This window comes from Aquimarina sp. 433 (genome assembly GCF_054054605.1).
The window spans coordinates 740,166-797,836 of sequence record NZ_JBSWZK010000001.1 but is presented as its reverse complement, the minus strand read 5'-3'; the positions used below and the strand labels follow the sequence as shown (position 1 = coordinate 797,836).

Genomic DNA, 57,671 nt, shown 5'->3' with positions numbered 1-57,671 from the left:
TACCCAAAATAAACAAGTTGATTCAGGAATGATTGCATAGAAGCTTGATCTTTTCGGCTTTAATATACTAGTTTAAAACAAATTGATTTACATGCAACACACCATTGTGATCCATTTTTAGATTTTCTTTATAAAAAGCATCGAACTCTTCTTTAGAATTCCATTGGGTAATGACAAGTAAATCAGGATTGTGATAATAACCTAATGGTGATTTTCCATTAGTAAGTTCCAAGATTTTTGTTCCTCCTTTGGATTTTGTTTTTTGTTGCCAAAGAGCTATAAATTTTTCAAATGGTGTATCATCTTTCTTCCAATATGAAGTTGCTACGGTATATTTATTTTTATCAATTTTAAAAGAGATGTCATTTGGCATTTCATAGTAGGTTAAGTTAAATACAGACCATAAATCTCTTCGTTGTTGATGAAAATCTGGCACTATTCCTTCAATTTCTGAAAGAAACTCTTCCCTGTTTTTGAGATCTTTCCACTTACCCAAAATAAAACTAGTAGGTTGAATATTTCCTTGAATTGTTTTGCTGATCTTAAAACCTGGTAATGGTTGAAATGTTTTTTTTATCCCAACTGGAAAAATCGTTTTCTTATACCTTTCGAAATTTTGTTTGGTATCCGGTTTAGTAGTTAATAATAGAATATCTAGAATTTCTCCTTTTTTAAAAGAGAAAGATTTAATATCTGATTGTGCAAAGAGACTGGTTGTCAATAAAAATGTTATCAAAAACAAAATATGATTTTTAAATGGCGTTGTCATTTGTCAAATTTTAAAGATTTATAATTTTATTGACAAATGTAGAGGCTTCACTAAATAATTAGTAAAATCAGGGGTTAAGAAAGATACGGATACGGTATACGAACCAATTAATGCATATGATTAGCATAAATCTCTTCAATTTCATCAGAAAGTATTCTTTGTTTTTCAGAAAAATTATTTGCGAGCCAAATCATAGAAGAAACAATTGTTTTTGGATGTATGGATCGATACTTTTTAAGTGAACCGATTAACAAGGGATTGATCAATTTCATTAAAAGTTTGAAAAAAGATTCTCCACTTCTCTTTTCTTTTCTTTTGCCACCAATTAATGAAGGCTGTAAAATATGAACTTTGGGTATTTTAAAATCTAATACTTTTTCTTCCATTTCACCTTTAGTGCGATTGTAGAATATTTTGCTTTTAGGATCTGCTCCTAAAGCAGAAATCACAATAAATGTCTTTATCTGGTTTTGTTCACATAGTTCGGCTGCTGTCACAGGAATACCATAGTCTATAGAACGGTATAATCTTTTATCAGGAGTTTTGGCATTAGTGGTTCCAATACAACAAAATACTTCGTCTCCATGAAAATCATTGTTGCAGGATGCTAATTGTAGCATGTTGACTAAGTGTTCCTCAATTTTAGGATGTGATATACCAATAGATTTTCTTGAAAATAATTTTATCCTTTCATAACGAGTATCCGTAAGTAATTGATTAAGGAGCATCGTTCCTGTCAAGCCAGTAGCACCAAGTATAATTGCTGTTTTGCCCATTTATTATTGATTTTTTGTAAATATAATGAGCATACTATCATATAACTTTAAAGCACTATGAATACTCGTGATTGTTTACATAGCACAATGCGCATGAAAACGTGCTTTTTTAAAAAGAATTAAGAAATATTATGATAATCTTCTGTAGGATATACTCCAAATAGTGTTATTTCTGCTCTAACATTACTGCACTTTCTGGAGTACAATTTTCATTTCCATCATCCTCTGTAAACACAAGATTAACCGAAGCCTTATCCTTACTTTGAGCGTCAATCTGTAAAATAATATCAAAACCTTGTTTCGTATCCTTGTATTTATCTACTTCTACGGATTTTCCATTATGACTTATTGCGAATGGCTCGTTCTTGGCTTTTACGATTGTGGCTCTACCTCCAACAGTTTTATTACAAGAACCATTACTGTAGGTTAATGTATATTGTATCGAAGTATCTGAAATCCATTGAATGGAAAGATTTTGACTAAAATTACCTCCATTTTTTTTGGAATTCTCTCCTTTTTTTGCGGAACTAGTTCCTTGTATAGAATACGTTCTTGGATTCGAGTTGTCTGTAGTAGTAACATCACTTACATTTTCAGAATTCGTAATATTATTACTAACAGTAGTATCGTTTGGAGATTTGCTTTCTGATTTACAGCAAATTAAAGCGAATAGAAATAGCAGGGCGTAATTTTTCATCAGTATTCTTTATTAATTAGTTCAATTTGATAGGGTCTTAATAAGGCAAGATAGGATTTTTATTTGATAAATCTAAATCGTAAAGATAGAAACCATTGCGTTACAACTATTAATTTTACAATATTTTTATAAATAGATCATTCCATATGTCTAAAAAGTACATCGATAAAAGCGGTTTCTATTATTTTTGTATTGTGATGAAATTGAATAGCGATAGAAAGATCATACACGTGGATATGGATGCTTTTTATGCTTCTGTAGAACAGATGGATAATCCTGAATTAAAAGGTAAACCATTAGCTGTTGGTGGCGGAGGTAAAAGAGGCGTAGTTAGTGCTGCTAGTTATGAAGCACGAAAATTTGGTGTTCGATCTGCAATGCCTGGGTTTACGGCAAAAAAATTGTGTCCGGATTTATTGTTTGTGAGACCAAGATTTGATAGGTATCAAGAAATTTCGAAACAAATTCGAAAGATCTTCTTTGAGTATACTGATTTAGTAGAGCCACTATCTTTGGATGAAGCTTATTTGGATGTAACTACAAATAAAAAGGGTAATCCCAGTGCTTCATTAATAGCCCAAGAAATAAGACAACGAATTTTTGATGAAGTTGGTCTAACAGCATCTGCTGGAATCTCAATCAATAAATTTATTGCTAAGGTAGCTAGTGATTATAACAAACCCAATGGGCAAAAAACTGTAAATCCAGAAGAAGTTTTAGAATTTTTAGAAAACTTGGACGTAAAAAAGTTTTATGGAGTAGGTAAGGTAACTCAGGCTAAGATGTATCAAATGGGAATTTATACGGGTAAAGACTTAAAGGCTAAGTCTGAGGAATTTTTGGTGGAACATTTTGGAAAATCTGGAGGACATTATTATCGTATTGTTAGGGGAATTCATTTAAGTGAAGTAAAACCTAATAGAGAAAGAAAATCACTTGCTGCGGAGAGAACTTTTAGTGAGAACATTTCTTCTGAAATATATATGCTAGAAAGGCTAGAAAATATCGCAGAAGAACTTCAAAAAAGGTTACAAAGAAGTAAGGTAGCAGGTAGAACAGTTACTTTAAAAATTAAGTATAGCGATTTTATTTTACAAACAAGAAGCAAGACATTACCCTATTATGTAAGTGATGCAGCAATATTATTAGAAACAGCTAAAGAATTGTTGTATCAAGAAAAAATGAGAGATTCTGTAAGACTATTAGGAATTTCATTATCAAACCTGAATACATCTAGCGGTCAGAAAAAGAAAGAAAAGGAACTAAAGGAGTTTGAAGTAATACAACTGAAATTCGATTTTTAAATAAAAAAAAGCCAGTTGAATTACTGACTTTTTAATCTTTTTTATAGTTGAACAATAAGAGTTCTTATTCGTACATGTAAGTAAATGTTCCTTCAGTGATGGTGAAATCAATGGGTGATGAAGGGTCAGAAGTTCCATCTGCTGTGGTAAATGAGAAAGTTCCGGTTACAATCTTTGTTGAGGTATTTACCTCTGTGATCTCAATGGTACCATTTCTTGTGGATTCATCTATTTCATTTGTAAGGTCTAAGAAGTCAATAAAATGAGAAGGAGTGGTGTCGAAAATTTCCGGCCCCGTTTCATAAGTGCCAACTACGATATCACTCTTTTTTAACCAGATTTTGATTTCTCTAGCACCAACAAGACCTCCTTGTCGACCAATTAGTAATACAAAGTCTTCTTCTGGAAAGTAGTTAAAAATTGTTGTACTCGATGGTTCATTATTTCCGAAAGGATTATTAGCTAGGAAATCTTCTCCGTTAACTTTTGCTGTCATTGCATAACTAGAGTTCTCCTCCGCATCGTCATCTGAGGAACAAGATAAGATAGCTAACATTGCAAGGATAAGTAGAGTGAATCTGATTTTCATAAAGTTTTTTAGTAATTGGTTATGATAAATGTATGCTCAAAAATAATTTTAAACTATACGTTAGTATCATTAGCGATTAAAATGTTACTGTCAATTGGTTTTTTTTAGCTTTAAAGTTTCGGTTTGTTTAGATCTTGCATAATATTTCAGCAGCACGTTTCAAAGTATCGTCTGTTTTGGCAAAACAAAAACGTAATACTTTGTCATCTTGTTGGTTAAGATTAAAAACAGACACAGGAATGGAGGCAATTTTATAGTCTTTAGTTAATCTTTCAGAAAAAATAACATCTCTTTCGTTTGTAATCGAACTATAATTTAATAATTGAAAATAAGTCCCAGAAGCGGGCGTAAATGTAAATTTTGATTCTTCGATGAGAGATAAAAACAAATCTCTTTTACTTTGGTAAAAACTCGGCAATTCTAGGTAGTTTTTTGGTGTTTTAAGATATTCTGCCAAAGCATATTGCATTGGGTGATTACTACAAAAGACATTGAATTGATGAACTTTTCTAAATGCTGACATAAGATCTTTTGGAGCTAAACAATATCCCATTTTCCAGCCAGTTGTATGAAATGTTTTTCCAAATGATGCGGTTATAAAAGAACGCATTCTTAAATCTGAAAATCTTGCGGCACTCTGATGCTCGTTGTGATCAAAGATGATATGTTCATAGACTTCATCACTTAATAGAATGATATCAGTTCCTTTAAGCAGTTCTTCTAATTGGAGCATATCTTTTTTAGACAAAATGGTTCCCGACGGATTATGAGGAGTGTTTATAATAACCATCTTTGTTTTAGAAGTAATTTTAGAAGCTACTTCTTTCCAATTAATGCTAAAATTTGGAGCTGATAATTGAATTGGCACTACCACTCCTCCAAATAATTCTATGGACGGTTCGTAAGAATCATATGCAGGTTTAAAAACAATGACTTCATCTTCAGGTTTTATAAAAGCGGCAATGATCGTAAATATTGCCTGAGTCGCACCAGAAGTAACCGTTACCTCTGTTTCTGGATGGTAAGTACTGCCGTATAAACCATTAGTCTTTTCTGCAATAATACCTCTTAAGGATAATAGACCAGGCATCGGAGCGTATTGGTTATATCCTTTTTGCATAGCTTTAGTAACCAGGCTGGTAAGTTTATGGTCTGCTTCAAAATTCGGAAAACCTTGTGATAGATTAATGGCTTTATACTCATTTGCCATTTTACTCATAATAGTAAAAATGGTAGTAGTAACATTAGGGAGTTTAGTAGGTATGTTTTTCATCTGCAAATCAAAAGGTGAAGGTATAAAAAAATGAAAAATTTAGATACCTAACATCAAGAGTGTAATTTGCAGAAGATTAATTTCTTTTCTTACCGCTGGTTTCGAATCTAACTTTAACAATATTCTAAAGATATATCTAATCTAATTCGTAGTTCTAATTGTGTTAAAATATACTTTTTGATTAAGACTTGATTATTATTTGTTTAAAGTTACGACTATATTTCAAACGATTTCGTAATGAATACTGAACAAAATTTCGAATCTATTTTAAATTCATTATAAATACTGCATTCCTGTATCAAAATGTTGTTAAAAAGATGTTTGAGCCTTATTTTTGCTAATCAAAAATTTTAAACATTCTTTATAATGAGTGGATTGATAAAATCTTCAATAGCTAGAAAGGTTGCGATGGCACTTTCGGGACTTTTCTTAGTATTTTTCTTATTACAACATTTTACCATCAATTTTACTTCTATTTTTAGCCCAGACACATTCAATGAGTTGTCTCATTTTATGGGTACAAATCCAGTGGTTCAGTTTGCTTTGCAACCAGTGTTAATTTTTGGAGTAGTTTTCCATTTTATAATGGGATTTGTTCTTGAGTTAAAAAATAGAAATGCAAGAGCAGTTAAATATGCAAAGTATAGTGGTGGAGCTAATTCTTCTTGGATGTCTAGAAATATGATCCTTTCGGGATTAGTGATTTTAGCTTTCTTAGGGTTACATTTCTATGATTTTTGGATTCCTGAAATGGTTCATAAATATGTAGAATTTGCACCAGAAGATCCTACTCGCTATTATCATGAATTGCTAGAAAAATTTGTAAGTCCGGTTAGGACTGGATTATATGTACTTTCATTTGTGTTTTTAGCATTGCATTTGTGGCATGGATTTGCTTCTTCATTCCAATCAGTTGGATTTAACAATAGGTTTTCTGTTGGAGCAACTAAGTTTGCTAAAGTATTCGCTGTTGTAATTCCGTTAGGTTTTATCATCATTTCTTTAGTACTTCATTTTAATCATAATCATTAAAAACCACTACTATGTCAATTTTAGACTCTAAAATACCAGAAGGTCCACTGGCAGATAAGTGGACAAAACATAAAAATACAATCAACCTGGTAAATCCTGCCAATAAACGTAATATCGATGTTATTGTTGTAGGTACTGGACTAGCAGGAGGAAGTGCCGCTGCAACTTTAGCGGAACTAGGATATAATGTAAAGACATTTTGTTATCAGGATTCTCCAAGACGTGCACACTCCATTGCAGCGCAAGGAGGTATCAATGCTGCAAAAAATTATCAAGGAGATGGAGATTCTAATTATCGTCTTTTTTATGATACCATAAAAGGAGGTGATTATAGATCTCGAGAAGCAAATGTATATAGATTAGCAGAAGTTTCTGCGAATATCATAGATCAGTGTGTGGCACAAGGAGTTCCTTTTGCCAGAGAATATGGAGGTTTGTTAGATAACAGATCGTTTGGTGGAGTACTTGTTTCTCGAACATTTTATGCTAAAGGACAAACGGGACAGCAACTTTTATTAGGAGCTTATTCTGCGATGAACCGCCAAATAAATAGAGGAAAAATACAAGCATTTAATCGTCATGAAATGCTTGACCTTGTTAAAATAGATGGTAAAGCAAGAGGAATTATAGCAAGGAATCTTGTAACAGGAGAGATAGAACGTCATTCTGCACATGCGGTTGTATTGGCCACAGGAGGATATGGAAATGTATTCTTTTTAAGTACAAATGCAATGGGTAGTAATGTAATGGCTGCTTGGAGAGCACATAGAAGAGGTGCTTTCTTTGCAAATCCTTGTTATACTCAAATTCACCCGACTTGTATTCCAGTTTCAGGAGATCATCAATCTAAATTAACATTGATGTCAGAATCTCTTCGTAACGATGGAAGAATTTGGGTTCCAAAGAGAAAAGAAGATGCAGAAGCGATACGAGCAGGTAAATTAAAACCAACACAATTATCTGAAGAGGAAAGAGACTATTACTTAGAGCGTAGATATCCTGCTTTTGGTAATTTAGTGCCTCGTGATGTTGCTTCTAGGGCTGCCAAGGAAAGATGTGACGCTGGTTTTGGAGTAAATAAAACTGGAGAAGCTGTATACCTTGATTTTGCCTCTGCAATACAACGATATGGTAAAGAAAAAGCATTGACTTCTGGAATTCATAATCCAACTGCTCAACAAATTTTGGAATTTGGAGAAAAGGTTATCGAGAATAAGTACGGTAACTTATTCCAGATGTATGAAAAAATCGTTGATGAGAATCCTTATAAAACTCCAATGATGATTTATCCAGCTGTACATTATACAATGGGAGGCCTTTGGGTAGATTATAATCTGCAAACTACGGTTCCTGGTTGTTATGCAGCTGGAGAAGCTAATTTTTCTGATCACGGAGCAAATAGACTAGGAGCATCTGCATTAATGCAAGGTCTTGCAGATGGTTATTTTGTATTACCATATACAATAGGAGACTATCTTTCTCATGATATTAGAACTGGTAAAATTCCAACGGATACACCAGAATTTGATCAGGCGGAGAAAGATGTAAAGGAAAGAATTGAAAAATTAATGTCTGGATCAGGAGAACATTCTGTAGATTATTACCACAAAAAGTTAGGTAAAATCATGTGGAACAAATGTGGAATGTCTCGTAATGAAAGTGGACTAAAAGAAGCGATTGAGGAAATATCTGCCTTAAGAGCGGATTTCTGGAAAAATGTAAAAGTACCAGGTACGGCAGATGGTTTAAATCAGGAATTAGAAAAAGCAGGTAGAGTTGCTGATTTCTTAGAACTGGGAGAATTATTTGCTAAAGATGCTTTGGATAGAAATGAATCTTGTGGAGGACATTTTAGAGAGGAATCTGTAGAACAGTCTGGTGAACAAAAAGGAGAGGCATTAAGAGATGATAAAAACTTTAAGTACGTATCTGCTTGGGAATATAAAGGAGAACCAAAAGACGCTGTACTTCATAAGGAAGATCTTGTATTTGAAAATATTGAATTAAAAACACGTTCTTATAAATAATAAAAAAGCTATGAATCTTACATTAAAAATATGGCGTCAAAAAGACGCTCAATCTAAAGGAAAGATAGTAGAATATCCAATTTCAGGTATTGAAGGAGACATGTCTTTTTTAGAAATGCTAGACGTGTTAAATGAAGAGTTAATCAATAAAGGAGAAGAGCCTGTAGTATTTGATCACGATTGTAGAGAAGGTATTTGTGGATCTTGTTCTTTACAGATTAATGGAGAACCACACGGACCAGATCGTTTGATTACGACTTGTCAACTGCATATGAGAAAGTTTAATGATGGTGATACGATCTTTATTGAGCCATTTAGAGCTAATGCTTTTCCAGTGATAAAGGATCTTATGGTAGATAGAAGTGCTTTTGATAGAATTCAACATGCGGGTGGATATATCTCTGTAAATACTTCAGGAAATACAATTGATGCTAATGCTATTCCGGTTAATAAAGAAAATGCAGATGATGCGTTTGCAGCAGCTACTTGTATTGGATGTGGTGCTTGTGTAGCAGCCTGTAAAAATGCTTCTGCAATGTTGTTTACTTCGGCAAAAGTCTCTCAGTATGCATTATTACCACAAGGACAGGTTGAGGCCACTGAGCGTGTCTTGGCAATGGTAAATCAAATGGATGAAGAAGGGTTTGGTAACTGTACTAATACGGGTGCATGTGAAATCGAATGTCCGAAAGGAATATCTTTAGAGAATATTGCACGTATGAATCGTGAATATTTAAAAGCAAGTGTGAAAGGATAAATTTCAGTCATACAAACATAAAAAAATCCCAAATCAGAAGAGATTTGGGATTTTTTTGTTTCAAGGTGTAATTTTTTGTGGTAACATTTTTATCATTAATGACATTAACTAATAGTAAAGGAAAAGTTCTGGATGGTACACAAATAGTTAAATGACTATTACAAGAGCTTTTTATTAGCTATTTTTAATTAGAAATATCAAAAACAAATATGATGAGAAGAACCGTTTTATTAGCCTTAATAGCTTTAGTAACCTGTAGTGTGGGAGCGCAAAATCGTATTGATAGAAGTACACTAACACCAATTGACCTATTATTTAGACCGCTAGAGTATAAAGAAAGAGATAGACCAGGAGAAATTGAAAATGTTGATCTAGAAGGAGCAATAGGATCTCCTTATGAGGATAAAGTTTTTAGACAAGGAGAGCTGGTAGACTTAAGATTTGAGAAAAAAGTAGTTGGAATGTTCGTAAGGTACAATGTGTACTCTAATGAAGTTGAGCTAGTGAAACATCCGGAGAGCAAAAATATAAATGCAATGATCAAAGCGGATAAAGTTTATGCTAAAATTGGTGCTAAAGAATATCATTACAAAGAATACCAAGATGCTAATAATGATCTTAAGAAAGGATATTTAATAAAGCTGAGATGTAATGCAAAAATCAATGTGTATAAAGAGGTTATAAAAACTTTTGTACATCCAAAAGTAGCGCAAACATCATATCATAAAAACGAACCAGCTAAATTTATGGATACTGAGAAGTATTATATGGAAATTGATGGAAAGTTGGTGCATATTAAAATGAATAAGAGGAAAATTGTAAAATCATTCCCTGGTAAGCAAAGTGAGTTAAAAGACTATATCAGTAAAGAAGGATTAAAATTTAAAGAAGAAGTGGATTTGGTTAGATTAGTTGCATACTACGACACCTTATAAAAATTATTTTTTGTTAAACGCTAGAGAACTCCAAACTTACATTGGTTTGGAGTTTTTTAATTCCTAAATAATTGCCTCATGATAAGAATATTACTTTGTTTAATAGCACTCTTTACAATATGTGTAGGGTGCGGCAAAAAAGATGAAATCAATCAAGATTTTATTGAAGAAGTTGCTTCCTTACGATCAGATAATGAAAGAAGAGTGTTTTTGGAAGAAATACGTATTTCTAATCAAAAGTCGAGAAATAATATAATACATATCGAGTCTGTTTATGGTTATAATAGTAAAGAGAGATCAAAAGCACTCCAGGAAAAAATCATAGCCGATAAGATTAACTTACAAAAAATAGAACTGTACTTAGAAAAGTATGGACATCCATCTGCCGAAATACATGGAGAACTAGCAGCTAAAACTCCATATATCATCTTATATCATTGTAGTAACCTAGAATCGAAACAGAAAAACTTCGAATATTTATATAAAGCATATAAGAAAGGGGATTTAAGAGCTAATAGTTTTGCTATGTTTTTAAGTAGTTATTACAATGATCAATTCGATGAAAAATATTACCTGCCTTAGTAACTATAATGACACATTGCTTTTCTTTTGAAGTTATTATAGTAAACTATAAATGAACTTCAAGCCATATATTGTACAAAAAATAGTAATTTTCTTTATATTAATTTTAGTTTTCAGCGGTTGTAAAGAAGCACGTGTCTCTTCTGAAAAAGATTTTGCAAAAGAAGTAAAAAGCTTAAGTACTATTGATCTCCAAAAAGAATTTCTGGAGGAAATATATAAAACCGACCAAGAAACTAGAAATGCATTGAATGATGCTAGACTCACATATGGATATGATAGTGCTGAAAAAAAAGAGGTACAACAAATAATGGTGAATAATGATCGAAATAATTTTCAAAAGATAGAATTGTACCTACAAAAATACGGACACCCAAGTATAGCCGAACATGGAGAGAAAGCGTCTAGAGCACCTTGGATTGTAATTCATCATACCGGCGATATAACATCCAAAGAAAGAAATTTCACCTATTTATACGAAGCATACAGAAAAGGAAACCTAGAATCTGGTAGTTTTTCCTTGTATCTTGAAAGATTACATCGCACAAAATTTGGTAATCGATTTACTTTGCCCAACCCATATAGAGAGGAACAATTGATTGACTCACTGATAACAAGACTTGATTTGGTGGCTAAAGAGTATTAAGTTTAGATTTCTATTTCTTCCATAATTTTTCCTCTACAACCGTTTTTAACACTTGATCTCGGTAATTTCTACTTAACGGAATAGAGGTATTCCGAATTTGAATTTCATGGCTAATTACAGTATCAATTTTTGTAATAGCTATAATATATGATTTGTGAACTCTAATAAAATGTTGCGGATTTAATTTTTCTTCAATGTCTTTTAGGTTTAGTAATGTGATATGTTTTCCTTTGGTAGTATGAATGGCCACATAATTCTGTAGACCTTGTATATAAAGGATGTCGTTACAATATATTTTTTCGTATTTATGTTCGCATTTAACAAAGAAGTAAGAATCTTCGGTATCCTTTTTATTAGACTTTAAAATAAATTGTTCTTTAGCCTTTTGTACAGCTTGTACAAACCGATCAAATGTGATAGGCTTTAATAGGTAATCCAAAACATTTAGACGAAATCCTTCTATTGCATAGCTTGGGTATGCTGTGGTGATAATTACCATGGGTAAGTTTTTAGTAATTTTCAAAAAATCTATACCACTCATTTTAGACATCTGAATGTCTAAGAATATCAAATCGATCGTCTGTTGATCCAATATTTCCGACAATTCTAAGGGGTTTTCGCAAGTGTCAACGATCGTTAAAAAATCAACTTCTTTTGCATAATTAGAAAGTCCTTCTCTAGCTAATGGTTCATCATCAACAATAACTGTTTTTATCATAGTGTTTTTTTTATGAAACCATATTTCTGTTTTGTGCCACCTGATCGTTCATAATCAACTCTTCTAAGGTAATTCTTAAGCTAATACTAAATCGGGTTTTGTGATAATCAATTTTTAAATCATATTTTTTTGGATATAGTAAATCTAACCTTCTGGTTACATTTTCTAGTCCAATTCCGCCGTAAGTTGAAGTCTTTTCAAAGTTATTTTTGTTCTCAATACTATTATTAACATAAAAATGTAGGCAATTATCATTGGCTAATTGCGCTCTTATTTCAATCCAATTAAGCATATCTTTAGAATTAGACACGTGCTTAAAAGCATTTTCTACAAAAGTGACTAGAATAAAGGGGGCGATTCCCATTGGGATTTTATTGGCTAGATGTACAGAAAGATCAATCTTTAGGTTTTTATTTCTCCTTAACTTTTCTAAGGCTACAAAATTTTCTAAATAGCTGATTTCTTGATCAAATGGAATGAGCTGTTCATTACATTCATATAGTTGATATCGAAGTAAATCCGAAAACTTGGCTAAAGCAGTAGAAGCTTCACTAGGCGCTTTATGAATTAAAAAAAATATAGAATTGATAGTGTTGAATAAAAAATGAGGGTTGAACTGATGTTTTAAAAATTTAAGTTCTGTAGTTAATTTTTCATGCTCTAATAACTGCTGCTTTTGTTGATTTACCAATGAGTTTTTAGCAAGTTTTATACATAATCCAAGTAATAATGTTCCAGAAGTAGCGGGTAAAATTTCTGAAGTAAGCGTATGAAAATAAGTCTCTCCTTTTTCTTCGTTAAAAACGCAAAAGTAATCCAAAGGTTCTCCAATGATAAAGGCACTCAAAAAATAGCTGCCAAACATAATGCAACTTATGACTCCTATCCATATTACTAGCGATATAATATATGTTGTTAATTTTCCTTTGTAGAGGTATTTAGGCAGTAATACATAAAGATTAAAATATGTGGCCAAAGTATGTACCACCACGTAAAACAGAAATATGACATACCTAGGTGAAAAAAACATAGCTTTGTATGCTACGGACAAGCTTAGTTCAACGACACCCCAAGAAAAGAAGTAAAAACTCCAAAATACGAAATGGTAGATTTTATAAGTAAAAAACCAGTTTTCCTTTATTTTTTCTAGAGGTAGCATGGTTTTAAGATATAAAAAAAGGAATTAATTTATACGATCATTTTATCAAATACCGCTTTTTTTTGATCAAATACATCTTCTATGGTGTAACGGGTGGTTTTTCATATTTAATCAGTAATACATTGGCCAAAATAGCTTGGTTTAGTAGTTTGTCAAAAGCTTACTTCCACTCATCAAAACTCTTTTGACAATAAGGTTAAATAGGGTTGCTTTACTATTCAATTAACATCTTACTGTTATGAACTTTAGTAAAACAAAAGACAAATCATCAATTGATAAAAAGGGTTATGTGGATATATCTAAGATTAGACTTTATCTTATGAAAGGTCTATATCTACTTACTTTTTTGACGCTAGGTTATAGTTCTTGGTCCGAAATCCTATATCCGAGTGAACAATGGGGTCCATATGATGGAGTTACGTATAGTTTTTGGGCGTCTTATGCAGTGCTGATGGGAGTAGGTATAAAATATCCATTAAAAATGCTACCCTTATTGCTACTGCAACTATTCTACAAATCGGTTTTCTTTTTTGGAGTATACATTCCGTTATGGGTATCGGGCAGTCTTCCAGAGACTTTTAAAGGTTTTTTAAAACCATTTGCTATAGGAATCCCGATAGATCTTTTGGTGATTCCCTGGATATATGTTTACAAAGCTTATTTCAAAAATCTATTCAAATTCAATTAGGGTATCACTTCAAAATATCAATTTCATCAATCATATTATTAAAATTTAAAGTTATGAATACAACTTATATCAATGAAACTAATACCATATGGTCTCAAAAGATGCTACATATTAGTGCTAGAGTTTGGTTCATTATCGCAGTATTCGGACAATGGATTTTTGCATTTTATGTAACTACGTTTTACGGAACGGCGGCAATCGAAGATAATTATCAGAAATGGAACGAAGTACTTCCACATGGCTATACGGAAGGAGCTACGATTAGTAATGTTGTAGTGGGTATTCATTTGCTGTTTGCTGTGATTATTATCATAGGTGGTCCACTACAATTTATTGATAAGATTAGAATGAGAGCACGGTCTTTTCATCGGTGGAATGGAAAAATATACCTTGTTACCACATTTATTGCTGGTTTTAGTGGAATTTATATGATCTTGTCCAAAGGTTCTGTTACAGGTTGGATTAGTGATATAAGTGTAAGTTTTAATGGGATTCTAATGATGATTTTTGCTGTATTTGCATGGAGAACAGCTTTACAAAAAAACTTTGTATCTCATAATCGTTGGGTATTACGTTTGTTTCTTGCTGTAAATGGAGTGTGGTTTTTTAGGATAGGGTTGATGTTGTGGTTATTTATCCATGGAAAACCAGTAGGGTTTGATCCAGAAACTTTTAGAGGTCCATTTATTACTTTTTTAGGATTTGGTCAGTATCTGATTCCATTAGGAATTCTTGAAATCTATTTGAAGGTTAAGGATAGAAAAATACCGTTAGAGCAGTGGAGTATGACCATGGTTCTATTTATTTCTATAATAGCAACAAGTGTTGGTGTTTTTGCAGCCACGGTTGGTATGTGGTTGCCAAGATTATAATATATTAAGAGTTATATAAATCATGAGTGAAATCATATTGTAATGATTCATTTACTTTGGTAGAAGCAATTATTTTTCCTTTAGAAGAAGATTCAAAATCATATTCAGGTATGGGTAAGTTCATTTGCTTACAAATAGTACTGTAGTATTCGGACTTTTTAGGATGATCTGGATAAGACGCATTAAAAATTTGATCCCATTGATCCATTTCAATTATTTTTTGGATAACGCCAATGCAATCTTCTCTATGGATGAGGTTTACTGGAGCTAATGGATTCTGAATGTTTTTTCTTTTAGATAGCATCGTTGCAGGGTGTCTTCTACTGTCAAACAAACCTGCGAAACGAAGTATAGTAGCTTTGAAACTAGGATGATTTCTTAATAGTTTTTCGGTTTCAATAAGTTGTTTTCCAGCATTTTTTGTAGCATTAGGAATAGTGTCGGATGTGATTTCTGGAAATCCTTCTTCATCTGTATACACAGAAGTTGAACTTATAAAGAGAACTTTTTCTACTCCTGATGTTATGATGTAAGGAATTATATGTTCAATTTTAGCTACAAAATTACTTTCTGGGTTTCTTCTTAAACCAGGAGGAATATTAATAATTAAGATTTCACTGTTTTCTAAAAATAATGCTTTCTGGTTTTCTGACTTAGTTTCTTTTAATTCAACAATGTAAGGGTCGATACCAGAGTTTTTTAAAATGTCTAATTTATCAACTGAGGTAGTTGATCCTTTAATAGTATCTCCATTCGCAATAAGACGCTTTGCCAACGGTAATCCTAACCATCCTGTACCTAGAATACTAATCTGCTTATTCATATAATATCTTATAATTCTGCGGCTAAGTTAGTGCGGATACTACTAGAATCCATAGTTTTTTCTACATATTCTAATCTTATTGTCTTTTTAATTGTAATAGCATCGTTTAATACAAAAGGTTTAGGGATCATGTTTTCTGATCTTTTCTGTATCGAGAACAACTCACTTTCTAGCAAATCATAGGAAGATTCGTATAACACGATCTCAGGAACGGAGTCTTTATGAAATTCCATTCTAAGTTCTAACGGCTCATTATCTCTTAGATGATACGTTAGTAGCCGGTTTCCTGTGCGTTTTGTAAAGGAATTATGAATCGTGCCATCCTTGTTTATAATATCTTTTGTGGTTACTCCATTGGCATATAAACTTTGAAACTCAAATGATTCACGTATGAAGAGATCCATCCTGTTTACATCTCGTTGAGGGCGAATACAAATGTCTAAGATTCGTTTTTCTCCTGCAATACTGTCAAAAGATGTTTCTGCCTTAGAAGATTGGATATCTTTTAATGGAGCCTGATTTACATAATTAAATGCACTACTATACTTGCTTTCGATGGTGTTTTTGTTCCAATCTTTAGCTAAGTTTTTGAGGCGATCAATGTAATTTTTGGTCCAAGAGTCCAGTGTATGATCATAGGAGGTCCAATATGCTTTCTGCTGATCTTCGTGTAAAACGTAAATAAGGCTATTTGGCTTTTGTCTTTCCTTTGTAAAGTTCGATTTAAAATGTGCTATCCCAATACAAGTTAATGCTGCTAAAAAACTAATAGTTCCTAAAAGACTCTTTTTAGAATAAAACCCTATAACAGGTATTATTAGTGTACATAGAAAAACGGTTAAAACAGAGGAAATAAAAGCTATTTTTAAGCCTAAGGCTACAGGAAAAGAAGCTATAAAAGGTGAAATTAAGAAAATAGACGGCAAACTTAATAGTAACATCAAAAAAGGAAAAGGCCTCTTTTGGTTAATAAGTACAAACTGACAAACTAAACAAAAGAGCACAGGAATGATAAAGTAACTTGCGCCTTGAAGATAAATACTAGCTCCAGTACAAATAATTAGCCAGAAAAATAAAGGTGCAACCAGTAAACTGGGCAATGCTTCTACCTTATCAAATATGCTATACACTTTAAAGAAGGCTGCTGTTCCTAATAATACGGTTGCGGCAATGTAATAATATCCATTGTAGGGAAAACCATGTAAAATGTCATTATATCCAGGATATATAATTAAGGCTACTTTCCAAAGTCCAAAACCTAGGACACCTGCCAATCCTGAAGATATTAAAAATGCTAAAAACCCGCTACCAACTTCACTAAAAGAGATACGCTTTTTGGATCTTCCATAAATGATAAAACCAATAAACAAAATGATAGCAACACCTAATAAAGGGTAGATCCAATCAAAAGGATACTTGATTATTTTAAATATAGGCGTGTTGAAATATAAATAGTCTTGTTCCGAGGTAAAGTCGTTGATATTGGATTTAGAAAAGTAAGATAGTAAAGGCATGAGATAACTGCCCTGATGTTGTAGAGTGTTTAGATCAAGATTTTGCCAAGTGTCATTGGCAGTATGGTAGTCGAAATGGTCATCTATAAAAGCAAAATTGTAACCAGGAGTGTTTCCGTGTTTTCTAAAAACGGTAAGATCTGTATCGTTAGGAAGCAATTTATAAATACTATATGCTAATGAATTAGTAACGGGAAATTGAGGATCTGCTTTGATAAATTCATCAATCATTTTACCATTTTTGCTATTGGTTTCTAGAAGCATATATGAGTTTCCTCCACTTCCTCTTGCTTCAAAATTTAGAACCAAACCTGCATCTTTTGCCCATGGATGTTCCGATACAAACAAATCCGCTCCATTTAATCCTAGTTCTTCTCCATCAGTGATGCAAATCACAATATCATTTATAGGTGCTTGTTTTGTATATAAAAATGCTCGAATTCCTTCTAAAATTGTTGCTACACCACTTCCAGCATCACTGGCGCCGTAAGATGAATGTTGACTGCTGTCATAGTGTGATAATAAAACCAATGATTTTCCTGGGTTCGAACCTTTGATTTTGGCAACTATATTTTGGGGCTTACTCATGGTTCCTCTATCACCAATCGAAAAGCCTTCTTGGATTTGTGGAGATAAGCCTAATTTTTTTAATTCTTCAATAATGTAGTTTTTTGCTTGATCATGTCCTGGACTTCCTATATAATGAGGGTTTTGGGAAATGTTTTTTACATGTTCTAAAGCTCTTAATGTAGAAAATTCTTGTTCTGGTGTATCTAAATCCGAAATTGTTTGGGGCATACTGCTGTAAAAGGTATACCAAATCGAAAAAAGTATGGATATGAATGTTAATACTGCAAGAATTTTTTTCATCAGTTTGTTGCTTATTTAGTTAGTTGAGTCGTAAATATTTGAAATTTAAATGTTTAAGAGTGTTTTTTTAAGGTTGTAATAATTGAAATTGCTATTATTTTTATCAAAATGATTCTTATCTTCTTCATTTCAACACTATTTTTTCAAGATTATTCTTGTTTAGTGTCTTTTTTTGAGAAAAAATCAATTTTTGTTAGAAAATTCATGTTGATAAAGGTAATAAAATAACATTTTAGAATCTTTAATGTTAAAATGATATTGAATAACTAATGTAAAATGACTATATTTAAGATTCACTAAATCACTATAATTATGGGAATTATAAGTTTTCAGGGCGCGAGAACCAAAGTTAAAAGACAAGACAATACTCCGATTAAGGTATCAGATTACATGACCAGGAATTTGATCACTTTTTCTCCTAAACAATCTGTTTTAGAGGTTATGGAAACCTTGGTAAAAAATAAAATTTCGGGAGGACCAGTAGTTAATGAACGTAATGAATTGTTAGGTATTATTTCTGAAGGGGATTGTATCAAGCAATTAAATGAGAGTCGTTATTACAATATGCCTATAGATGATGCTCAAGTGGAGCGATTCATGGCTAAAAATGTTGAAACTATTGATGGGAACATTAGTATTTTTGATGCTGCAAATAAATTTTTGGAAACAAAAAGAAGACGATTTCCTATTATTGAAGATGGTAAATTAGTAGGTCAAATTAGTCAAAAAGATGTAATGAAAGCGGCTTTAAAAATGAATAGTCAACATTGGAGAGATTTATAATACTATTTGTTTTTAGGATTTAACGCTTTTACAAGATCAGTAATTATTAGTTTTTCTTGTTGGTTTCCGGATATATATAAACTTTTGGAAGAATATCGATCAAAGTTATGTTCAGATTCTTTCCAATTACCGATACCTAATACTGTTACTTTTTCACCTATTTCGATGATTCCTTCTTTGTATCGAAGACTTTTGTTAAACCCTAAAAATCCAGTACTTTTTCTACCGTGCTTATGTAAATACTTTTCTAAAAACTCGGGAGCATCTTTCCATGTTCCTGAGGTAAATTCTGCATCTTGATTTAGATACGTCGTTTTATGAGATTTAGGGGTTTCTGCCATCACAATAGCTTTATCTCCTTCACTTTCAATAATGAAGTTTTGAAACTTTTCTTCTTTGATTATAGTGCGCCAAGAACTGCTTTTTCCATTGCTTCTTTTTTCTTCTATCTGTATTTTGTAATACACACATTTTCTTTGGCTTAATGGTGATAAAAGAGCCTCTTCAATTGGAAAAGCTTCTCCCTTAATTTTTATGTATTCACCTTCTTTACATAGTTGAATTCTTTTAAAAGAGTGCTCTTTTAATTTTCGGAGCATTCTATTTTTCTTACTGTATATCTGAGATATAAGAATGACAACGATAAAGGCTATTAAAAAAATAAAAATGAAACCACCTTTTCCAATATCTAGCTGTAAAGAATGAAGAAAATACATATTAACTGTTCCTTTTTACTAATGCGTAATATTCGTTTTCTAATGGAAGATATCCTTGATCGTAAACAAAATAATATACCGTTCCTGCTTTTGTAGTGTATATACTAGTGAAAAATTGAAAATCGAAACCTTTAGAAATTAGTTTTGATTTCGTAGTTTTTGTTTTTTCTTTAGGATTTAGTTCTTCTAGTATTCTATAGTTTTTTCTAAGACGATTATTGATGTTTCTTACCAAGTTTTTACTGTCTTTATTGAGTTTGTTGTTATAAGCATTTCTACAATAATCACTACAGAATTTTTTGTCTGCTCTACCAATAATTTTTTCACCACATTCTGGACAGTCTTTTTGCATGTTCTTTTGTTTACCTGGCAAGATACAATAATCAGATGTAATCGTTTGTACATGTTTTTGTTATATGTAGAATTTTGCATTAAAAAAGCGGTTTATAGTTACTATAAACCGCTTTTTTAATACTATTGATTATCCTCTATTATCGAATAACAATCTTTTTTGTAAATACTTCTTTTGAGTTAGAAGGTGTAACTTCTGAAAGATACATTCCTGCTGTTAGTTTCGAAATGTCATATCTGTAGCTGTCAGAAGACAAAACATCATTTTGTATAAAATCTACTTTTCTTCCATTCAAATCATATATTTTGATAGACTCTATACTTCCAGGTTTATAGTTAAAAGTTACTATTTGCGAAGCTGGATTTGGGTATATACCAAATGATATGTCAGAAACATCAGTTACGCTTAATGTAGATCCAGAACAGTTAGGTATTGGATTAGATAAAATAGGTTGTAGGTAATCCATTTTCCATTGCACCACAGTCGTCCAATCGTTATCTAAAATACCACCTGTATCTCCAGAATTAGGATTTAACGCCCAAAATGTGAAATGTAATTTTTCCTCTTTGATATAATCAATGAATTTTTGGAACCAAATTTCATCTTTTCCACCTTGACCTTTAATTCCTAATTCTCCCACCAATAAAGGAGATGTTCCATTTGTATTCAGGAAATTAAATTGTTCTTCCCAAATACCTGGCATATTGTCTGGGAAATCAGGTGCAGAAAACCATTCTTGATCAAAAACGGTTGGGCCATATTCATGCGGAGAATACATTAGTTTTGCTGGGTTCGAAAGTCTAACCGGAAAGTCTCTTGCTCCTTGTAAATTTCCTCCCCACCAATACGATGTTACTTCTCCATCTGGTTTTCTATATGCTTCGATCCCTTCTACCATTATTAGTACGTTAGGATTTACTTCTAAGATTGCATTTCCACACTTTTCAGCTGCTAAGCGCCAATCGAATTCATCATTCGTTCCCCATCTAGCACCTTCTGGATTGTCAATTTTACCGTTAGGTTCATTATTAATATCCATTCCGATAACTGCGTCATAATCTTTGTAACGATCCGCTATGAATACCCAATCATCGATCCATTGTTGTTCAGGAACATTATCGGTATACCATAATTTTTCTACTAAATAAGCATCAGGGTTTCTAGAATGACAGTCCAGGATTACTTTCATATCATTTTCTTGGCACCATTGAATAGCTCGATCTAATAATTGTAGAGGAGTAGTATAACTCGCTTCTTCTTCATTCATAGGCGATGCACCACTATAAGGATCAGTTCCGTATGAGTTTATGGTTATCGAAGCACCATCTCTTAGCATCATATTATGCCAAGGAATTCTGAAACAATTAAAACCTAGATCTTTGGCTTGCTGCAATACACTTTTGTGATCTCTAGACCAAATACCATGGAAACTGCTAAGTTGGGTTTCAAATCCAAACCAGTTAACACCTGCTAGGATTACTTCATTTCCATTAGAGTCTAATAATTTGTTCCCACTTACGCTTAGCCAATTACCTTGACAATTTTCTTGGGAAATAGCGATTCCGGATGACAATACCATTGCCATCAAGAACATGATGTAGTTTTTTTTCATTTTAGTTAAGCTTAGTAATGATTTGTATGACTCCTAACGTTAAGGTATTACAGTTTAGTATTTAGGAAAATCTTTTTAGGTATTCTTTTGATTTTTACTTTAAATATTCGCTTTTCTTTATGTTTTGATATCCGTTTTTGCGATTAGTGTAATTTCCTATAATAGGTTATTAGGAAAATTCCCTAAAGTTATTCGTTACGAATAAGGTAAAAATTTTAATAAATAATCAAATAGTATCAGTCAGCTGCTTTTTGAATTTAACTGGTGTTAAAAGAAGATGTCTTGTGCTAATCTAAAAGTATTGGCATGGGCATCAATGATGATTTTAATGTCGGGAGAGTATCCACCTCCCATGGAACACATTACTGGAATTTCTAAATCTTTACAGGTCTGTAAAACGAATCGATCTCTTTCTTTGCAACCATCCAAAGTGCAGCCAAGTTTGCCTAATTTATCAGAAGCTAAAATGTCTACACCGCATAAATAGTAAATAAAATCAGGTTTTTGTGTTTCAATAAGTTTAGGGAGTGTTTCTTTAAGTGCTTTTAAATATTCCTTATCTCCGGTATTATTGGCTAACGGAATATCTAGATCGGATTGTTCCTTCTTAAATGGATAATTACTAGCTCCATGCATGGAAAAGGTAAAGACCGCTGGATCCTTCTCAAAAATTTCTGCAGTTCCATTACCTTGGTGGACGTCGAGATCAACGATCAGTATTTTCTCTGCTAATTTTTTATGAAGCAGCTGTCTCGCACCAATTGCCTGATCATTTAACAAACAAAAAGCTTCTCCACGATCTGTATAAGCGTGATGTGTGCCACCAGCGATATTCATTGCGATACCATTTTGTAAGGCATATCCAGATGCTTTTAATGTACCATCGGCAATAATGATTTCACGATTTACAAGCTCTTGAGATAAAGGGAAGCCAATCTTTCGAACGGCTTTTCGATCTAAGGACAAAGTAGTTAATGCTTCATAATATTCTTTGGTATGTACTGCTAAAATTGGTGTAGAATTTGGAATTTCCGGCGTAAAGAAGTTCTCTTTATAACAAGTACCTTCATGCAATAATTGCTTTGGTAGTAGCTCGTACTTAATCATCGGAAATCGATGTCCTTCGGGTAATGGATGTTTATAGATTGGATGATATGCTATTTTTAGCATTTGATCGATAAGAATGATAAGTTCGATAAAGAAAAAACGAATATACTATCTTTTTTGTAATCGCTGGATTTAAGCTTAAGCATCTCGAAAAATTTTAATGTAATACCATATCTTTATCAGGACAAACTACTCAATCAATGAAAAACGATCCATATTCCGCATTGCGATATAAAGAATTTAGTATTTTTTTAGTTTTGCGTTTTTCTTTGGTCATGGCCTGGACCATGCAATTTATTGTTATAGAGTGGCAAGTATATAGTATTACAAAAGATCCTCTTTCCTTGGGTATTATAGGTCTTATGGAGGTGATTCCTGCAGTATCATTGGCTTTATTTGCCGGCCACATTGTAGACCAAAAAGAAAAAAGAAATTTACTTCGTATATGTATTCTAGGTTTTTTGTGTATTAGTTTGGGATTGTTTTTTCTTACTAACCCTGAAATTATAGACTCTATGCAACAATCCACTGTATTATTTGGAATATATGTGTTAGTTTTCTGTGGTGGGATTGTTAGGGCTTTTTTGGGCCCAACTATTTTTTCTCTTTTGGCATTATTAGTACCAAAAAAAATATATCCAAATGCTGCAACTTGGAGTAGTTCAACCTGGCAAGTTGGAGCAGTATTGGGACCTGCACTAGCTGGTTTTATGATTAATCTAATTGGTGTAAATTGGTCTATGCTGGTTATTGTAGGTTGGGCCACTTTTGCTTTTATATGCTTGATGAGAATTCCTGTAAAACCAATAATGAACCCAAATATCGGAGAGCCAGTATTACAAAGTTTGAAAGAAGGAATTCGATTTGTTTTTAAGACGAAAGCTATATTAGGAGCACTTACATTAGATATGATTGCTGTTCTTTTTGGTGGTGCAGTAGCGTTATTACCTGTTTTTGCTCAGGATATTCTTAAGGTAGGTCCTCAGGGATTTGGAGTTTTAAGGGCAGCTCCAGCAGTAGGAGCATTTATTATTATGTTTACTACAGCTTATTTTCCAATTAATAAAAATGCAGGAAAGAAGTTGTTACTAGCTGTTTTTGGATTTGGAATCTGTATTATTGTCTTTGGACTTTCTTCTGTTTTTTGGATATCAGTGGTTGCGCTCTTTTTTAGTGGTGTAACGGATGGCATATCAATGGTGATACGTCAAACTATATTGCAACTAAAAACACCAGACCATATGAGAGGAAGGGTCTCTTCAGTAAATTCAATATTTGTAGGTTCTTCTAATGAATTAGGAGCTTTTGAAAGTGGTATTACCGCTAAATATATGGGAACTGTAACTGCAGTTGTGTTTGGAGGTAGTATGACATTAATCACTGTGATTTTAACTTCTATACTCTCTCCAGCTTTTAGAAAATTGGATCTTAGAAAGGATTTGGAGCAAGACTAAGTTAAAGTACTGATATTATATTTTATCTATTAAAGCTAAATAACTCATAAGTCTTTTTATTAGGATCAAAGAAGCCATAATGAAGTTTATTTTGGTGTAAAAAGATATTTACCGCTTTTATATCATCATTTAATCCATCTTCAAATTCGAAAAGTATATCGTAACTATTCTTTCCGATATCCCCTTTAATGTGATTAAAATTAGAATCAAACAAGCAATTAATATATGTAGATTTTGTGGTGGTGTAGGTGTTGTAGTCATAAAAGGTAGGATTAAAACTTAACCAAATTCCATTATCAATGGTTCCACCAAAACCTAATCCACTACCAAAACCATTGATCCCGAAACCACTATTGGTAATTATTTCTTTTGTTCCTCCTAGAACTACGTTGTATTCATCATCTACTTTATATACAGAAATACCAAGATTAGAAGAGGAGATTTTTCTAAGGTATTTTGATGTCTTTTCCATTTCGCGAACTCTGTTTTCGGAAAATGAAGGGAACATACCACCACCTTCTTGAATAATAGGAGAATTTTTAAATGTAATAGAATCTGCTTTGGTTACTTTATATTCTTTGATTATTTTTTCGGTTTCCAGATCTAATACTGTGAACTTCATTTTTTGATTGGAGCTTGCAATCTGAAAAAGTTTGTTGTCAAAAATATACGAGTTGCTTTTGGAATATCCTTCCTCTGTTTTAGAGGGTTTATCATATGATTTTACCTCAGCTGAAAATTTTTCTAAATCAATAAAACATAATTGAGTCTTTTTATGATCATAATCAAAACTAAAAATTAATTGATTATCCAGTTGATACAGTTTGTTTTCTTTTGAGGTTGTTTCAATAACATTTGGATTACTGCCTTCAATTTTTTCAACATCAATTATTGATCTTGATCTGTCTCCTGCAATAGAGAGTAATAAATAGTATGCTGTTATTGTATGATTTCTATTTTTTGGATTAGGATACTCCATTTCTTTTAAGGAGACTACATGTTTTGTAGGTTTGAAGTCATGATCAAAAGTATAAATATTAAGATCTGATGTTTTTCTTGTGATTGTAATTAGGTGAATCTTATTGTTATGAACAATACTCTCTACATACTTCTCCCCTTTAATTTTAAAGTCGAGAAGGGTGTTTTCTGAGATATTTGTATCGAAGTTAAAAGTTTGAACACCAAATTTAGTATTCTGACTATTGCTAAAAAAGATAGAATATCTATTGCCTATAATATTATAGCCTAATATATATCGATACTTAGAAGGTATCGTTTTAGCATTAACTTTAGACACCTCTTGATAGTCTTGATCCACCAATTGTGCATAAAACTGTTTTCCTTCTTCAAATAATAGGACTAAATTTTTATTAAGCTGATTAGGCAGAGCATAGCATTCTTTATTGGATCTTTTTTTCTCAAAAACCTCTCCTAATTCAAGTACTTTTTCTTGTGCAACTGATGAAAATACAACACACCATACACCAATTAAAATAACAACTTTTCTCATCTTTTATCTTTTAATTAGTATCAATTAGTTGCAAGAAAGGGATAAATGTTACCCCTTTTTTAAACTTGTATATTCTTAGCTTTTTATTAGCTAATTACCGCTCCTGGTTTTACGCTTTCTTCATCAGGGTTTAGAAATACTAGTTTTCCATCAGGTGTCTCCGTCATAAGAATCATACCTTCACTTTCTACACCTCTTAGTTTTCTTGGTGCAAGGTTAACTAGAACGGTCACTTTTTTTCCGATGAGATCTTGGGGTTTAAAGTGTTCTGCAATCCCAGAAACGATTGTTCTTGTATTAATCCCTGTATCTACTTTGAGCACCAATAACTTCTTAGCTTTTGGCATTTTTTCAGCTTCTACAATCGTCCCAACACGTAAGTCCATTTTGGTAAAATCTTCAAAAGTAGCTGTGTCTTTTTGTGGCTCTACAATTTTATTTTCTGCTTCGTTAGCTTTTTTGGTAGCTTCTAGTTTATCCAGTTGCTTTTGGATATCGGCATCATCTATTTTAGAAAATAATAATTCTCCTTTTTCGATTTTATGACCAGCAACTAATAAAATTTCTTTATCAGCTATTTCATTCCACTGAACTTCTAAATCATTAGATGTTAGTGCGAGCATATTTTTTAGTTTTTGCGAAGTAAATGGCAAAAACGGTTCAGATAAAGTTGCCAAAGCAGATGCGATTTGTAATCCAACATACATAATTGTTTTTACACGTTCGGGATCTGTTTTGATAAGTTTCCATGGCTCTTCGTCTGCAAGATATTTATTTCCTAATCTGGAAACATTTAATAACTCCTGACTTGCTTCTCTAAATCGATATCTTTCTATAGAACTACCTATAACATTAGGATAAGCTCTAAGCGCTGTTAAGGTTTGTAAATCCACTTCCGAAAATTCATTGGGAGTTGGTACAATGCCTTCATAATATTTATTAGTAAGCACCACAATACGATTTACAAAGTTTCCGAAATTATTTACTAATTCATTATTGTTTTTATCCTGAAAATCTTTCCAAGTAAAATCATTATCCTTAGTTTCTGGAGCGTTTGCGGTAAGTACGTAGCGTAATACGTCCTGTTTTCCTGGGAAATCCTCTAAATATTCATGAAGCCAAACTGCCCAGTTTTTGGAAGTAGATAGCTTGTTTCCTTCTAAATTCAGGAATTCATTAGCAGGAACATTTTCGGGTAGGATATAGCTACCTTCCGCTTTAAGCATACTCGGGAAAATAATACAATGGAATACGATATTATCTTTACCAATAAAATGGACAAGCTTTGTGTCTTTGTCTTTCCAATAAGGTTCCCAATCTTTACCTTCTCTTTCAGCCCATTCTTTGGTAGAAGAAATGTAACCAATAGGTGCATCAAACCATACATATAGTACTTTTCCTTCTGCACCTTCTACCGGAACTGGAATACCCCAATCTAAATCACGAGTTACAGCTCTTGGTCGTAGGCCATCATCTACCCAAGATTTTATCTGACCATATACATTTGTTTTCCAGTCTTTCTTATGACCAACTAAAACCCATTCTTTTAGGAAGTCTTCATATTGATCCAATGGTAAAAACCAGTGTTTGGTTTGTTTTAATGTTGGTTTTGCTCCAGATATGGTTGACTTTGGGTTAATAAGATCGGTAGCATTAAGAGAGCTTCCACAGTTTTCACATTGATCTCCATAGGCTTCTTCATGTCCACATTTGGGACAAGTACCAATTACAAAACGATCCGCTAAAAATTGATCAGCTTCTGGATCATATAATTGTTCTGAAGTCTCTTCGATAAATTTACCATCATCATATAATTTTTTAAAAAACTCTGAAGCTGTTTCGTGATGAATAGGAGCAGAGGTACGGGAGTAATTGTCGAAAGTAATACCAAAATCTTCGAAAGACTTTTTGATGATTGCATGATATTTATCTATAATGACTTGTGGAGAAACTCCTTCTTTTTTAGCTCGCATTGGTATGGCAGCACCGTGTTCATCGCTACCACAAATAAAGGCTACGTCGTTTCCAGTGATTCTAAGATATCTTGAGTAAATATCTGCTGGAACGTAAACTCCTGCAAGGTGACCGATATGAATAGGCCCATTTGTATATGGTAATGCGGATGTAATTGTGTATCTCTTTGATGTGCTCATAATGCTTGTAAAAATGAGGGACAAAGGTAATAAACACCTAGATAAAATAAGAAACCTTTATATAAATAATATGGTTGTTTTATGAATAGCGAATTCTTAGATATTATGTGTGTTTTTTCACTTAAACCAAGAGTATTAGAAATAAAAAATCAGCATCTAAAAGATATAGATGCTGATTTCAAGTGTTTTGATGATCGTCTTTTATAGAATAAGGACAGGTTTGCTATAGCTTTTTTTACCTTTTGTGATTCTATAAGCATAAAAACCTTCGGATAGTGTGGTTTTTGCAGCCTGTTTTACATTTATGACGTGTTCTCCTTCTAAAAGAATTTCATTTTTTAGATTTGCAATCTTTTGTCCAGAAGAACTATATAAGTCCACATTAGTATGACCAGCTTCGGCATTTGTAATGTGTATATATGATTGATTATCGGTGTAGGTAACAGTATGATTAAAGTTGTCGAACGTTGGAATCTCATCACCATCGTTACCATCTGTTCCTAAACTATTACAACTAAACCCTAAATCAAGATTGTTAAATTGTTGACCAAGTAACACTTCATTTACCAAATTACTATCCACACATAGCCATTCTTTCATTAGGGAAGCATATACTTGTCTAAAGTCATTGGTGTTATACAGGTTTCCATTCTGATTTAAATTAGATAAGTCTGGATGTTCTCCAATAAAACCGTTACCTTCTAAACCAGTTCCGAAAAGCATCATAGGTGCAGCAGTACCGTGGTCAGTTCCTCTAGATCCATTTTCTTTAACTCTTCTCCCAAATTCGGATATTGTCATAGAAAGTACTTTATCATCCCATCCGGCATCTGCAAGATCTTTATAGAAATAGTCCATGGTTTCTGATAACTGAGTAATCAACTCTTCTTGTCTGTTTAATTGATCGTTATGAGTATCGAAACCACCAAGAGTTACAAAATATACTTTAGTTCCCAAATCACCTTTAATAAGTCTCGAAACGACACTTAATTGCTGAGAAAGACGATTGTCTGGATAATTTCCAAAATCAGATGTTCTTTCATAAGCTTCATTAATAACACCAGCATAGGTAAATGTTGTATTAGCAACACCTTTTAGGTACCCAACTTTTTCACCATGTGTACAATCGGGTAAATTATTAAGATCATACAATGAACCATTTTGTGCTATTTCAAATAGTTTTTTAGGATCAGCAACAGAAAATGCAAAATTATTTTGAGACCCATTAAAAATAAGGTTACCACTACTTCCAATTTGAATAGCTGCGGGTTTTTCTGGCGGATTAAGTAAGTAATCGGGATAAATATTTTCAAAATATCTCGCCATCCATCCAGAAGTTTCCTGATCAGTTACATCTGATGTTGCCCAAATATCTGATCCTGTAAAATGAGACAAAGCACTTTGTTCATATCCAACGCCATGAACTATTTTCATCTGCCCATTACCCCAGAGTTGTTCGAATTTATTGGCATAATTTGGCATACCATATTCATCAGTAAGATTAAAGAGTTGATTTTCTCTAATTCTAATATTAGGTCTTGCGTTAGCGTAGGTATCATATTGATTTAAAGGAATAACGGTGTTTAAACCATCGTTTCCACCTTTAAGTCTTACAATAACAAGAACTCTATCTGTTTCGGAATCATTAAGAGCGGCAGACAGAGGTGAGGGTTTAGATACTGATAAGGCAGTATTGGCAAATGCAACAGTTCCTCCACCTACAATCCCTAAGGCTTGTAAAAATGAACGACGATTCCATTTTTTATGTTCTTTAGTATTACAACTCCCTGATTGAGGTGTAAAGTTTGTATAGTGAGTATCGCACATGATGTTTTTTATTTAAGTTGGAATTCTGGAATTTTTATTAGAAACTGTAAAAGATTGTATACTTGCTTAGGAGCAGTATCCCAATCTAGATCCCAAGTGCCATCTTCAAAATAATTTTCTGGAACTTGGTCTTTAAAAATTTCTAATCCTTGAGCGTATTCTGTATCACTAATAAGTTCTTTAGATAAAAAATTATCCATGATTGATTTAGAGACAAACTCGACATCATTAGAGTTTCCTCCTAGAATACTTTTACCAATTGTTCTAAACTGCTCTTCATTATGTCTCCAAGCTCTCCAAACATACCATCCAAGTCTATCCCATCTTAGGGTTATTGTACTAGAATCAATCCAATCTTTATCACCTTGCCAGCCTGCTACATCAACAGGCTTTAGTAGTTCTTGACCTAGTTCCTGGCAACCTCCACGTATTTTATTATTGAATTCAAAATCAGCAGGTAATTCGAACCCTAGATCTTTAAAAAAGTTAATCTGAACATCTACAGGACTTTTGATATGAACTCCATATGATTTTTCGTCAAAGAAATGTTCACTTTTAAAAAGTTGTCTTAGTACAGGAGCAATTTCAAAATTGTTATCTAAAAATGTTTGTGCAAGTTGATTCACAATACTTGTGTTTACAACTGGACTTACAAAGTAACGATAGAATTTACCACATATGAATTGTGCTATTTGCTGAGGTCTTTGTTCAAAAAGAATATTAATGACATCATTATAGTCCCAATTTCCAACTTGACCGAATATCGTTTTATCTTCATCATCAAATTTATTGGCGTCGAATGTTATTGGACCCCATCGTTGTTCTCTTTTATTCCAACCAGTAAGAGCTCTGGAAGTTTCAACAATATCGTTTTGCGTGTATCCATTATCTACACCTAATGTGAAGAGTTCATAGAGTTCTCTTCCATAGTTTTCGTTTGGTTTGTTCTTTGTGTTTTCATATCCATTAAGATAGATAAGCATTGCAGAAGAAAGTCCAATATCAGAAGTGAATTCTTTAAAATTTCCTATAGAGTGCAGTTGCAATAGGTTATAATATTGAAACAAATATGCAGGACTTTGATAATTAATATCTTCTGTTACAAAGTGATTGCTCCAAAATAAGGTAAGACGATCTCTAAGGTTATTCTGGAACATATCTGCTACCATTTGATTTTTCCAGTCTCTTCTATAACTGAATGGGTTATCTGGAGTGGCATCAAAATCATCTTTTACCCAATATCCCCATACAGGTGCTGGAGTAGGGTTTAAGTTCAAAGCTTCGTCAATGAGATTGTCAATTAAAGAAGCAGGAGTTTGGTTGAGGGCATCTTCTACCATTTGTGGAGTTGCTCCAAAACCAATTCTTCTAAATAAATGATTCACTTTTTGTCTATTCCAGGGATTAGAATTGTTGGGTGAATAGACATTTAATGAAGCAACATTACATGAAGTATTTGTTGTTGTCATAAATAGATTGAGTTAGTTAAGAATTTTGTTAGTTCGATTAAAGTGAGTGATTATTTGGAGTTGTTTTAAATTAAAATTTAAAACGCTAAAAATTACGTAATAACAGTAACTTTTTTATAGCTTATCTAGTATTCGTTTAAGTTGAGCTAGTATTTGTGAGGTTCAATAAAAAAGGCACTTTTTGGGTAACCAAAAAGTGCCTTTTTTATTGAATTTTAATTTGAACTCTCTATTAAGAGATCAATAATGATTTACTAAATTTTCCAGATCCTGTTTCGATTCTATATACATATTGTCCAGTACTAAGTCTGGTTTCTGAGGAAGCTTTAACATCAATCACATGCTCTCCTTCTAGAAGCATTTCATTTCGTAATGTTGCTACTTTTTGACCAATAATATTGAACAATGTAATATCCACATGAGTTGTTTCGGGATTATTGATATTAATAAAGGTCTGGCCACCATCATAAGTTACAATGTGTGAAAGTGTTTCACCATCTCCAGGAATATTTGGGCTTACTCCACCGCAAGAGAATCCTAAATCCAGAGATTCGAATTCTGCTCCCAGTAATGCATCATTTACCGTTGTAGGGTCTATACACATCCATTCTTTCATAACGGTAGAGTATATTTGTCTAAAATCATTTGTACTTTCGGCATTGAAACCTACAGTAGGGCTATCAGGAAGTGTTGGGTGTTCTCCGATAAATCCATTTCCATTAAGACCTGTACCAAAAAACATCATTGGGGCTATAGTTCCATGATCCGTTCCTAATGAACCATTTTCTACTAATCTTCTTCCAAATTCAGAAATTGTCATGGTTAATACCTTGTCGTCCCATCCAGAAGCCTGAAGGTCTGCATAAAAAGCACTAATTCCTTCAGAAAAGGAGTTTAATAACTGTTGATGCCTCTGTATTTGGTTATTATGAGTATCAAAACCACCTAGAGTTACCATATACACTTTGGTGCCTAAATTTCCTTTAATCAAACGAGCAACAATTCTCATTTGTCTAGCGAAGTTGTCATCTTCTAGGTATCCTCCGAAATCTGTTGATCTATTAAACGCAGCAGAAATTGCTTCGGCATATGTATATGTAACGTTTGTACTTTCTCTAATAAAATTTAAACGATCTCCGTATGTACATTCTGGTGAAGGATCAAGACTATACCCTTGATTTTCGATGTAAGCTTCTAATCGTCTTGGATCAGAAATTGCAAAAGAGAAGTCGTTTTCTGGTCCTCTAAAAATTAAGTTACCAATACTACCAATTTGAATAGATGGAGGACTTTCTGGAGGATTAGTAATATAACTAGGATACAATTCCTGAAAATATCTACCCATAAAACCAGATCGCTCTTCTTCCACTAAATTTGTATTTGCCCAGATATCGGTACCTCTAAAATGCGATAAAGTTTGGTCTTCATAACCTACGCCATGTGCTACCTTCATCATTCCGTCTCCCCATAAATTCTCCAATTTATTCATTGGCTTGGGCATAGCATATTCATTTTCTTCTAAGTTGATGAATTCGCTAGGAGGTATTTTTATTAAAGGTCTTGCATTGGCATAAATATCATATTGATTTACTGGTATGATGGTATTATAACCATCATTTCCTCCTCCAAGTCTACATATAATTAAAATATTATCTGTTTCGGCCTGACTTAAAGCTACGGATAGAGGAGAAGGTCTGGAAACAGTAAGATTTGTATTTGCTAGCATCATGGATCCTCCTCCGACAAGTCCTAGAGCTTGTAAAAAAGATCTACGGTTCCATTTTTTGTGATCATCTGTATTACAAACGCCTTCTTTAACGTTCGTTTTTATATTGTTGGGGTGGTGTGTATCGCACATAGGTTAATTATTTAAGTTGGAATTCAGGCAATTCATCAATGTGACTTAATAGCGCATAGAATTGATCAGGAACACCTGATAAATCTAATGTCCATAAAAAGGGAGCAACAGCATCAGGTTCGTAGTAATTTTCAGGATAAAATTCCTTGAATATTGCCAATGCTTCATCGAACAAAGTCTGATCTTCTAGACCTCTTGGTAAAAAGTAATCTAAAATTGCCTTAACTACAACCGTTACTTGTTCTCCTTGCAATGTGTTATTTACAAACCCATCTGCTAGTGTTCCTATCGGAAGACCATTTAGGAAATCACCAAATTGTGTCTGATTTTGGGCATAGAAAGTATTAATAATGTTTTGTACACCTTCCCATCTTCCAATTAAGTAATCTGGGCTAATCCAATCTTCATCTCCCTGCCAACCTTCTACATCAATTGGATTAAGAACTTCTTGTCCAATAGTAGTAGTTCTTCCAAGTAATGAATTCAGTGAAGCAAGTGAAGGAGGTGATTCAAAATTTAATTGATTAAAATGGGATACAAATAGATCAATTGGACTTTTTATAATAGCACCTATCGCTTCCTGATCAAAGAAGTGTTCACTCTTGAACAGCTGACGCAATACAGGAGCAATTTGGAAATTATTAGTAATAAACGTTTGAGCCATTTCTGCAACAATCGCTTCGTTGCAAGTAGGACTAACGAAATAAGTATATAGCTTACCACAGATAAAATTTGCAATAAGTGTTTCTCTTTGTACAAACAGATGCGCAATAACATCATCTGGACTTCCTAAGCCATAGTATCCAAAGTTTGCTGATTGACCAAAAATCGTTTTAGTGTCATTACTAAACTGGCCAGGATTAAAAGTAATAGGTCCCCATGGGATATCATTGGTCTCTGTCCAACCAGTAATTGCTTTTGCAGTTTCCAAGATATCATTTTCATCATATCCGTTATCAACTCCTAGCGTAAATAATTCATATAATTCACGAGCATAATTTTCATTAGGTCGATCTCTGGTGTTTTCATCTCCATTTAAGTAGACTAACATAGCCGAAGAAATTCCTATGTCGTACACGAATTGTCTGAAATCACCAAGGGCATGAAATTGAAGAAGATTATAATATTGATATTGGTATGCAGGACTTCTGTAGGTTTGGTCCTCTGTTACAAAATGATTACTCCAAAAAAGAGTCAATCGATCTCTTAAACCATTTTGTAAGAAATCATAAATCATTTGTCGTTTACCTTCTTCTTGATAAAAATTTATATCATTGTCTTCATTCAGCATTTCTGCCGCTTCAAACTGATCACGATTCCAGAAACCCCATTCAGGAGCAGCTGTAGGAACAAGTGCTAAGGCTTCATCAATTAATGAATCCACTAATGCAGAAGGATCGTTTTGATTTAAAGCGTCAATTACTTGTGTTTTAGTAGCTCCAAAGGCGACCCTGCGGTACAAATGATTAATTTTACTTACATTCCATGGGTTTTCTGCTGTAGGAATATAAGGGTCTAACGATGCTAAGTTACAAGAAGTATCAGAGATCATAGGCAATAGGTTTAATTAGTGTTAAGGGACGATTTTCACTGTAATATAATAGTTTAGAACGAAAACATTTGTTAATTAGTATGATAAAATGAAAATTTAAGAAATGTTGAAGCCAAATTTTGTAGGAAAAGGAGATAAAATAGCAATTGTTTCTACAGCCAGAAAGATCACTAAAAGAGAGATTAAAGAAGCGATTAATATTCTAAAAGAATGGGGTTTGATGCCAGTTGTAGGAGCTACAATTGATGTAGAAGATAATCAATTTGCAGGAACGGATGAACAAAGGAAGAATGATTTTCAAAAGATGTTAGATGATCCAGAAATTAAAGCTATCTGGTGTGCTCGTGGAGGTTATGGAACAGTACGAATTATAGATTCACTTGATTTTACAAATTTTCGAAAACATCCTAAATGGATCATTGGATATTCGGATATTACGGTAATTCATTCACATGTTCACAATTTAGGAGTTTCTACAATACATGCTGCAATGCCAGTGGATATTTTTAAAAGTACAGAGCAGGCAAAACAATCTTTGTACAATGCACTGTTTGGAACCTACTTTAGTTATAAAATACCTTCGACACCTATTAATAAACTAGGAAAATCTCATGGACAATTGGTTGGAGGAAACTTATCTATGTTATATTCAATGTGTGGATCTGCTTCTTCTTTGGATTGTACCAATAAAATACTATGCATTGAAGATTTAGATGAATACTTATATCATATCGATAGAATGTTTCAGAATCTAAAGAGGAATGGATATTTTGATAAGTTATCTGGTTTAATTGTAGGTGGGATGACTAAGATGCATGATAACAATATTCCTTTTGGGAAAAATGTAGAGGAAATTATTTTGGATATTGTGTCAGCGTATGATTTTCCTGTAGTATTTAATTTTCCTATGGGTCATATAGAAGATAACAGAGCGTTGATTTTGGGAGAAGAAGTTTCTTTAGAAGTTTCAGAAGATGGGGTAATTTTAGAATATGTATAATTTATTGGAATGGCAGAACATAATAAGCTAGGAAAAGAAGGAGAAAAATTAGCAAGTGAATTTTTAGAGAGGAAAGGGTTTACTATTCTCGAAAAGAATTTTAGATATCAAAAGGCAGAAATCGATATCATTGCTAAGAAAGGCAATGTAGTCATAGCGGTAGAAGTGAAAACAAGAAGTACTCCAGAGTTTGGCGATCCTCAGAATTTTGTAAAACCAAAACAAATACAATCATTGGTAAAAGCAATTGATCACTATGTTATAGAGAATGATATGGACGTAGAAATACGTTTTGATATTATTGCCATTATAAAAAATGCTTCAGGAACCCGAATTGAACATCTCGATGATGCATTTTATCATTTTTGATGAGAAATTATTAAATAAAAATAGATATTATATACGATGAACTTTCGCAAACTTGGAAATTCGAATATGGAGATCAGTGAAATCTCTTTTGGATGTATGTCTCTTCAGGAAAACTCATCAGATGAAATAAAGTTAATTCAAACGGCTTTCGATAAGGGGATCAACTATTTTGATACTGCTGATTTATATCAAAATGGGGAAAACGAGATGCTTTTGGGAAAAGCAGTAAAGAGTTTTCGTGATCAAATTATTATTGGAACTAAAGTAGGAAATCAAATTAAAGAAAATGGAGAAGGTTGGGATTGGAATCCAAGTAAAAGATATATCATTAAAGCAGTTGAAGATAGTTTAAAGAGGTTACAGGTCGATTATATAGATCTATATCAATTACATGGAGGTACGATCGACGATCCTATTGATGAAACCATTGATGCTTTTGAAACATTAATCAAACAGGGAAAAATAAGGTACTATGGAATTTCATCTATTAGACCGAATGTTATTAGGTCTTATGTGCAAAAGTCTAATGTTACAAGTGTAATGATGCAGTATAGTCTTTTGGATAGGAGACCTGAAGAATGTTGTTTGGAGTTATTACAGGAAAATAATATAGGTGTTTTGGCAAGAGGCACTTTGGCCAAAGGATTATTGGCAGGGAAACCAATAAAAGAATATTTAGATCATTCAGTTATGGAAGTGGAACAAAATCTTGAAAAATTAAAAGATGTATCCAAAGATAATCTATCCCTAAAAGAAGCTGCGATACAATTTGTGCTCAAAAATTCTGCTATAAGTTCATCTGTGATAGGTTTTAGAACAAAAAAGCAATTACTAGATTGTTTAGAAACATTAAAATCACCTTCATTTTCTGATGTAACGTATCAAAAATTACTAAATACGATCTCAATACATCGTTATAAGAATCATAGATAAAATTAGTTAAAAAAATGGTTAAAGTAGTATGAGTGTACCCAAACGTACTACTTGATTTTAAAATTTGGTTAGTTTTGAAATAAACGAAAAATCTCTGGTATGAATTCTTTCGGAATTATTGATTTGTTACTTTTCTTAGGAATTAGTCAAGGTGTTTTTCTAGCAATTACGCTCTCATTACTGCATAATAGAAATAAATCAGCTAACAGAATTTTATCATTGCTATTGCTTATTGCTTCTATTATGTTAATAGGAAGGATATTTTATCCAAAATTTTCTGGAGTTCTCTTCTTTAGAATAGCATGTTTTGTAGACACATTGATTTTTATTTTTGGTCCATTATTGTATGTCTACATTAGGAGATTAACTTTTTTAGAATCGCCAGTATATCGAATGTCGTTGTATCATTTTATTCCAGCATTTCTTCATCTTGCTTTTTTTGGTTGGACACTATTTTATTCTCAGGAAGAAGTATTAAAAATGATACAGAATGGAGATTTTGGAATGATTTATTTTATTGTCGAAACCCTAGGCTTAGTTAGTAATCTTATGTATACTATTTTGTCTTATGGTTTATTACAAATCTATAAGAAAGAGGAAAAAGCAAATCTTTCATATTCTCAAAAAGTCCAAAAATATATTGAGATGTTTTTGATAGGTATTTCTATTTTTATGATTTTATGGGTTATAAGTTATCTGAATAGTTTCTTTATTAGAAGAAGAGAATTGGCTTTTGTAAGTTATCATTTAATTTGGGTTTCGATACCTGTTTTTATTTATATAGTTGGTTTCTTTAGTTTAAAACAGCCAGAGGTTTTTAGAGTTCCTATACAGAAGAAAAAAAGAGAAATAAAGCAGCGATTGTCGGGAAAAGAGTTAGAGCAGCTCAAGAAATCTTTGGAGGAGTTAATGGTTGCTAAAAAAATATATCTTAATAATGAACTTACGTTAAAAGATCTTGCTAAGGAATTGGGTACTACTACCAATAATGTTTCTTGGTTGTTAAATAATATTCATCAATGTAGTTTTTACGACTATATCAACCAATATAGAGTTCAGGAATTTATTTCAAAAATTCAGAATGGAGAACATTTTAAACACACGATTTTGGCCTTATCACTAGATTCTGGTTTTAATTCTAAATCTACTTTTAATAAGGCATTTAAAATGGTTAAGAATGATACTCCAAGCAATTATATTAAAAGTTTAAAAACTAGCTAAAAGCGTTTCATAGTATACACTCGGTCGATTTGAGGAGATTTTTGATTCAATTTTGAAGTAAACCTTAAAATTAAATCAAATGAAACGAACAGTTAGTTATTTTTTTAGTCTTCGAAAATTAAGATATACTCTTATTACGTTATGTGCTCTTCTTACGTTTTTATTGCTTTCTTCATGTATATCAGGAGAAGTGCCAAATATTAGTACCTCCGTAGAGACAGTAGTAGAAGGTTCCTTTTACGATGGGTTGGCCATTGATCGAAAAGGGAATTTATACGGGTCTGATTTTGTTGGAAATACAGTTTATAAAATGAATCCGGATAGAGAAGTTACCGTATTTGTAGATGGATTAGTTTCTCCAAACGGTATTGGAATTAACAAAAAGAATGAAGTATACGTTTGCGATCATTTTGGAAATACTATTTATCAATATTCTGAAGATGGAATCCAATTAGATAGTATTCCTGCAATTTCTCCAGCAGGAATCAAAAGAATACCAGGAACAAATGATATGTTATTTGTTGAATATAATACGAATACTATTAACATTTTATCAGAAGATAATACGGTAACCAAACTATATGAAGGAATACCGATAAATGGACCTGCAGGAATAGCATTCGATAAAAGAGGAGATGCATATATAGGAAATTTTAATGATAGAAAGATCTATAAGTATAAAGATGGTGTTCTTACTTTTATTGCTGAGTTACCTGCAACGGCTGCGAATGCAAATTTCCTTGGATTTTTAACGTATGCACGAGGTTTTCTTTTTGCTACACAACTTGGAGAACACAAAATTTATAAAATTAATCCTAATAAAGAGAACGAATTTGAGGTGTTTGCTGGAAGTATTTTAGGAAATAACGATGGTGATATTTCCGAGGCTACTTTTAATTTCCCAAACGGAATTTTGGCAAGTAGAAATCAGAAGACTTTATATGTTTCTGATGCAGGAACAAGTAATCTGCGAATTATAGAAAGTAGTATTGAATATTAATCTTAAATCAAATAATTATGTTAAAATCAATTTTAAAATTAGATGGGGTAAAACAAATGAATATTGAACAAAAAAGAAGCGTAAAAGCAGGTTTTGGCTCACAGATTTGTGTAGAAGGTAGTGCTTGTAGTTTTGGGAGTTTTGGACCAGTACCATTTTTACCTTGTATGCTTGGGGTTGAAGATGAGGAGCTGCAATGTGTAAATGGAGTATGGACAAGAGTGTGATTTTTTTATCCAAAAGGATCTTTCATGAAAATTTTTTGTCATATGAAAGAGAACAAAAAGGTATTTTTAAAATATTAATTGAATAAGGGAATTTTCCTCTTTTTTATTTTGTACCTTATACCAGAATTCAAATAATCTTAAAACAAATTATTATGTTAAAATCAATTTTAGCTCAACAGGGAGTAGAACAATTAAACAAAAAACAACAACAAACAGTAAATGGAGGAAGCGGTAATTTGAATGATTTTTGTCACTCAGATCAAGAATGCTGTTATCCACTAATCTGTGCAGGATGTTTATGTAGACCTGTAGGAGGACCAGTATAAAAACAAGGCTAATTCAAATATTTTTAAAGTCCAGAATATGTAAATATTCTGGACTTTTAGTTATAAAGATGTTTTCCAAGCGGTAAAAGACCAAAGCCCATTCTCAAAGAAATTTATAGACATTTTCTCTTTTTCTTTATCGAAGCTAAATCTCACCAGAATATCTTCAAATGTGAAAAAGAAGGTATCGTAAGAAGAAGGATTAACTACTATTTTTACACCGTCTGAAAATATTATTCTGATTCCTTTACCATCTTTTTCGACTATAACTTTGCCAATAAATCCATTTTGATAGGTACCTGTATATGTGTTTAAAATCGAATCTTTTAAAACTATTTTATTCGGTTTAAACCAACTATGTTCTTTGGTTTCGTTGATTATTGATTTTAGATTGCTGAAACTGTAGGAGACATTACCCCTTGATATAAGATCATAAATGTTTGTTTTAATTATTGTACCTGGATCGTGTTTAGAAAAAAACCAAATCTCTCTGGTAGTGAGATTTTGAATATTCGAATACATGGTGGCTCCATTTTTTTGAGCGGTTTCTTTGCATATTAAGGTCATAGTCGATAAACTAGCTCCAAGTTCGGATAACTTTGAAGTAGCAATAGGATATCTCCAACAAGAAGTACCTTTTTCTTTGCTACAAACATCAAAATTTGTTGATACTAAATGATTGCCATTCGTAACTAATTTGATACCAGAAGCACTTATGATTGCAAAATGTCCTTGCTTATCTGCTACATGCATTTGAGCACTTGTAAATCCGTTTTGAAACCAATAGGTGTTAAAGAATTCAATTACTTGTGTTACAGTGCTAAAATTTCCTAGAATGAAAGGTAATATAGCATTGTCACCCTTTGGAAATACTTTTTTAGAAGTAGGATCGAAGTTTTCGACATTTGGTATAGCATTAAAGTCGAAAGTTAGACCAGCTTCATTCATACCTCCTTGCATTTGTCCTCCTTGACCGTATTTTGGGGATAGATAAGATAATGTATAATATCCATATTTTTCATCCTTAGATTTTGGATATACATTTATAAAATTAGCAATTCCAAAAGGACCATCCTCATTATTTGCATTCCATACATGTCCATTTTTTGCTATTGCGCTTACTATTGTACATGGTATAGCTGAAATAGGAACGCAAAAAAAGATAGTAAGAAATACTATAACCTTTAAGATAAATGTTTTTCGTTTTTTCATGTCACTAAGATTTTGGGTTAATAAATATTTTGGCAATTGCATATACGTTTTCAAATAGATCCGCAGATGTTCCATTTTTATTAGCTAGCATGGATATAGATAAATTGTACTCTGGAAATAGCATTAGTAATGAAATAGATCCATTAGCAATGCCGCCATGATGCCATATATTAATTTGTGTACCATTTTCGAATATGTCTTTGGTGTCATTTCTCCATCCAATAGCATAATTTTGTTCATTGATTTCTGAATTGTTTAGTAGTACTGGTGTAGTAAGCAATTCTCTGGTTTTTAGGTCAAAAAGACGATGATTTATAAAAGCGTTCCCTAACTTAACCAAGGCTGTAGGAGATGCTAAGTATCCTCCACCAGCCCATTTATTGCTGTTGTTTACCGGATACACTTCTTTATAGTGTTGGTCTTGTACCTCGTAAAATTTTACTGCATTTTTTATGGTTTCAGAAGTCTCTTCTTCAATATATTTTGCTTTTAAAGGATCAAATACAGATCCTTTCATAAATTTTGGGAATGCTTTTCCAGTAGCTCCTTCTAGCATTGCACTTACTAATGTATAATTATAACTGCTGTAGCTAAACTGTTCGCCAGGATCAAATAATAATGGATCATCACTAAATAATTCAACACTTTGTTCCACACTAGAAAAAGAGTCGTTGTTATAATATTCCCAAACGGGAAAGCAAAAGCAAACTCCATAGTTTCGTATTCCTGATGTATGAGACGCAAGCTGTTTTAGTGTCAGTTCTCCAAGATGATTTTTTATATAAGGAACTAGTTGTTTTACTTGTTGATCCAAACGAAGTTTATTTTCATGAAGAAGCACTCCAATTCCTAATGAAGTTACAGCTTTAGATGTACTTCCTATTCTGAATTTAGTATTTAGATCTACCAATGTTTTGTTTTTAATATCTTGGTATCCCATTGCGTTAGACCAAATTACCTTGTTATTCTGACCAACTGCAATCGATACAGCTGGTGCATTTAATCTCTTATAGATAATTTTTAAAATACTATCAGCTTTTTGTTGCGTAATATTTTTATGTGCGTGTATTGGGTTTAATTCACTTTTGTCTGGAGAATTATTCCAACCTGATGTATATGTAAAAATAGGCTCAAAAAAGAAGTAGCTTAATAGTAATAAGGTTATAATTGTTATAGATATGATCGCTTTTTTCATGATAGTTTCTGATTAAAATTGAGATAGGTTTCCCAGTCATTAAGAGTAGTTCTTAATGAAGAAAAAAGAATTCTTAAGAAGTGAGAATATTATTCTAGATGAGTTTCTTCTTGTTTAGCTTTTATCATTTCAGAAATTCTGTACAACAAAATAATTTCTAAGATAATAGTTGGAGTAAGCAAGAAATATCCTAGAATCCCTAATAATACTGTTGCCATACATCCATAAGCAATGATTTCGAAGATTCCTGTAGTTTTGGCTAGCATTCCTAAAGCATTTTGTAATCTAATAACAGAAATTCCAAATAGAACACCGATAATACCAATAGATACGCTATGAGCACCTACTATGTACATGGTATCAAATTCTCCAAGATATAGGGATATGATATCATAACTATAGAAAATGATTGTCATAATTGTTAAGATAAAAGCTATAATTCTTAACAGATAGTTTTTGAAAATTTTGCCGGATAATATAAATCCCCGCATAAACAAAATAAATGAAGCTAGCACTGTTAATTTAAGAATACTATAGATTGCATTAGATACAATCATTGAATTATCAAAGTATCGTGCATAATCAAAAGCAAACTCAACGAAGCCTAATATAAAATAGATGATTCCGCTAATCCATGAGATGGTAAGTTGTCTATTTAAGAAAGAAGCTTCTTTACTATCGTCAATATCTAGCAGAAATAGTTTTTTAAATTCTTTGGTTACCTGAGAATCTCTTGTTTGGATGTCTTCGAGATCATAATCTAAAGCGGACAATATGGTTTTAATAGTGTAACTTCTTGGTGTTACCTCTCCTGCTTCTATGCGTTGAATGGTTCGAACACTAATGTTACATTGTTCTACGAGTTCTTCTTGAGTTAACCCTTTGGATTTTCGTAATTCGGATATTTTTATTCCTAATGCTGGCTGTTTCATGATTTTTAAGTTATTAGATTCTGTAGAAGTAGTATTCTCTGCAGTAGAATGACTAGAACTTGTTTTCATTTGATACAGCAATATTAGGTGTATGAGATAGTATCTCAAATTTTTACGCTTGACTTTGACCCGACATTAACCTGACATTTCAGTTATAGTGCGGTGTTCGAAGATTTTGCTAGGTTTATTTAATTTTGAAATATAGGAATTATTTCGAAGTATTCCTGTTTGTCTTAAGAAGATATTTGTAGCAATTACACAAAATTAAAATGGAAGATAAGTGAACTTAATACAAAAAAAGAAATATTGTTTTTAAAAGTATAGAAAATAATTAGGCACAATTTCTCATATTATTTAGGTAGCTTTTTACCTCTATAAACATTGCCTGTTTACTATACATACTGTCTATGTTATTTGAAGAATGATATCCAAAAACATAATTCGCAGAAAATTCTTCGATATCTATCAATTCTGGATGGTTTTTATAATTTTCCAATTCTTCTGCAAATCGTTGTTTTAGATTTTTATAATTGATAGCATATAATTTGTGGGTATCTAATCCATCGATTATCTGATACACTTTGTCATTAATCTTTTTTATTTGCTTCCAAGTTCCTTTTAAAAAACTAAATTCTTCTTTCTTTTTCATAATCTAAGTTGGTTTACATTGTATTATGATGTAAAATTACCTAGAAAAGGAACTTACAAAAATTTTAAACGATTAGTTAGGCATTACTATCGACGAATTGCAATTAAGTATCGTTAAGCTGAATATTCTTTAGGATCCCTTGCGTTAGATGGAACTTTACTAAGAATTTTGTTCGGTTTTTTGTTTAAATTTTAGAGGTTGCAAAACGTGTAACGCACGATCAATGGTATTAATATTGTCAAACGTAAGTAACAACCTTAATCCGTTTCTCGTATTTTTTTCTTTCATCTTACACTTAGTTGGGTTTTTTTGTACAAATTGAAGTACTTGACTAAATGCAGGGCTTTGGTAGAAACTAGATTGTTGATCACTAATAAAATATCCAATCAATTTGTTTTGTTTCATAATTACTTTCTCAATTCCGATGCTTGTAGCAATCCATTTGATACGCACTGAATTCAAAAGATCAGTGGCTTGATCTGGTAATTCTCCAAAACGATCTATAAGTCGTTTTTCATAAGCTTGTAGTCCTTTTTCATCTTTGATCTCATTAAGCTCTTTATATAAGTTAAGACGTTCTGTAATATTATTAATATAACTATCAGGAAACAACAATTCGAAGTCTGTATCGATTTGGGTATCTTTAAGATAGACTTTTTCTTTAGAGGTATCTTCATATAATTCTGCGAACTCATTTTCTTTCAGCTCTTCGATCGCTTCGTTTAAGATTTTTTGATAGGTGTCAAATCCAATTTCATTAATAAAACCACTTTGCTCTCCGCCCAATAGATCTCCAGCACCTCTAATTTCTAAATCTTTCATAGCAATGTTGAATCCACTTCCTAATTCTGAGAATTGCTCTAATGCTGTAATTCTCTTTCTGGCATCGTCGGTCATTGCAGAATAAGGAGGTGTAATAAAGTAACAAAAGGCTTTCTTGTTACTTCGCCCTACACGACCACGCATTTGGTGTAAATCAGAAAGCCCGAAATTATTGGCATTATTGATAAAAATCGTATTGGCATTGGGTACATCCAACCCGCTTTCAACAATAGTAGTAGAAATCAATACATCAAATTCTCCATTCATAAAAGAAAGCATAAGACTTTCTAGTTTTTTACCATCCATTTGCCCGTGTCCAACAGCCACCTTAGCATCAGGTACTAAACGTTGTACCATTCCGGCTACTTCTTTAATATTTTCTATTCTATTATGAATAAAATATACTTGTCCTCCTCGTTGTATTTCATAACTAACAGCATCTCGTATACTCTCCTCATTAAACCGAATAACATTGGTCTCTATTGGATAACGATTTGGTGGAGGAGTGGTTATAGTAGAAAGATCTCTCGCAGCCATTAAACTAAATTGTAATGTTCTTGGAATAGGAGTTGCCGTTAAGGTTAGAGTATCTACATTTTCTTTAATGGTTTTTAACTTATCTTTTACCGATACACCAAACTTTTGTTCTTCATCGATAACTAACAATCCAAGATCTTTAAATTTTACATTTTTATTTACTAGTTGATGCGTTCCAATAATGATATCTACTTTACCGTTGGCTAAATCTTCTAGGGTTTCTCGTTTTTGTTTAGCAGTTCTAAAACGATTCACATAATCGACAACAACTGGAAAATCTTTAAGTCGTTCTCTAAAGGTTTTTGCATGCTGAAAAGCAAGGATGGTTGTGGGTACAAGTACCGCAACTTGTTTTCCATTATCTACTGCTTTAAAAGCAGCTCTTATCGCCACTTCTGTTTTACCAAAACCAACATCGCCACATATCAGACGATCCATAGGTCTTTCGCTTTCCATATCAGCTTTTACTGCTTCTGTTGCGGTGCTTTGATCTGGAGTATCCTCATAGATAAAGGAAGCTTCTAATTCATGTTGCAAATAACTATCAGGTGCATACTGAAATCCTTTTTGTAGTTTTCTTTTGGCATATAACTGAATTAAATTAAATGCTATATGTTTTACTCTGGCTTTTGTTTTTTGTTTTAGCGTTTTCCAGGCTTTAGACCCTAATTTGTAGATCTGTGGAGCTTTGCCGTCTTTACCATTAAATTTCGAAATTTTATGAAGGGAATGAATACTAAGATATAGCACATCACGCTCTCCATAAATGAGTTTGATGGCTTCTTGTTTTTTGCCTTCAACGTCTATTTTTTGTAAACCACCAAATTTTCCAATTCCATGATCAATATGGGTTACATAATCTCCAACTTCGAGATTGGTAAGTTCTTTTAGGGTAATCGCTTGCTTTTTGGCGTACCCACTTTTAAGATTGAATTTGTGATAACGCTCAAAAATTTGATGATCTGTATAACAAATAATTTTTTGATCATGGTCTATAAAACCTTGATATGCAGAAAATACTACAGTTTCATATTGTTTAACGTCTAAATCAGCATCATCAAAAATGTCATGGAAACGTTTTGCCTGTTGTTCGCTAACACAAAAGATATAGTTTTTATAACCCGCTGAATGATTTTCATTAAGGTTTTCAATTAATAAATTGAATTGCTTATTAAATGAAGGCTGAGGTTTTTTGTTATATTTTATAGCATAATCAGCTTTGGTAAAAGGTCGATTGCCAATTTCTACTAATGTAAAATCTAAAAGTTGTTTTTTAATAACTTCTGATGAGGTAAATAATTCATCCGGAGTTGCATGTTTGATATCTTCAGATAATGTTTTAAAGGTCTCTTTGGCTTTTTCATAATTTTTGTCAATTCTTGAAGATAGTAGATCAATATCTTTGACAAAGATTACTGTTTTAGAAGCTATATATTTTAAGAAACTTTCACGAGTTTCTTGTATGGCTTTATTCTCTACATTGGGAATGATTGTGATTTTCTTGATTTGATCGGTAGACAATTGTGTTTCTACATCAAAAGTTCTAATACTATCTACTTCATCACCAAAAAATTCTAAACGATAAGGTTCATCATTACTAAATGAAAAAACATCTACAATTCCACCACGAACCGAAAACTCTCCGGGTTCAGTTACAAAATCGACTCGCTGGAATTGATATTCGAATAGCACTTCATTTACAAAATCCAATGACAATGTATCACCAATCGAAATTTTCAGCGTGTTCTTTTCCAGTTCTTTTCTGGTTACTACTTTTTCGAATAAAGCATCTGGGTACGTAACAATTAAGGCTGGTTTTTTTCTAGAGTTAATTCTATTTAATACTTCGGCTCTAAGCAATACATTTGCATTATCAGTTTCTTCGATCTGATAAGGACGTCGATAACTTCCGGGATAAAAAAGCACATTTTTATCACCTAATAATTGTTCTAAATCATTAAGGTAGTAGGCAGCTTCTTCTTTATCATTAAAAATGCATAAGAAAGGTTTTTCACTTTTATGAAAAGCATCTTCTATGGTAAAAGATAATGATGATCCAACAAGACCTTGAATATGTGTTTTACTTTCAGACTGGGCAATAGCAGTTCCCAGTTTCTGCAATTGCGGAGACTGTGCAAAAGTTTGCGAGATAGCTGTTTTACTCACGTAGCAAATATTTTAAAGCAAATATAATAGCTACGTAGTTGTATCCAAAAAATATAGCTGATTTATAAGTGAAACTGAGATAACAATTTTTCAAAATCCTTTTCAGAATTATACACATTACAAGATACTCGTATGGCATTTCCTCTGTAGGAAACAAAAATTTGTTCTTTTTTTAGATTAGCTTTTATCTTTTCTAAACTCAAATGTTCCGGAAGATATATGCCAAATAAGTGATGTGCTCTATAGTGATCTTCTTCTATAAAACAATCTAGGGCTTTAAGTTTATCAATAGTTGCTTTAGAAATGTTTTTAGTATACTCCTGAATATTTTTAGGTTGCCATTGGATCAACTGTTCGATGGCTTTCGTAAGCATTGGAGTTAATATAAAATTGCTAGATTCTCCAACGGAATATCTTGCTGCTTTTTCTTTATACTGATCTTGATAATTTGTTAATCCAGAAAAATCTTCACTATTATGTCTGTTCATCCAATTGTGCTCTATAGGTGTTCCATTGCTAAAAGCATCACTGTAATATGCCATTCCAATGGAATAAGGACCTAATAACCATTTGTATCCCCCACATATTAGGGCATCTGGTTGTATGTCTTCTACAGAAAATGGCAATGCACCAATACTTTGCGTTCCATCAATGACCATCATAGCATTTACAGCGGTTGTTTTTTCTCTAATCGCTTGGAGATCAAACAAAGTACCATCTGCCCAATGCACATGTGGTAAAGCAATTACAGCTGTGTTTTTCGAAATAGCATCTAAAATAGATTGATTCCATTTTTTGCCACGGCTGTTAAATTCTTTAGGAGGATATACAATTTTTATAAGTGCATTATTCTTTTTAGCTACTTCTTGCCAGATATAAACATTACTAGGAAACTGTTCATCTACCAAAATGATTTCATCTCCTTTTTGTAGTGGAACATTATTCGCAGCATTCGCGATTCCATAAGAAACAGAAGGTATGATAGCAGTATTATGATGGTCTGGTGCATTGATTAACGATGCGAAACGTTTTTTTAAAACTTCTCTTTGGCTAAAAAAATCTTCAGGTAAAATTTCATAAGGTTGTGCTTTTCTTTGTACAGCAGAAATACCAATATCTGTTACCGATTTTAATTGTGGAGACATATACGCTCCGTTGAGATAAGTGATTTCTTCAGAAAGGTCAAAAAGATGTTGTTGGTTTTGCATATGAAGTGTTATTGATGCACTAAAATAACTTCCTTTTGGGTAATAGCATATATTTTAACTTTTTCTATAGGTTCTAAGATATGAGTGCCAGTAAACTCCCCAAAAGCAGGAAGTATTAATTGATGTTTTGTTTGATAATAACAAGGCAAACGCAAACGCTGCTTACCTAGACCACCAAGTAGCACTCCTGGATGAATATGCCCACAAAAATTATAATAACCATCTCTTTCCTCTGGATGATGACTTAAGAGGAAATTATCTATCAGTATTTCTGAAGCTACTTTTATACCAATTTTCTCATATTTAAATGGAGAAATAATATCATGGTTACCGACAATAAGAACAAATTCTATGGAGGATCTTTGAGAAATCCAGGATTCGAAGACATCCCATTCCTTATTCAAGTAACTATGAAAAAGATCTCCTAGAAAACAGATATGTTTGGGGTTAAATACATTTATAACATGGTCTAGTTGCTCAAAGTTTTTTTGGATTGCATCCTGTGGAACGGCGCTACCATGTTTTCTAAAATGAGATACTTTACCGAGATGAAGATCTGCAATCAAAAGCATATTTCTTTCTTCCCAAAATATAACTCCAGAAGGGTGTAAAATAAAAGATTGATGTTGTATTTGTATTTTTTGCAATTTCTAAAGGAATGCTAATAAACTTATTTCTTAGACAACAAAGCTACCATCTTTTTGATACGATCTTCTAATTTTTCGCTAGACATTTTTTCACGAAGTCGATCTGTAATAATTGGAAAAGAAAGAGGAGTTGCTTTTTTACAGGATTTCCAAATGATTTTTTGCTGCTCAATTCTTTCTAATGCCTCTTGTAAACGTCCTTCTTCCAACTGATGCTCAAAGGTTTCTACAAAAGCCTGTTGGTATAGAAGGTTGTCTGATTCAAAGTCTCTAAAAACATTAAATAATAACTGAGAACTGGATTGCAGATGCTTGTTTTTGAGCATTTTTTCTGGATATCCTGTAAATACCATCCCAGAGATCACAGCAATGTCTCTAAATTTTCTTCTAGCCATTTCTGTAGCATTTAAGCTTTTCTGAAGATCGCTATGCATATATTCTTTGGTAAAAAGATCATTATCGATCACTTGCTGCATATCTATTTCCTGATCTGATAATAACTCAAAACCATAATCATTAAAGGCTATAGAAAAAGAAATCGGAGATAAAAGACTAATGCGATAGGCTAACAAACTCCCTAAAGCTTCATGTACAAATCTTCCCTCGAAAGGATAAAAAATTGCATGATATCCCTCTTTAGTTTTAAAAGTTTCTATTAAAAACTCTTCTGGACCAGGAATGATACTTTCTTCTTCTTGCTTTTTAAATATGTGAGATAATGCGATTAATTCTGGAGATTTTTTTTCCTCATTAGTAGCTTTGTATAATTCGTTACGAAGCAAGTCAGACATTTGAGAAGTTAATGTCAATCTTCCACCCATCCAACTGGGAACCTTAGAGGTTCTTTTAGAAGATTTTCGAACTAATACTTTCATTTCTTTAATACGTACAAGTTCTAGATTTCTGCCGGCAAAGGTAAATACATCACCTGGTTTTAATTTAGAAATAAACCACTCTTCAATACTACCAATATAACCGCCTTTAAGGTATTTCACCGTTAAGACAGCATCACTTACTATGGTTCCGATCTGTAGGCGATGACGCATTGCGATTCCTCGATTATTAACTTTAAATAATCCATTTTCCAGAATTTCTACTTTTTTATACTCGTCATACTGCTGTAAGCTTTGACTACCGATGGTAATGAAATTAAGAATCCATTTCCAATCCTCTTCAGAAATTGCCTGATAGCAGAAAGTACTTTTGATTTCTGGAAAAATGGTTGCAGGATGGAAACCATCAGAAACAGCAAGTGTGGTAAGATATTGTACCAATACATCAAAACTATTCAGATAAGGAATACGATCTTCTACAGTATGTTGTTGAACAGCTTGTTGCAAGGCAGAAGCTTCTACTAGTTCTATAGCATGAGTTGGTAAAAAATAAATGACACTAGTTTTACCAGGTTGATGACCACTACGACCAGCGCGTTGTAAAAAACGTGCTACTCCTTTGGGTCCGCCTATTTGAATAATGGTTTCCACCGGAGCAAAGTCAACGCCTAAATCTAGACTAGAAGTACAAACCACAGCTTTTAGTGATTCATTTCTAATGGCTTGTTCTACCCATAAACGTGTTTCTTTATTAATACTGCCATGATGCATGGCCATTTCTCCAGCAAACTCGGGATATTTCTGTAGAATTTTCTGGAACCATATTTCACATTGACTTCTTGTGTTGGTAAACAATAAAGTCGTTTTACTCTTTTTAATAATGGGCACTACCTCATCCAATAAATGAATCCCTAAATGACCTCTCCAAGGAAAGGTTTCCATTTCATTAGGAATAATACTCTGAACTTTAATCTTCTTTTTGATATTTGCCTTTACGAGAATCGAATTCTCTAATGCTTCTGATTGATGACCTAACAACACTTCTCTCGCTTGTTCCAGATTACCAATAGTTGCTGAAATTCCCCAAATGCGAAGATCTTTCGCAATAGTTTTAAGTCGAGATAACGCTAATTCAATTTGTACACCGCGCTTGGTTCCTAACAATTCGTGCCATTCATCGATAACAATAGCACTGCAATTTTTAAAAGTTTTATCATATCCTTTGGAAGCAAGCAACAGTTGAAGACTTTCTGGAGTAGTAATTAGTAAATCCGGCATGGATCTTTTTTGGGCAGCTCTTTCTTTTTGTGAAGTATCTCCCGTACGAATTCCTACGGTAAGTTGTGTACCTAAGTCTTCTGCAAATCGTTCTGTGGCTTGCTTAATTTCTTGTGATAAAGCTCTTAAGGGAGTAATCCATATGGCTTTTAAACCTTTTTTATGTTTGCTTTTGTAATCAGGGTTTTGTTTGATGTAATTGAGAACAATCGGTACCCATAACGCATAAGTTTTTCCACTACCTGTCGGAGCGTTTAACAATCCATTTTTACCCTGTAAAAATGCTTTCCAACTTTGTTTCTGAAAAGGAAAAGATTTCCATTGCTGTTGTTGAAACCAGGATTCTGCTATATGAAAGAGTTCCTTTTGTGTCATTTTGTATTTGTTATTCCTTACCCTGATAGGGGAAGGTGTCCTGTCTTGACAGGGCGGAAGGGGTGAACGCTACCCTATCCGATTCAGCATTGCTGAATCACCTTTCCCTTCAAAGGGAAAAGGAACTTTTTATTCTTTTTTAAAATTATCTTTTATTTCTTGTAAAACAGACGGTAGATAATCAAACACCATTTTGTTTTCAAAACGGATTACTGAAAAACCCAATTCACTCAGATCTTTGTCCCTTTTTGTATCTTTATCTTCTGCTGCGGGATTGTTATGGACTTCGCCATCTAATTCAACAATTAATTTCTCCTCAGCACAATAGAAATCCACTATATAATTATTTATACTATGTTGTCTCCGAAATTTTTTTCCTTCAAATTTTCTTTTTTGAAGATGTTTCCATAGAAATGCCTCCGCTGAAGTTAAGTTTTTACGAAGTTGTTTTCTATTATTTCTAAGCTCTGGTTTGTTGTGTATTTTTTTCATCATAATTAAACCTATATTCTCGATCCGATTCATCGTTGCTGAATCACCTTAATCTTAAAGGGAAAATGGAGTCTTAATATATCATTTTATGAGCAATTTCAAATCTTCTAAAGAATTGGCTTCTTCAATTTTTTTATCTTGTCGCCATCGTAAAATACGAGGAAAACGGGTAGCAACACCACTTTTATGTCTTTTAGACAGAGCAATTCCTTCGAAAGCTATTTCGAAAACTAATTCTGGAGTTACACTTCTTACAGGTCCAAAGCGCTCTAGTGTATTTGCTTTTATAAATTTATCAACTTCTCGAAATTCTGCATCGGTTAATCCAGAGTATGCTTTTGCAAATGTTACGAGTTCCGTTTTGTCATTATTCCATAATCCGAATGTGTAATCCGTAAATAAATTAGATCGCCGCCCATGACCTCTCATGGCATAGGTAAGTACGGCATCTATAGTTAAAGGATCTACTTTCCATTTCCACCAATCGCCTTTTTTACGTCCCACCAAATAAGGAGAATCTTTTCTTTTTAGCATTAATCCTTCTGATCTTACTAATCTAGATCTATCACGTTCTTTTGCTAGTGCTGACCAAGAAGTAAAGGTCATTTTTTCTGATAGATGTAAAGGAATTTTATGCTCTTCTGATGTTTGTGTACTTAAAATATCATCGTATAAAGATTCTAATAATTCTCTTCTTTTAGAAAAAGGAAGGTTTCGAATATCTTTTCCTTTCCATTCTAATAGATCATACGCTTTTAATATAACAGGCGTTTTTTGCAGTAAATTTTTAGAAATGGTTTTTCTACCGATTCTGGTTTGTAGATCATTAAAAGTTCCAATTTCTCCGTTAGGAAATGGTAAAATTTCACCATCCAGAACGGTTCCATCAGGAATAAAATCTAAGAACTTTTGAAATTCAGGGTATTTGTCAGTAACCAATTCTTCGCCACGACTCCAAACAAAGATTTCTCTATTTCGAATAATAATTTGTGCTCTAATTCCATCCCATTTATGTTCCGCATACCATTCTGAGACATCTCCTAAATCAGAAACTTCATTTCCTACAGCATACGCTAAATAGAAGGGATAAGGTTTAGAAAGAAAGTCAGATTCCTTTTCTTCTAGTACTAAATCCTGATAGGAAATAGTATTTGGATCCCAATTTCCCATAAGCTTATACGCTAAAATATCTTCATCAATTTGTGTGGCTTTTGATAAAGCTCGTGTCATTAATTTTTGACTAACTCCAATTCGAAAACCACCAGTAATTAGTTTGGTAAATACAAAACGTTCATAGTAATTTAAAACCTTCCAGTTTTCATGAAGGTATGTCTTTTTTTCTTGCTCGGTTTTCTTTTTAAGAGTAATCATTTCTTCAAGAAATTGGGTCAGCGTTTTTGTTGTGCTTTTTGTGGAAGATGGAATTACCAAAGCAATGGTTTCGGCAAGGTCCCCTACAATATGATAAGATTCTTCGAACAACCAAAGTGGAATATTAGCTAATTCTGAAGCCCATGTTCTTAATAAGGTAGTATTTACAGGCCTAGGAGGTCTCCGATGCGAGAGAATAGCAATCGTCCATACTTTGTCTTTTTTTGGTGCTTGCTCAAAATAGGTGGCTAGCGCATTTACTTTTACGTTTGTTTTATTGGTACTGTCTAAAGTTTTAATGAGGTTGGCAAATTGTTTCACTCGAGAACCTCACTTTCTTTTTTGGTATCTATTTCGGCAAGTTCACCTTCGTACTGTGTTTTCTCCGTACGGGCATCATACCCTAATTCTCTTAGATACTTTGAAAATATCTCAGTGTATCCGTGTGTGGTAATAATTTTGGTTGCTCCTGTTTCTTTGATAGCTGTTAGTAATCCATCCCAATCGCAGTGATCAGAAAGTACAAAACCTTTGTCTATTGCTCTACGTCGTCGTGCTCCTCTAAAAGTCATCCATCCGCTTGCAGATGCAGTAACATAAGGAACCATTTTTCTGATCCAGGTACTACCATGTGCACTTGGTGGAGCGATAACGATATTACCAATAAAATCTTCTTTTTTGGTATCTCTTGTTACCAAAGTTGTCTCTGGGAAGGAAACCATAGGTCGAATAACATTTGTCATATTTTCTATGGCTCCATGAGTATAAATTTTACCAATTTCTGGATTTAAATATTTTAAGAGTCGTTGTGCTTTTCCCAGAGAATACCCAAAAAGAATGGATGTTTTACCTTCAGATTTATTTTCTGCCCACCAATTATTAATATCGTTAAAAACATCTTTTTGAGAAGCCCATTTAAACGCAGGTAATCCAAACGTACATTCTGTGATAAAAGTATGGCATTTAATAGGTTCGAAGGGAACCGAGATTCCATCATTTTCTACTTTATAATCTCCTGTAAAGACCCAGATTTCTCCTTTATGTTCTACTCTGATTTGCGAACTGCCAATGATATGACCAGCAGGATGAAAGCTAAAGGTAACATTATTGATAGAGAACGTCTCTCCATATGCTTTTCCAGTAACATTTATATCTCCTAAGCGATGTTTGATAATAGGGATATTCGTATGGTGTGTTATATATTGTTTGTGTCCCCATCTGCTGTGATCTGCATGACCATGAGTAATGATTGCTTTATCTACAGGTTTCCAAGGATCCAAGTATACTTTTGCAACAGCACAATAGATTCCCTTTTCTGTAAATTCTAAAAGTGGTCTAGATGGCATAAGGAGTTAGAACTATATTCCTATTGTTTTTTTGGAAATTACGGAATACTGGTTTTACAAAAAAGTGTTTAGCGAAATATTAGGAGTTGTTGATGCTCTTTTCCAAGATCCAACTTTTAGCGATGACACCTGAATTTTTTCCCATTTTAGGTTTTTTTTTATTGATTTCTATGGTCAAAATATAAGAATCTGGGTTTTACTTTGAAATCAATGTAACTAATTGATTTTTAAATTTTTGTAATTTTTTTTGTGAGGTATGATTCCACGAATTGGAGGTTGAGGTTCTTGTAATTGGATATTTTCTGACCTTATATTTGACCCAAGATTATCGATCGAAAGTTTAGGAAAAAATAACTACTAGAAAACAGAAAATATGAAAGGGATTACTGAACAGAAAATAAGAGAAGGAATCAAAAATGGGGATGAAATCATCTTAACATGGTTTTATAAAAAGAACTTTCCCTTAGTCAAAAATTATATTCTTCTAAATAGTGGTTGTTTGGAAGACACCGAGGACATTTTCCAAGACGCGTTGCTATTATTATATCTAAAGTTGAGAAACCCAGAGTTCATGATCAGGACTCCAATCCAAAATTATTTTTATGGTGTTTGTAAAAATATGTGGTTAAAGAAAGCAAATAGAAACAAAAAGGTATTGTTCAAGGATGTTTTGAAGGATGTCTGGAATCATGAAGAATCTACTGTCATAGAGAAGCTTTTTCAGAAAGATCGTAAACAACTGTTTCATGCGTACTTTTCTAATCTACAGGATACAACAAAGAGGTTGTGGCAGCTCATTTTTGAAGGGAAAGATTACCAAGAGATGGCTCAAATTACTGGATGTACAGAAAATTACTTACGTAAAAAGAAAAGTGAGACTAAAAAGAGTATGATACAAAGTATCTTAAAAGATCCTGTCTTTAAAGAATTAGTGAAAATATAAAAATACTATAGTAGACATATGCCTTGAGTGTCTTTAACTGTTCAGGGAGAAAACATTTTTAAATACTTTATACGATGAATAAATTAAGAAATTTAAACGGGGTAAAAACAATTTCTAAAAACAATCAACAAGCTATTAATGGAGGGTTTGGTTGTCCTATTTGTCCTGCAGGAACCTGTTCTCAATTGGACTTCTTAACAGGAAAGCATGTAGCTTGCGTTCCTTGCTAAGATTTTAAATAGACTTAAAATAATTAAGCCACTCTTTTTGAAAGGAGTGGCTTATAAGTTAATCTTATTGAATAAATTTATTTATAATGATCACGGGTGGTATTTTGATTATTCTTCTATGCCGCATAATCTATTACGGGTTTTACACCCATTGGATCCTGGGCATTCCCATGTCCAATCGGTGGGACAATTAAGATGACTGTTACAACCATTAAGGAATACAGTAGCATCCTCAAATGTAGTTGCCGTATTTCCCCCTTTTACATCATAAAAATTACGTCTTTCTAATTTGGCAACCTTAATTTTGTATAAGCTAAGCTTTTTCCCTTTTTTGTTTTTCATATATACGTTCTTTTTGTTTCAGAAATAAAAGTAATTATTATTCTTTTTGAAAAATTTAATTCATAGAATTTACTACTGTGTTTTCATGGAAATGACACTTTGTATAAATTGGGAATCAATGATTTATGTGGTTATTTCTTTTTCTAGTTGTTTGATGAAATAAGACGGATACATTCCTGTTTTTTGATAAAAAGCTTTCGAAAAAGCACGATCATTATTATATCCAAGTTCTCTTGCAATTCCTTTAATACTATACAGTCTAAATTTAGGGTTTTCTTTCAGTTGTTCGATTACATAGGCTATACGAAGTTCATTGATATAAGTGCTAAACCTTTTTTGCTTGTGTTGATTAATGATTTTAGACAAGTATTTAGAATTGGTTTGTAGTTTTTTGGCAAGAGAAGTTATCGTCAAATTACGGGCTAAAAAACCATTTTTGTCTTCAAATTGTGTAAGTCTTTCTAAAACTTCAGAAACAACATTTTCGGGAATACCTAAGGATTTTGAGTCATTAATATTGTTTTCTTTTGCAATTAGTAGTTCTGTTTTTTTGATTTCAAGATTGTTTTCGGGGTGCATTATTACTTGATACCTTTTTTTGTATTGTACTTTTCTATAATATACAGATAAGAAAAAAATGAAAAGAATAATTACCGCTAATAATGTGATACTATATTTTAAGGATATAATCTTTTCCTTTTCCTGTAACGTATTTATTAAATGTTGTTTCTCTTTAAGTAATTGAGGAGTATCGTATTTTTTAGTAATTGTTTTGTTCAAGCTTTTGTAATCCCTATCTAATACACTATCCACGGCAAACAATTTATTTATATAATGTAGTTGTTTGTTTTTATCATCTATTGATTTATAATGATTGATAAATAGTTCGTACGCTTCACGCATTTCTAAGGATCTGTACTTAGTGTTTTCATAATACCAATCTATTTTTTCTAATGAACTTAAAAACATTTTTTCATCACTATGCTCTTTATAAATTTTACTTAAATGTAAATAACCATCTACGATTGCTCCCATATTGTGAGATTCTAGTTTTTCAATCATCGGAATTGATTTGTTGATACTATCAATAGAAGCGTCATATTTTTTTTTGTAATATTGATTGATACCTTCGGCCAAAACGAATGAATAGTACACGTTTAACGTATCTTTAATAGATTCTTTAATGCCGAGGTTAGTATAATAGGAAGCAGAATCAATCTGGTTTAATTTTCTATAAGAATCTGCTAACATTAGAATAGTGATTAAATGCTCTTCCCCTTTAATCTCCCGATGTATTTCATATTTCATTACATCTAGGTATATCTTTTTTGCTTCTTGATACTCTCCAATTTCATCTTTTAATCTACCGATATTATGTTTGACTACATTATATAAATTGGTATTTACAGTATCAACGAATTCTAAAGCTTTTAAATAATCATCCAATGCCTTATTGTAATTACCGATTTCTTTGTAGGAACCTGCTCTGTTTACATATGAAATTACTGGATACAAGTCATGTTTTAAATTAGAACTGTAATAGATAGAGCTATCTAGATAAATAATTCTTTTTGATGGATTATGGATATGATT

The 57,671-nt window shown here is 32.7% G+C and carries 53 protein-coding genes (2 of these 53 cut by a window edge); 20 read left to right on the top strand and 33 right to left on the bottom strand.

Annotated features, from left to right (window positions below):
* The 4 genes from ACWNT5_RS03425 to ACWNT5_RS03410 form a co-directional block, all read right to left on the bottom strand.
* Positions 1–38, bottom strand: partial view of an AraC family transcriptional regulator gene (locus tag ACWNT5_RS03425; protein ID WP_299604416.1) — the 5' end (the start) only. The gene continues 1,066 nt to the left of window position 1, outside the view; only the first 38 of its 1,104 coding nucleotides appear in the window; its start codon is at positions 36–38; its stop codon lies beyond the left edge, outside the window.
* Positions 39–67: 29 nt separating this feature from the next.
* Entirely contained in the window at positions 68–769 is a 702-nt protein-coding gene (locus tag ACWNT5_RS03420; protein ID WP_456516614.1) for a hypothetical protein, read from the bottom strand.
* A 107-nt stretch (positions 770–876) separates the two neighbouring features.
* Entirely contained in the window at positions 877–1,545 is a 669-nt protein-coding gene (locus tag ACWNT5_RS03415; RefSeq protein ID WP_299604412.1) for an NAD(P)H-binding protein, read from the bottom strand.
* A 166-nt stretch (positions 1,546–1,711) separates the two neighbouring features.
* On the bottom strand, positions 1,712–2,242 hold the full coding sequence (locus tag ACWNT5_RS03410) for a hypothetical protein (RefSeq protein WP_299604410.1): 531 nt from the start codon (positions 2,240–2,242) through the stop codon (positions 1,712–1,714).
* A 197-nt stretch (positions 2,243–2,439) separates the two neighbouring features.
* Here ACWNT5_RS03410 and dinB point away from each other — a divergent pair, with 197 nt between their 5' ends.
* Positions 2,440–3,546 (top strand): DNA polymerase IV, encoded by a 1,107-nt coding sequence (gene dinB, locus ACWNT5_RS03405; protein ID WP_299604675.1) that lies wholly within the window; start codon positions 2,440–2,442, stop codon positions 3,544–3,546.
* A 64-nt stretch (positions 3,547–3,610) separates the two neighbouring features.
* Here dinB and ACWNT5_RS03400 read toward each other — a convergent pair whose 3' ends face one another.
* A complete protein-coding gene (locus ACWNT5_RS03400; RefSeq protein WP_456516613.1) occupies positions 3,611–4,135 on the bottom strand; it encodes a hypothetical protein in 525 nt (174 codons plus the stop codon).
* A 127-nt stretch (positions 4,136–4,262) separates the two neighbouring features.
* The gene (locus ACWNT5_RS03395) at positions 4,263–5,408 is read right to left on the bottom strand and encodes a methionine aminotransferase (RefSeq protein ID WP_456516612.1); all 1,146 of its coding nucleotides are present in this window, start codon (positions 5,406–5,408) and stop codon (positions 4,263–4,265) included.
* Between the two features lie 366 nt (positions 5,409–5,774).
* Between ACWNT5_RS03395 and ACWNT5_RS03390 the strand changes: the two genes are divergently transcribed.
* The 6 genes from ACWNT5_RS03390 (at position 5,775) to ACWNT5_RS03365 (ending at position 11,387) form a co-directional block, all read left to right on the top strand.
* Complete coding sequence (locus ACWNT5_RS03390; protein WP_299604403.1) at positions 5,775–6,440, top strand: succinate dehydrogenase cytochrome b subunit; 666 nt, start codon at positions 5,775–5,777, stop codon at positions 6,438–6,440.
* An 11-nt stretch (positions 6,441–6,451) separates the two neighbouring features.
* Complete coding sequence (locus tag ACWNT5_RS03385; RefSeq protein ID WP_299894357.1) at positions 6,452–8,467, top strand: fumarate reductase/succinate dehydrogenase flavoprotein subunit; 2,016 nt, start codon at positions 6,452–6,454, stop codon at positions 8,465–8,467.
* A gap of 10 nt (positions 8,468–8,477) precedes the next feature.
* Positions 8,478–9,224: a succinate dehydrogenase/fumarate reductase iron-sulfur subunit gene (locus ACWNT5_RS03380; RefSeq protein WP_299894360.1), complete on the top strand. Its 747-nt coding sequence runs from the start codon at positions 8,478–8,480 to the stop codon at positions 9,222–9,224.
* Positions 9,225–9,436: 212 nt separating this feature from the next.
* Complete coding sequence (locus ACWNT5_RS03375; RefSeq protein WP_299604395.1) at positions 9,437–10,159, top strand: hypothetical protein; 723 nt, start codon at positions 9,437–9,439, stop codon at positions 10,157–10,159.
* 78 nt (positions 10,160–10,237) lie between these two features.
* On the top strand, positions 10,238–10,741 hold the full coding sequence (locus ACWNT5_RS03370; RefSeq protein WP_456516611.1) for a hypothetical protein: 504 nt from the start codon (positions 10,238–10,240) through the stop codon (positions 10,739–10,741).
* Between the two features lie 52 nt (positions 10,742–10,793).
* Positions 10,794–11,387: a hypothetical protein gene (locus tag ACWNT5_RS03365; protein ID WP_456516610.1), complete on the top strand. Its 594-nt coding sequence runs from the start codon at positions 10,794–10,796 to the stop codon at positions 11,385–11,387.
* 10 nt (positions 11,388–11,397) lie between these two features.
* On the opposite strand, the gene ACWNT5_RS03360 is transcribed toward ACWNT5_RS03365, so the two are convergent.
* Entirely contained in the window at positions 11,398–12,105 is a 708-nt protein-coding gene (locus ACWNT5_RS03360) for a LytR/AlgR family response regulator transcription factor (RefSeq protein WP_456516609.1), read from the bottom strand.
* Positions 12,106–12,115: 10 nt separating this feature from the next.
* Positions 12,116–12,970: a sensor histidine kinase gene (locus ACWNT5_RS03355; protein ID WP_456516608.1), complete on the bottom strand. Its 855-nt coding sequence runs from the start codon at positions 12,968–12,970 to the stop codon at positions 12,116–12,118.
* 532 nt (positions 12,971–13,502) lie between these two features.
* On the opposite strand from ACWNT5_RS03355, the gene ACWNT5_RS03350 reads away from it, so the two are divergent.
* Together ACWNT5_RS03350 and ACWNT5_RS03345 are read left to right on the top strand one after the other, a co-directional pair.
* On the top strand, positions 13,503–13,952 hold the full coding sequence (locus tag ACWNT5_RS03350) for a hypothetical protein (protein WP_456516607.1): 450 nt from the start codon (positions 13,503–13,505) through the stop codon (positions 13,950–13,952).
* 53 nt (positions 13,953–14,005) lie between these two features.
* Positions 14,006–14,824: a DUF2306 domain-containing protein gene (locus ACWNT5_RS03345; protein WP_456516606.1), complete on the top strand. Its 819-nt coding sequence runs from the start codon at positions 14,006–14,008 to the stop codon at positions 14,822–14,824.
* 4 nt (positions 14,825–14,828) lie between these two features.
* On the opposite strand, the gene ACWNT5_RS03340 is transcribed toward ACWNT5_RS03345, so the two are convergent.
* A complete protein-coding gene (locus tag ACWNT5_RS03340) occupies positions 14,829–15,647 on the bottom strand; it encodes a cupin (protein ID WP_456516605.1) in 819 nt (272 codons plus the stop codon).
* An 8-nt stretch (positions 15,648–15,655) separates the two neighbouring features.
* Complete coding sequence (locus ACWNT5_RS03335) at positions 15,656–18,031, bottom strand: M28 family peptidase (protein WP_456516604.1); 2,376 nt, start codon at positions 18,029–18,031, stop codon at positions 15,656–15,658.
* Positions 18,032–18,343: 312 nt separating this feature from the next.
* Between ACWNT5_RS03335 and ACWNT5_RS03330 the strand changes: the two genes are divergently transcribed.
* Entirely contained in the window at positions 18,344–18,814 is a 471-nt protein-coding gene (locus tag ACWNT5_RS03330; protein WP_299604373.1) for a CBS domain-containing protein, read from the top strand.
* A 2-nt stretch (positions 18,815–18,816) separates the two neighbouring features.
* Here the strand turns inward: ACWNT5_RS03330 and ACWNT5_RS03325 are convergent, their stop codons facing one another.
* The 4 genes from ACWNT5_RS03325 to ACWNT5_RS03310 form a co-directional block, all read right to left on the bottom strand.
* Complete coding sequence (locus ACWNT5_RS03325; RefSeq protein ID WP_456516603.1) at positions 18,817–19,530, bottom strand: hypothetical protein; 714 nt, start codon at positions 19,528–19,530, stop codon at positions 18,817–18,819.
* A 1-nt stretch (position 19,531) separates the two neighbouring features.
* Positions 19,532–19,882, bottom strand: coding sequence for a hypothetical protein (locus tag ACWNT5_RS03320; RefSeq protein ID WP_299894392.1), 351 nt, complete (start codon positions 19,880–19,882; stop codon positions 19,532–19,534).
* Between the two features lie 139 nt (positions 19,883–20,021).
* Entirely contained in the window at positions 20,022–21,494 is a 1,473-nt protein-coding gene (locus ACWNT5_RS03315) for a cellulase family glycosylhydrolase (RefSeq protein WP_456516602.1), read from the bottom strand.
* Between the two features lie 267 nt (positions 21,495–21,761).
* On the bottom strand, positions 21,762–22,664 hold the full coding sequence (locus ACWNT5_RS03310; protein ID WP_456516601.1) for a histone deacetylase family protein: 903 nt from the start codon (positions 22,662–22,664) through the stop codon (positions 21,762–21,764).
* 137 nt (positions 22,665–22,801) lie between these two features.
* Between ACWNT5_RS03310 and ACWNT5_RS03305 the strand changes: the two genes are divergently transcribed.
* Positions 22,802–24,055, top strand: a complete 1,254-nt coding sequence (locus tag ACWNT5_RS03305; protein ID WP_456516600.1) for an MFS transporter — start codon at positions 22,802–22,804, stop codon at positions 24,053–24,055.
* Positions 24,056–24,077: 22 nt separating this feature from the next.
* Here the strand turns inward: ACWNT5_RS03305 and ACWNT5_RS03300 are convergent, their stop codons facing one another.
* From ACWNT5_RS03300 to ACWNT5_RS03275, 6 genes are all read right to left on the bottom strand, one after another.
* A complete protein-coding gene (locus tag ACWNT5_RS03300; protein ID WP_456516599.1) occupies positions 24,078–25,565 on the bottom strand; it encodes a hypothetical protein in 1,488 nt (495 codons plus the stop codon).
* 86 nt (positions 25,566–25,651) lie between these two features.
* Positions 25,652–27,718, bottom strand: a complete 2,067-nt coding sequence (gene metG / locus ACWNT5_RS03295; protein ID WP_456516598.1) for a methionine--tRNA ligase — start codon at positions 27,716–27,718, stop codon at positions 25,652–25,654.
* Between the two features lie 201 nt (positions 27,719–27,919).
* Positions 27,920–29,545, bottom strand: a complete 1,626-nt coding sequence (locus ACWNT5_RS03290) for a DUF1501 domain-containing protein (protein WP_299894411.1) — start codon at positions 29,543–29,545, stop codon at positions 27,920–27,922.
* 8 nt (positions 29,546–29,553) lie between these two features.
* On the bottom strand, positions 29,554–31,014 hold the full coding sequence (locus ACWNT5_RS03285; protein ID WP_299604349.1) for a DUF1800 domain-containing protein: 1,461 nt from the start codon (positions 31,012–31,014) through the stop codon (positions 29,554–29,556).
* 232 nt (positions 31,015–31,246) lie between these two features.
* The gene (locus ACWNT5_RS03280; protein ID WP_299604347.1) at positions 31,247–32,872 is read right to left on the bottom strand and encodes a DUF1501 domain-containing protein; all 1,626 of its coding nucleotides are present in this window, start codon (positions 32,870–32,872) and stop codon (positions 31,247–31,249) included.
* A 7-nt stretch (positions 32,873–32,879) separates the two neighbouring features.
* Complete coding sequence (locus tag ACWNT5_RS03275; RefSeq protein WP_456516597.1) at positions 32,880–34,424, bottom strand: DUF1800 domain-containing protein; 1,545 nt, start codon at positions 34,422–34,424, stop codon at positions 32,880–32,882.
* 103 nt (positions 34,425–34,527) lie between these two features.
* Here ACWNT5_RS03275 and ACWNT5_RS03270 point away from each other — a divergent pair, with 103 nt between their 5' ends.
* The 7 genes from ACWNT5_RS03270 to ACWNT5_RS03240 all read left to right on the top strand — a co-directional run bounded on the left by ACWNT5_RS03270 (position 34,528) and on the right by ACWNT5_RS03240 (position 39,500).
* Positions 34,528–35,424, top strand: coding sequence for a S66 peptidase family protein (locus ACWNT5_RS03270; protein ID WP_456516596.1), 897 nt, complete (start codon positions 34,528–34,530; stop codon positions 35,422–35,424).
* Positions 35,425–35,433: 9 nt separating this feature from the next.
* Positions 35,434–35,793 carry a YraN family protein gene (locus ACWNT5_RS03265; RefSeq protein ID WP_456516595.1) on the top strand — a complete coding sequence of 120 codons (360 nt, stop codon included), beginning with the start codon at positions 35,434–35,436 and terminating at the stop codon, positions 35,791–35,793.
* Positions 35,794–35,829: 36 nt separating this feature from the next.
* Positions 35,830–36,726, top strand: coding sequence for an aldo/keto reductase (locus tag ACWNT5_RS03260; RefSeq protein ID WP_456516594.1), 897 nt, complete (start codon positions 35,830–35,832; stop codon positions 36,724–36,726).
* 99 nt (positions 36,727–36,825) lie between these two features.
* Positions 36,826–37,947 (top strand): helix-turn-helix domain-containing protein, encoded by a 1,122-nt coding sequence (locus tag ACWNT5_RS03255; protein WP_299604337.1) that lies wholly within the window; start codon positions 36,826–36,828, stop codon positions 37,945–37,947.
* A gap of 79 nt (positions 37,948–38,026) precedes the next feature.
* Positions 38,027–38,947, top strand: a complete 921-nt coding sequence (locus ACWNT5_RS03250) for a hypothetical protein (RefSeq protein ID WP_456516593.1) — start codon at positions 38,027–38,029, stop codon at positions 38,945–38,947.
* A 17-nt stretch (positions 38,948–38,964) separates the two neighbouring features.
* Positions 38,965–39,174: a hypothetical protein gene (locus ACWNT5_RS03245; RefSeq protein ID WP_456516592.1), complete on the top strand. Its 210-nt coding sequence runs from the start codon at positions 38,965–38,967 to the stop codon at positions 39,172–39,174.
* A gap of 152 nt (positions 39,175–39,326) precedes the next feature.
* Positions 39,327–39,500: a hypothetical protein gene (locus ACWNT5_RS03240; protein WP_456516591.1), complete on the top strand. Its 174-nt coding sequence runs from the start codon at positions 39,327–39,329 to the stop codon at positions 39,498–39,500.
* Between the two features lie 60 nt (positions 39,501–39,560).
* Here ACWNT5_RS03240 and ACWNT5_RS03235 read toward each other — a convergent pair whose 3' ends face one another.
* The 11 genes from ACWNT5_RS03235 to ACWNT5_RS03185 all read right to left on the bottom strand — a co-directional run bounded on the left by ACWNT5_RS03235 (position 39,561) and on the right by ACWNT5_RS03185 (position 54,563).
* Entirely contained in the window at positions 39,561–40,712 is a 1,152-nt protein-coding gene (locus ACWNT5_RS03235) for a hypothetical protein (RefSeq protein WP_456516590.1), read from the bottom strand.
* Positions 40,713–40,716: 4 nt separating this feature from the next.
* Positions 40,717–41,907: a serine hydrolase domain-containing protein gene (locus ACWNT5_RS03230; protein WP_456516589.1), complete on the bottom strand. Its 1,191-nt coding sequence runs from the start codon at positions 41,905–41,907 to the stop codon at positions 40,717–40,719.
* An 89-nt stretch (positions 41,908–41,996) separates the two neighbouring features.
* On the bottom strand, positions 41,997–42,908 hold the full coding sequence (locus ACWNT5_RS03225) for a helix-turn-helix domain-containing protein (protein WP_456516588.1): 912 nt from the start codon (positions 42,906–42,908) through the stop codon (positions 41,997–41,999).
* Positions 42,909–43,170: 262 nt separating this feature from the next.
* Complete coding sequence (locus tag ACWNT5_RS03220) at positions 43,171–43,488, bottom strand: hypothetical protein (protein ID WP_299604323.1); 318 nt, start codon at positions 43,486–43,488, stop codon at positions 43,171–43,173.
* A 159-nt stretch (positions 43,489–43,647) separates the two neighbouring features.
* On the bottom strand, positions 43,648–47,013 hold the full coding sequence (gene mfd, locus ACWNT5_RS03215; RefSeq protein ID WP_456516587.1) for a transcription-repair coupling factor: 3,366 nt from the start codon (positions 47,011–47,013) through the stop codon (positions 43,648–43,650).
* Between the two features lie 62 nt (positions 47,014–47,075).
* Positions 47,076–48,221 carry an aminotransferase class V-fold PLP-dependent enzyme gene (locus tag ACWNT5_RS03210; protein WP_456516586.1) on the bottom strand — a complete coding sequence of 382 codons (1,146 nt, stop codon included), beginning with the start codon at positions 48,219–48,221 and terminating at the stop codon, positions 47,076–47,078.
* A gap of 8 nt (positions 48,222–48,229) precedes the next feature.
* Complete coding sequence (gene pdeM / locus ACWNT5_RS03205) at positions 48,230–48,868, bottom strand: ligase-associated DNA damage response endonuclease PdeM (RefSeq protein ID WP_456516585.1); 639 nt, start codon at positions 48,866–48,868, stop codon at positions 48,230–48,232.
* A 23-nt stretch (positions 48,869–48,891) separates the two neighbouring features.
* A complete protein-coding gene (locus tag ACWNT5_RS03200) occupies positions 48,892–51,354 on the bottom strand; it encodes a ligase-associated DNA damage response DEXH box helicase (RefSeq protein WP_456516584.1) in 2,463 nt (820 codons plus the stop codon).
* Positions 51,355–51,483: 129 nt separating this feature from the next.
* Entirely contained in the window at positions 51,484–51,849 is a 366-nt protein-coding gene (locus ACWNT5_RS03195) for an endonuclease domain-containing protein (protein WP_299604313.1), read from the bottom strand.
* Between the two features lie 78 nt (positions 51,850–51,927).
* Entirely contained in the window at positions 51,928–53,538 is a 1,611-nt protein-coding gene (locus tag ACWNT5_RS03190; protein ID WP_456516583.1) for an ATP-dependent DNA ligase, read from the bottom strand.
* Positions 53,535–54,563, bottom strand: coding sequence for a ligase-associated DNA damage response exonuclease (locus ACWNT5_RS03185; protein WP_456516582.1), 1,029 nt, complete (start codon positions 54,561–54,563; stop codon positions 53,535–53,537). Before ACWNT5_RS03185 ends, ACWNT5_RS03190 begins: the two co-directional genes overlap by 4 nt.
* Before the next feature lie 373 nt (positions 54,564–54,936).
* On the opposite strand from ACWNT5_RS03185, the gene ACWNT5_RS03180 reads away from it, so the two are divergent.
* Both ACWNT5_RS03180 and ACWNT5_RS03175 read left to right on the top strand, forming a co-directional pair.
* Positions 54,937–55,506: an RNA polymerase sigma factor gene (locus ACWNT5_RS03180; RefSeq protein WP_456516581.1), complete on the top strand. Its 570-nt coding sequence runs from the start codon at positions 54,937–54,939 to the stop codon at positions 55,504–55,506.
* A gap of 74 nt (positions 55,507–55,580) precedes the next feature.
* The gene (locus ACWNT5_RS03175) at positions 55,581–55,736 is read left to right on the top strand and encodes a hypothetical protein (protein ID WP_456516580.1); all 156 of its coding nucleotides are present in this window, start codon (positions 55,581–55,583) and stop codon (positions 55,734–55,736) included.
* Positions 55,737–55,844: 108 nt separating this feature from the next.
* Here the strand turns inward: ACWNT5_RS03175 and ACWNT5_RS03170 are convergent, their stop codons facing one another.
* On the bottom strand, positions 55,845–56,078 hold the full coding sequence (locus tag ACWNT5_RS03170; protein WP_456516579.1) for a class I lanthipeptide: 234 nt from the start codon (positions 56,076–56,078) through the stop codon (positions 55,845–55,847).
* Positions 56,079–56,201: 123 nt separating this feature from the next.
* A protein-coding gene (locus tag ACWNT5_RS03165) for a helix-turn-helix domain-containing protein (RefSeq protein WP_456516578.1) crosses the window boundary here: on the bottom strand, positions 56,202–57,671 show its 3' portion. The gene runs 258 nt beyond the window's last position; the window shows 1,470 of its 1,728 coding nt (coding positions 259–1,728); its start codon lies beyond the right edge, outside the window; the stop codon is at positions 56,202–56,204.

Coding starts and splice junctions, on each gene's coding strand:
- ACWNT5_RS03370 (WP_456516611.1), top strand. CDS start 10,238: ATGATAAGAATATTACTTTGTTTAATAGCACTCTTTACAATATGTGTA.
- ACWNT5_RS03230 (WP_456516589.1), bottom strand. CDS start 41,907: ATGAAAAAAGCGATCATATCTATAACAATTATAACCTTATTACTATTA.
- ACWNT5_RS03175 (WP_456516580.1), top strand. CDS start 55,581: ATGAATAAATTAAGAAATTTAAACGGGGTAAAAACAATTTCTAAAAAC.
- ACWNT5_RS03265 (WP_456516595.1), top strand. CDS start 35,434: ATGGCAGAACATAATAAGCTAGGAAAAGAAGGAGAAAAATTAGCAAGT.
- ACWNT5_RS03225 (WP_456516588.1), bottom strand. CDS start 42,908: ATGAAAACAAGTTCTAGTCATTCTACTGCAGAGAATACTACTTCTACA.
- ACWNT5_RS03410 (WP_299604410.1), bottom strand. CDS start 2,242: ATGAAAAATTACGCCCTGCTATTTCTATTCGCTTTAATTTGCTGTAAA.
- ACWNT5_RS03385 (WP_299894357.1), top strand. CDS start 6,452: ATGTCAATTTTAGACTCTAAAATACCAGAAGGTCCACTGGCAGATAAG.
- ACWNT5_RS03240 (WP_456516591.1), top strand. CDS start 39,327: ATGTTAAAATCAATTTTAGCTCAACAGGGAGTAGAACAATTAAACAAA.
- ACWNT5_RS03305 (WP_456516600.1), top strand. CDS start 22,802: ATGAAAAACGATCCATATTCCGCATTGCGATATAAAGAATTTAGTATT.
- ACWNT5_RS03280 (WP_299604347.1), bottom strand. CDS start 32,872: ATGTGCGATACACACCACCCCAACAATATAAAAACGAACGTTAAAGAA.
- ACWNT5_RS03200 (WP_456516584.1), bottom strand. CDS start 51,354: ATGACACAAAAGGAACTCTTTCATATAGCAGAATCCTGGTTTCAACAA.
- ACWNT5_RS03180 (WP_456516581.1), top strand. CDS start 54,937: ATGAAAGGGATTACTGAACAGAAAATAAGAGAAGGAATCAAAAATGGG.
- dinB (WP_299604675.1), top strand. CDS start 2,440: ATGAAATTGAATAGCGATAGAAAGATCATACACGTGGATATGGATGCT.
- ACWNT5_RS03415 (WP_299604412.1), bottom strand. CDS start 1,545: ATGGGCAAAACAGCAATTATACTTGGTGCTACTGGCTTGACAGGAACG.
- ACWNT5_RS03220 (WP_299604323.1), bottom strand. CDS start 43,488: ATGAAAAAGAAAGAAGAATTTAGTTTTTTAAAAGGAACTTGGAAGCAA.
- ACWNT5_RS03400 (WP_456516613.1), bottom strand. CDS start 4,135: ATGAAAATCAGATTCACTCTACTTATCCTTGCAATGTTAGCTATCTTA.
- ACWNT5_RS03390 (WP_299604403.1), top strand. CDS start 5,775: ATGAGTGGATTGATAAAATCTTCAATAGCTAGAAAGGTTGCGATGGCA.
- ACWNT5_RS03210 (WP_456516586.1), bottom strand. CDS start 48,221: ATGCAAAACCAACAACATCTTTTTGACCTTTCTGAAGAAATCACTTAT.
- ACWNT5_RS03270 (WP_456516596.1), top strand. CDS start 34,528: ATGTTGAAGCCAAATTTTGTAGGAAAAGGAGATAAAATAGCAATTGTT.
- ACWNT5_RS03335 (WP_456516604.1), bottom strand. CDS start 18,031: ATGAAAAAAATTCTTGCAGTATTAACATTCATATCCATACTTTTTTCG.
- ACWNT5_RS03300 (WP_456516599.1), bottom strand. CDS start 25,565: ATGAGAAAAGTTGTTATTTTAATTGGTGTATGGTGTGTTGTATTTTCA.
- ACWNT5_RS03325 (WP_456516603.1), bottom strand. CDS start 19,530: ATGTATTTTCTTCATTCTTTACAGCTAGATATTGGAAAAGGTGGTTTC.
- ACWNT5_RS03340 (WP_456516605.1), bottom strand. CDS start 15,647: ATGAATAAGCAGATTAGTATTCTAGGTACAGGATGGTTAGGATTACCG.
- ACWNT5_RS03320 (WP_299894392.1), bottom strand. CDS start 19,882: ATGCAAAAAGACTGTCCAGAATGTGGTGAAAAAATTATTGGTAGAGCA.
- ACWNT5_RS03170 (WP_456516579.1), bottom strand. CDS start 56,078: ATGAAAAACAAAAAAGGGAAAAAGCTTAGCTTATACAAAATTAAGGTT.
- metG (WP_456516598.1), bottom strand. CDS start 27,718: ATGAGCACATCAAAGAGATACACAATTACATCCGCATTACCATATACA.
- ACWNT5_RS03420 (WP_456516614.1), bottom strand. CDS start 769: ATGACAACGCCATTTAAAAATCATATTTTGTTTTTGATAACATTTTTA.
- ACWNT5_RS03375 (WP_299604395.1), top strand. CDS start 9,437: ATGAGAAGAACCGTTTTATTAGCCTTAATAGCTTTAGTAACCTGTAGT.
- ACWNT5_RS03285 (WP_299604349.1), bottom strand. CDS start 31,014: ATGACAACAACAAATACTTCATGTAATGTTGCTTCATTAAATGTCTAT.
- ACWNT5_RS03360 (WP_456516609.1), bottom strand. CDS start 12,105: ATGATAAAAACAGTTATTGTTGATGATGAACCATTAGCTAGAGAAGGA.
- ACWNT5_RS03380 (WP_299894360.1), top strand. CDS start 8,478: ATGAATCTTACATTAAAAATATGGCGTCAAAAAGACGCTCAATCTAAA.
- ACWNT5_RS03395 (WP_456516612.1), bottom strand. CDS start 5,408: ATGAAAAACATACCTACTAAACTCCCTAATGTTACTACTACCATTTTT.
- ACWNT5_RS03330 (WP_299604373.1), top strand. CDS start 18,344: ATGGGAATTATAAGTTTTCAGGGCGCGAGAACCAAAGTTAAAAGACAA.
- ACWNT5_RS03185 (WP_456516582.1), bottom strand. CDS start 54,563: ATGCCATCTAGACCACTTTTAGAATTTACAGAAAAGGGAATCTATTGT.
- ACWNT5_RS03355 (WP_456516608.1), bottom strand. CDS start 12,970: ATGTTTGGCAGCTATTTTTTGAGTGCCTTTATCATTGGAGAACCTTTG.
- ACWNT5_RS03315 (WP_456516602.1), bottom strand. CDS start 21,494: ATGAAAAAAAACTACATCATGTTCTTGATGGCAATGGTATTGTCATCC.
- ACWNT5_RS03290 (WP_299894411.1), bottom strand. CDS start 29,545: ATGTGCGATACTCACTATACAAACTTTACACCTCAATCAGGGAGTTGT.
- ACWNT5_RS03365 (WP_456516610.1), top strand. CDS start 10,794: ATGAACTTCAAGCCATATATTGTACAAAAAATAGTAATTTTCTTTATA.
- ACWNT5_RS03235 (WP_456516590.1), bottom strand. CDS start 40,712: ATGAAAAAACGAAAAACATTTATCTTAAAGGTTATAGTATTTCTTACT.
- ACWNT5_RS03255 (WP_299604337.1), top strand. CDS start 36,826: ATGAATTCTTTCGGAATTATTGATTTGTTACTTTTCTTAGGAATTAGT.
- ACWNT5_RS03345 (WP_456516606.1), top strand. CDS start 14,006: ATGAATACAACTTATATCAATGAAACTAATACCATATGGTCTCAAAAG.
- ACWNT5_RS03310 (WP_456516601.1), bottom strand. CDS start 22,664: ATGCTAAAAATAGCATATCATCCAATCTATAAACATCCATTACCCGAA.
- ACWNT5_RS03260 (WP_456516594.1), top strand. CDS start 35,830: ATGAACTTTCGCAAACTTGGAAATTCGAATATGGAGATCAGTGAAATC.
- ACWNT5_RS03245 (WP_456516592.1), top strand. CDS start 38,965: ATGTTAAAATCAATTTTAAAATTAGATGGGGTAAAACAAATGAATATT.
- ACWNT5_RS03275 (WP_456516597.1), bottom strand. CDS start 34,424: ATGATCTCTGATACTTCTTGTAACTTAGCATCGTTAGACCCTTATATT.
- ACWNT5_RS03250 (WP_456516593.1), top strand. CDS start 38,027: ATGAAACGAACAGTTAGTTATTTTTTTAGTCTTCGAAAATTAAGATAT.
- ACWNT5_RS03195 (WP_299604313.1), bottom strand. CDS start 51,849: ATGATGAAAAAAATACACAACAAACCAGAGCTTAGAAATAATAGAAAA.
- ACWNT5_RS03350 (WP_456516607.1), top strand. CDS start 13,503: ATGAACTTTAGTAAAACAAAAGACAAATCATCAATTGATAAAAAGGGT.